This is a genomic window from Parapedobacter composti, from assembly GCF_900112315.1.
Classification (GTDB): Bacteria; Bacteroidota; Bacteroidia; order Sphingobacteriales; family Sphingobacteriaceae; genus Parapedobacter; species Parapedobacter composti.
Genome location: NZ_FOLL01000011.1, coordinates 57,672 through 114,144 on the forward strand (window position 1 = coordinate 57,672; position 56,473 = coordinate 114,144).

Annotated in this window: 64 protein-coding genes (2 of these 64 only partly in view); 53 read left to right on the plus strand and 11 right to left on the minus strand. The window is 50.4% G+C overall.

The features are described from left to right. From BM030_RS12170 to BM030_RS12185, 4 genes are all read left to right on the plus strand, one after another. A protein-coding gene (locus BM030_RS12170; RefSeq protein WP_090973878.1) for a beta-N-acetylhexosaminidase crosses the window boundary here: on the plus strand, positions 1-47 show its final stretch. It extends 1,612 nt beyond the left edge of the window; only the last 47 of its 1,659 coding nucleotides appear in the window; its start codon lies off the left edge, out of view; it ends in the stop codon at positions 45-47. Between the two features lie 137 nt (positions 48-184). Further along, positions 185-2,116 carry a glucosamine-6-phosphate deaminase gene (gene nagB / locus BM030_RS12175; protein ID WP_090973879.1) on the plus strand — a complete coding sequence of 644 codons (1,932 nt, stop codon included), beginning with the start codon at positions 185-187 and terminating at the stop codon, positions 2,114-2,116. A 443-nt stretch (positions 2,117-2,559) separates the two neighbouring features. After that, the gene (locus BM030_RS20210; protein WP_397235733.1) at positions 2,560-3,213 is read left to right on the plus strand and encodes a carboxypeptidase-like regulatory domain-containing protein; all 654 of its coding nucleotides are present in this window, start codon (positions 2,560-2,562) and stop codon (positions 3,211-3,213) included. Between the two features lie 1,206 nt (positions 3,214-4,419). Beyond that, positions 4,420-6,252, plus strand: a complete 1,833-nt coding sequence (locus BM030_RS12185; RefSeq protein ID WP_090973880.1) for a RagB/SusD family nutrient uptake outer membrane protein — start codon at positions 4,420-4,422, stop codon at positions 6,250-6,252. Between the two features lie 87 nt (positions 6,253-6,339). On the opposite strand, the gene BM030_RS12190 is transcribed toward BM030_RS12185, so the two are convergent. Beyond that, positions 6,340-7,566 carry an MFS transporter gene (locus BM030_RS12190; protein ID WP_244518905.1) on the minus strand — a complete coding sequence of 409 codons (1,227 nt, stop codon included), beginning with the start codon at positions 7,564-7,566 and terminating at the stop codon, positions 6,340-6,342. 198 nt (positions 7,567-7,764) lie between these two features. Between BM030_RS12190 and BM030_RS12195 the strand changes: the two genes are divergently transcribed. After that, a complete protein-coding gene (locus BM030_RS12195) occupies positions 7,765-8,514 on the plus strand; it encodes an SDR family NAD(P)-dependent oxidoreductase (RefSeq protein WP_090973881.1) in 750 nt (249 codons plus the stop codon). Between the two features lie 20 nt (positions 8,515-8,534). Here the strand turns inward: BM030_RS12195 and BM030_RS12200 are convergent, their stop codons facing one another. Further along, the gene (locus tag BM030_RS12200) at positions 8,535-8,894 is read right to left on the minus strand and encodes a phage holin family protein (RefSeq protein WP_090973882.1); all 360 of its coding nucleotides are present in this window, start codon (positions 8,892-8,894) and stop codon (positions 8,535-8,537) included. A gap of 98 nt (positions 8,895-8,992) precedes the next feature. On the opposite strand from BM030_RS12200, the gene BM030_RS20545 reads away from it, so the two are divergent. The 47 genes from BM030_RS20545 to BM030_RS12440 all read left to right on the plus strand — a co-directional run bounded on the left by BM030_RS20545 (position 8,993) and on the right by BM030_RS12440 (position 42,594). Beyond that, complete coding sequence (locus BM030_RS20545) at positions 8,993-10,099, plus strand: putative sensor domain DACNV-containing protein (protein WP_090973883.1); 1,107 nt, start codon at positions 8,993-8,995, stop codon at positions 10,097-10,099. Positions 10,100-10,189: 90 nt separating this feature from the next. Next, a complete protein-coding gene (locus tag BM030_RS12210) occupies positions 10,190-11,023 on the plus strand; it encodes an ABC transporter ATP-binding protein (RefSeq protein WP_090973884.1) in 834 nt (277 codons plus the stop codon). 5 nt (positions 11,024-11,028) lie between these two features. Further along, the gene (locus tag BM030_RS12215; RefSeq protein WP_090973885.1) at positions 11,029-11,829 is read left to right on the plus strand and encodes a hypothetical protein; all 801 of its coding nucleotides are present in this window, start codon (positions 11,029-11,031) and stop codon (positions 11,827-11,829) included. A 1-nt stretch (position 11,830) separates the two neighbouring features. Then, positions 11,831-12,217, plus strand: a complete 387-nt coding sequence (locus BM030_RS12220) for a GntR family transcriptional regulator (protein ID WP_090973886.1) — start codon at positions 11,831-11,833, stop codon at positions 12,215-12,217. Next, the gene (locus BM030_RS12225; protein WP_139215888.1) at positions 12,201-12,941 is read left to right on the plus strand and encodes a hypothetical protein; all 741 of its coding nucleotides are present in this window, start codon (positions 12,201-12,203) and stop codon (positions 12,939-12,941) included. Before BM030_RS12220 ends, BM030_RS12225 begins: the two co-directional genes overlap by 17 nt. Beyond that, positions 12,925-13,836 (plus strand): ABC transporter ATP-binding protein, encoded by a 912-nt coding sequence (locus BM030_RS12230; protein WP_090973888.1) that lies wholly within the window; start codon positions 12,925-12,927, stop codon positions 13,834-13,836. The genes BM030_RS12225 and BM030_RS12230 overlap by 17 nt, the downstream gene beginning before the upstream one ends. Before the next feature lie 11 nt (positions 13,837-13,847). After that, the gene (locus BM030_RS12235) at positions 13,848-16,058 is read left to right on the plus strand and encodes an ABC transporter permease (RefSeq protein ID WP_090973889.1); all 2,211 of its coding nucleotides are present in this window, start codon (positions 13,848-13,850) and stop codon (positions 16,056-16,058) included. A 113-nt stretch (positions 16,059-16,171) separates the two neighbouring features. Then, positions 16,172-16,612, plus strand: a complete 441-nt coding sequence (locus BM030_RS12240; RefSeq protein WP_090973890.1) for a DUF4488 domain-containing protein — start codon at positions 16,172-16,174, stop codon at positions 16,610-16,612. A 66-nt stretch (positions 16,613-16,678) separates the two neighbouring features. After that, positions 16,679-17,863 carry a serine hydrolase domain-containing protein gene (locus BM030_RS12245; protein WP_090973891.1) on the plus strand — a complete coding sequence of 395 codons (1,185 nt, stop codon included), beginning with the start codon at positions 16,679-16,681 and terminating at the stop codon, positions 17,861-17,863. A gap of 2 nt (positions 17,864-17,865) precedes the next feature. Beyond that, a complete protein-coding gene (locus BM030_RS12250) occupies positions 17,866-18,231 on the plus strand; it encodes a CoA-binding protein (protein WP_090973892.1) in 366 nt (121 codons plus the stop codon). 4 nt (positions 18,232-18,235) lie between these two features. Then, entirely contained in the window at positions 18,236-19,270 is a 1,035-nt protein-coding gene (locus BM030_RS12255; protein ID WP_090973893.1) for a LacI family DNA-binding transcriptional regulator, read from the plus strand. Positions 19,271-19,750: 480 nt separating this feature from the next. Further along, entirely contained in the window at positions 19,751-20,368 is a 618-nt protein-coding gene (rplC, locus tag BM030_RS12265) for a 50S ribosomal protein L3 (protein ID WP_090973895.1), read from the plus strand. 4 nt (positions 20,369-20,372) lie between these two features. After that, on the plus strand, positions 20,373-21,002 hold the full coding sequence (rplD, locus tag BM030_RS12270; RefSeq protein WP_090973896.1) for a 50S ribosomal protein L4: 630 nt from the start codon (positions 20,373-20,375) through the stop codon (positions 21,000-21,002). A 1-nt stretch (position 21,003) separates the two neighbouring features. After that, positions 21,004-21,294, plus strand: a complete 291-nt coding sequence (rplW, locus tag BM030_RS12275) for a 50S ribosomal protein L23 (RefSeq protein WP_090973897.1) — start codon at positions 21,004-21,006, stop codon at positions 21,292-21,294. 6 nt (positions 21,295-21,300) lie between these two features. Continuing rightward, complete coding sequence (rplB, locus tag BM030_RS12280; RefSeq protein ID WP_090973898.1) at positions 21,301-22,125, plus strand: 50S ribosomal protein L2; 825 nt, start codon at positions 21,301-21,303, stop codon at positions 22,123-22,125. Further along, positions 22,125-22,391, plus strand: coding sequence for a 30S ribosomal protein S19 (gene rpsS / locus BM030_RS12285; RefSeq protein WP_002997495.1), 267 nt, complete (start codon positions 22,125-22,127; stop codon positions 22,389-22,391). The genes rplB and rpsS overlap by 1 nt, the downstream gene beginning before the upstream one ends. A gap of 6 nt (positions 22,392-22,397) precedes the next feature. Beyond that, complete coding sequence (gene rplV / locus BM030_RS12290; RefSeq protein ID WP_090973899.1) at positions 22,398-22,829, plus strand: 50S ribosomal protein L22; 432 nt, start codon at positions 22,398-22,400, stop codon at positions 22,827-22,829. Between the two features lie 10 nt (positions 22,830-22,839). Beyond that, positions 22,840-23,634 (plus strand): 30S ribosomal protein S3, encoded by a 795-nt coding sequence (gene rpsC, locus BM030_RS12295; RefSeq protein WP_090973900.1) that lies wholly within the window; start codon positions 22,840-22,842, stop codon positions 23,632-23,634. Between the two features lie 40 nt (positions 23,635-23,674). Beyond that, entirely contained in the window at positions 23,675-24,091 is a 417-nt protein-coding gene (gene rplP, locus BM030_RS12300; RefSeq protein ID WP_090973901.1) for a 50S ribosomal protein L16, read from the plus strand. A gap of 91 nt (positions 24,092-24,182) precedes the next feature. Next, on the plus strand, positions 24,183-24,419 hold the full coding sequence (gene rpmC, locus BM030_RS12305; RefSeq protein WP_090973902.1) for a 50S ribosomal protein L29: 237 nt from the start codon (positions 24,183-24,185) through the stop codon (positions 24,417-24,419). Positions 24,420-24,433: 14 nt separating this feature from the next. Then, positions 24,434-24,688: a 30S ribosomal protein S17 gene (gene rpsQ, locus BM030_RS12310; protein WP_079714792.1), complete on the plus strand. Its 255-nt coding sequence runs from the start codon at positions 24,434-24,436 to the stop codon at positions 24,686-24,688. A 1-nt stretch (position 24,689) separates the two neighbouring features. Next, the gene (rplN, locus tag BM030_RS12315; protein ID WP_090973903.1) at positions 24,690-25,058 is read left to right on the plus strand and encodes a 50S ribosomal protein L14; all 369 of its coding nucleotides are present in this window, start codon (positions 24,690-24,692) and stop codon (positions 25,056-25,058) included. 2 nt (positions 25,059-25,060) lie between these two features. Continuing rightward, positions 25,061-25,411 carry a 50S ribosomal protein L24 gene (rplX, locus tag BM030_RS12320; RefSeq protein WP_090973904.1) on the plus strand — a complete coding sequence of 117 codons (351 nt, stop codon included), beginning with the start codon at positions 25,061-25,063 and terminating at the stop codon, positions 25,409-25,411. Next, entirely contained in the window at positions 25,411-25,983 is a 573-nt protein-coding gene (rplE, locus tag BM030_RS12325) for a 50S ribosomal protein L5 (RefSeq protein WP_090973905.1), read from the plus strand. The genes rplX and rplE overlap by 1 nt, the downstream gene beginning before the upstream one ends. Further along, positions 25,976-26,245, plus strand: a complete 270-nt coding sequence (gene rpsN, locus BM030_RS12330; RefSeq protein ID WP_090973906.1) for a 30S ribosomal protein S14 — start codon at positions 25,976-25,978, stop codon at positions 26,243-26,245. Before rplE ends, rpsN begins: the two co-directional genes overlap by 8 nt. A gap of 132 nt (positions 26,246-26,377) precedes the next feature. Beyond that, positions 26,378-26,776: a 30S ribosomal protein S8 gene (gene rpsH, locus BM030_RS12335; protein WP_090973907.1), complete on the plus strand. Its 399-nt coding sequence runs from the start codon at positions 26,378-26,380 to the stop codon at positions 26,774-26,776. An 18-nt stretch (positions 26,777-26,794) separates the two neighbouring features. Continuing rightward, positions 26,795-27,352 (plus strand): 50S ribosomal protein L6, encoded by a 558-nt coding sequence (gene rplF / locus BM030_RS12340; RefSeq protein ID WP_090973908.1) that lies wholly within the window; start codon positions 26,795-26,797, stop codon positions 27,350-27,352. A gap of 9 nt (positions 27,353-27,361) precedes the next feature. Then, positions 27,362-27,715 carry a 50S ribosomal protein L18 gene (gene rplR / locus BM030_RS12345; RefSeq protein ID WP_090973909.1) on the plus strand — a complete coding sequence of 118 codons (354 nt, stop codon included), beginning with the start codon at positions 27,362-27,364 and terminating at the stop codon, positions 27,713-27,715. 11 nt (positions 27,716-27,726) lie between these two features. Beyond that, a complete protein-coding gene (gene rpsE / locus BM030_RS12350) occupies positions 27,727-28,245 on the plus strand; it encodes a 30S ribosomal protein S5 (protein ID WP_090973910.1) in 519 nt (172 codons plus the stop codon). Positions 28,246-28,251: 6 nt separating this feature from the next. After that, on the plus strand, positions 28,252-28,431 hold the full coding sequence (rpmD, locus tag BM030_RS12355; RefSeq protein WP_090973911.1) for a 50S ribosomal protein L30: 180 nt from the start codon (positions 28,252-28,254) through the stop codon (positions 28,429-28,431). A 63-nt stretch (positions 28,432-28,494) separates the two neighbouring features. Beyond that, positions 28,495-28,941, plus strand: a complete 447-nt coding sequence (rplO, locus tag BM030_RS12360; protein ID WP_090973912.1) for a 50S ribosomal protein L15 — start codon at positions 28,495-28,497, stop codon at positions 28,939-28,941. Between the two features lie 3 nt (positions 28,942-28,944). After that, a complete protein-coding gene (secY, locus tag BM030_RS12365; RefSeq protein WP_090973913.1) occupies positions 28,945-30,279 on the plus strand; it encodes a preprotein translocase subunit SecY in 1,335 nt (444 codons plus the stop codon). Between the two features lie 7 nt (positions 30,280-30,286). Beyond that, positions 30,287-31,072, plus strand: a complete 786-nt coding sequence (map, locus tag BM030_RS12370; protein ID WP_090973914.1) for a type I methionyl aminopeptidase — start codon at positions 30,287-30,289, stop codon at positions 31,070-31,072. A gap of 72 nt (positions 31,073-31,144) precedes the next feature. Beyond that, the gene (infA, locus tag BM030_RS12375; protein WP_013665023.1) at positions 31,145-31,363 is read left to right on the plus strand and encodes a translation initiation factor IF-1; all 219 of its coding nucleotides are present in this window, start codon (positions 31,145-31,147) and stop codon (positions 31,361-31,363) included. 50 nt (positions 31,364-31,413) lie between these two features. Next, positions 31,414-31,530: a 50S ribosomal protein L36 gene (gene rpmJ, locus BM030_RS12380; protein WP_038702005.1), complete on the plus strand. Its 117-nt coding sequence runs from the start codon at positions 31,414-31,416 to the stop codon at positions 31,528-31,530. Positions 31,531-31,545: 15 nt separating this feature from the next. Further along, on the plus strand, positions 31,546-31,923 hold the full coding sequence (gene rpsM / locus BM030_RS12385; protein ID WP_090973915.1) for a 30S ribosomal protein S13: 378 nt from the start codon (positions 31,546-31,548) through the stop codon (positions 31,921-31,923). 18 nt (positions 31,924-31,941) lie between these two features. After that, positions 31,942-32,331, plus strand: a complete 390-nt coding sequence (gene rpsK / locus BM030_RS12390; protein WP_090973916.1) for a 30S ribosomal protein S11 — start codon at positions 31,942-31,944, stop codon at positions 32,329-32,331. Positions 32,332-32,411: 80 nt separating this feature from the next. Beyond that, on the plus strand, positions 32,412-33,020 hold the full coding sequence (rpsD, locus tag BM030_RS12395) for a 30S ribosomal protein S4 (RefSeq protein ID WP_090973917.1): 609 nt from the start codon (positions 32,412-32,414) through the stop codon (positions 33,018-33,020). An 83-nt stretch (positions 33,021-33,103) separates the two neighbouring features. Next, positions 33,104-34,096, plus strand: a complete 993-nt coding sequence (locus tag BM030_RS12400; protein ID WP_090973918.1) for a DNA-directed RNA polymerase subunit alpha — start codon at positions 33,104-33,106, stop codon at positions 34,094-34,096. Positions 34,097-34,172: 76 nt separating this feature from the next. After that, positions 34,173-34,769 carry a 50S ribosomal protein L17 gene (rplQ, locus tag BM030_RS12405; protein WP_090973919.1) on the plus strand — a complete coding sequence of 199 codons (597 nt, stop codon included), beginning with the start codon at positions 34,173-34,175 and terminating at the stop codon, positions 34,767-34,769. Positions 34,770-34,866: 97 nt separating this feature from the next. Beyond that, positions 34,867-36,003 carry an aspartate aminotransferase family protein gene (locus BM030_RS12410; protein WP_090973920.1) on the plus strand — a complete coding sequence of 379 codons (1,137 nt, stop codon included), beginning with the start codon at positions 34,867-34,869 and terminating at the stop codon, positions 36,001-36,003. A gap of 33 nt (positions 36,004-36,036) precedes the next feature. Then, complete coding sequence (locus tag BM030_RS12415; RefSeq protein WP_090973921.1) at positions 36,037-37,011, plus strand: Rossmann-fold NAD(P)-binding domain-containing protein; 975 nt, start codon at positions 36,037-36,039, stop codon at positions 37,009-37,011. A gap of 3 nt (positions 37,012-37,014) precedes the next feature. Beyond that, positions 37,015-37,803, plus strand: coding sequence for an acetylglutamate kinase (gene argB, locus BM030_RS12420; protein ID WP_397235777.1), 789 nt, complete (start codon positions 37,015-37,017; stop codon positions 37,801-37,803). A gap of 20 nt (positions 37,804-37,823) precedes the next feature. Continuing rightward, positions 37,824-38,627 (plus strand): pyrroline-5-carboxylate reductase, encoded by an 804-nt coding sequence (gene proC, locus BM030_RS12425; RefSeq protein ID WP_090973923.1) that lies wholly within the window; start codon positions 37,824-37,826, stop codon positions 38,625-38,627. After that, positions 38,620-39,690: a M20 family metallo-hydrolase gene (locus BM030_RS12430; protein WP_090973924.1), complete on the plus strand. Its 1,071-nt coding sequence runs from the start codon at positions 38,620-38,622 to the stop codon at positions 39,688-39,690. The genes proC and BM030_RS12430 overlap by 8 nt, the downstream gene beginning before the upstream one ends. Before the next feature lie 142 nt (positions 39,691-39,832). Next, positions 39,833-42,232 carry a TonB-dependent receptor gene (locus BM030_RS12435; RefSeq protein WP_090973925.1) on the plus strand — a complete coding sequence of 800 codons (2,400 nt, stop codon included), beginning with the start codon at positions 39,833-39,835 and terminating at the stop codon, positions 42,230-42,232. A gap of 41 nt (positions 42,233-42,273) precedes the next feature. Then, entirely contained in the window at positions 42,274-42,594 is a 321-nt protein-coding gene (locus tag BM030_RS12440; protein WP_090973926.1) for a heavy metal-binding domain-containing protein, read from the plus strand. An 81-nt stretch (positions 42,595-42,675) separates the two neighbouring features. Here the strand turns inward: BM030_RS12440 and BM030_RS12445 are convergent, their stop codons facing one another. The 8 genes from BM030_RS12445 to BM030_RS12480 all read right to left on the minus strand — a co-directional run bounded on the left by BM030_RS12445 (position 42,676) and on the right by BM030_RS12480 (position 54,782). After that, positions 42,676-44,097 carry a serine hydrolase domain-containing protein gene (locus tag BM030_RS12445; RefSeq protein WP_090973927.1) on the minus strand — a complete coding sequence of 474 codons (1,422 nt, stop codon included), beginning with the start codon at positions 44,095-44,097 and terminating at the stop codon, positions 42,676-42,678. Positions 44,098-44,126: 29 nt separating this feature from the next. After that, on the minus strand, positions 44,127-45,173 hold the full coding sequence (locus BM030_RS12450; RefSeq protein WP_090973928.1) for a dipeptide epimerase: 1,047 nt from the start codon (positions 45,171-45,173) through the stop codon (positions 44,127-44,129). A 10-nt stretch (positions 45,174-45,183) separates the two neighbouring features. Then, complete coding sequence (locus BM030_RS12455; protein WP_170845722.1) at positions 45,184-46,293, minus strand: serine hydrolase domain-containing protein; 1,110 nt, start codon at positions 46,291-46,293, stop codon at positions 45,184-45,186. Between the two features lie 28 nt (positions 46,294-46,321). Further along, on the minus strand, positions 46,322-47,863 hold the full coding sequence (locus tag BM030_RS12460; protein WP_090973930.1) for a DUF4843 domain-containing protein: 1,542 nt from the start codon (positions 47,861-47,863) through the stop codon (positions 46,322-46,324). A 16-nt stretch (positions 47,864-47,879) separates the two neighbouring features. Continuing rightward, positions 47,880-49,319: a RagB/SusD family nutrient uptake outer membrane protein gene (locus BM030_RS12465; RefSeq protein WP_244518907.1), complete on the minus strand. Its 1,440-nt coding sequence runs from the start codon at positions 49,317-49,319 to the stop codon at positions 47,880-47,882. Positions 49,320-49,342: 23 nt separating this feature from the next. Beyond that, on the minus strand, positions 49,343-52,660 hold the full coding sequence (locus BM030_RS12470; RefSeq protein WP_170845723.1) for a TonB-dependent receptor: 3,318 nt from the start codon (positions 52,658-52,660) through the stop codon (positions 49,343-49,345). A gap of 281 nt (positions 52,661-52,941) precedes the next feature. Next, positions 52,942-54,090, minus strand: coding sequence for a FecR family protein (locus tag BM030_RS12475; RefSeq protein WP_090973932.1), 1,149 nt, complete (start codon positions 54,088-54,090; stop codon positions 52,942-52,944). A gap of 125 nt (positions 54,091-54,215) precedes the next feature. Beyond that, the gene (locus BM030_RS12480; protein ID WP_170845724.1) at positions 54,216-54,782 is read right to left on the minus strand and encodes an RNA polymerase sigma factor; all 567 of its coding nucleotides are present in this window, start codon (positions 54,780-54,782) and stop codon (positions 54,216-54,218) included. 154 nt (positions 54,783-54,936) lie between these two features. Here BM030_RS12480 and BM030_RS12485 point away from each other — a divergent pair, with 154 nt between their 5' ends. After that, positions 54,937-55,626: a type 1 glutamine amidotransferase domain-containing protein gene (locus BM030_RS12485; RefSeq protein WP_090973934.1), complete on the plus strand. Its 690-nt coding sequence runs from the start codon at positions 54,937-54,939 to the stop codon at positions 55,624-55,626. 362 nt (positions 55,627-55,988) lie between these two features. On the opposite strand, the gene BM030_RS12490 is transcribed toward BM030_RS12485, so the two are convergent. Further along, on the minus strand, positions 55,989-56,473 hold the 3' portion of the coding sequence (locus tag BM030_RS12490) for a catalase (protein ID WP_090973935.1). It continues 1,654 nt past the right edge of the window; 485 of the gene's 2,139 nt are visible here — the last part of the coding sequence; its start codon lies beyond the right edge, outside the window — the gene reads right to left on this strand; its stop codon occupies positions 55,989-55,991.

The following is a 56,473-nucleotide window of genomic DNA, read 5'->3' on the forward strand; positions in this document are numbered from 1 at the left end:
TGCCTGATACCGAAGCGCAGACCCGGCTCGAAACCTCGGGTCAATGAAAAAGGGAGGCGTATAGGGAAGGCGCATACGATTGTGTGTGTGTTTTGAAAAAAAATTACAGAAGTGGGTGGTTCTTTTGTTAATTTTTTCGATTAACTGTTGTATTTTTGCATCTCACCTTATACGTAATTCCTCAATGGCAAGATTAAATTTACTGGAAGAAACACGCTTCGAGAAAGTACCCGTGAGTGTTTACTCCGATTCTGTCACGGCGTCTTTGGCCGTGGCTAAACGTATTGCCGACTTAATCCGCGGCAAGCAAGCAAAAGGTGAGCAAGCCATCCTTGGCCTTGCTACAGGTGCAACCCCTGTAAAAGTATATGCAGAATTGGTGCGCATGCACCGGGAAGAAGGCCTCAGTTTTAAAAATGTGGTTACCTTTAACCTGGATGAGTACTATCCCATGCAGCCCGATTCTGAGCAGAGCTACGTAACGTTCATGAACAGGCATCTGTTTGACCATGTGGATATTGAGCGGGCAAATATCCATATACCGGACGGAACGCTGGCTATGGAAGATATCCACGATTACTGCTTGGCATACGAGCAGAAAATCACGGCCTTGGGCGGACTTGATTTACAGATTTTAGGTATCGGCCGTACAGGCCATATTGGTTTTAACGAACCGGGCTCGGCTCCCAATTCAGGGACACGGCTGGTAACGCTGGACGATTTGACCCGGCGTGACGCTTCCCGTGATTTTGGAGGCAAGGAGAATGTGCCCACCAAGGCGATTACCATGGGTATCGGCACCATTTTCAAGGCGCGGGAAATCGTCCTGATGGCCTGGACCCAGAAGAAAGCCGAAATTGTTAAGAAAGCGGTAGAAGGTGAGTTGTCTTCCGAAGTACCGGCTACATACCTCCAATTGTCAGACCACGTTGAATTTGTTTTAGATAAAGACGCGGCCTCCCTCTTGACCCGTTTTGACACGCCTTGGCTGGTAAAAGATTGTGTGTGGGATCGGAAAACCATTAAGAAAGCGGTAGTATGGCTTTCCCAAACACTGGGAAAACCTGTGCTTAAGCTGACCGAAGACGACTATAATAATCACGGTATGGCTCAACTCGCGACCGAAAAAGGTCCGGTATACCATATCAATATCGATATCTTCAACCAGTTGCAACATACCATTACGGGGTGGCCGGGGGGCAAGCCCAACGCGGATGACAGCCAACGCCCCGAGCGCCGGGAGCCTGCCAGGAAGCGCTCCATCATCTTTTCGCCGCACCCAGATGACGATGTGATATCCATGGGCGGCACATTCATCCGCCTGGCCGACCAAGGCCATGATGTGCACGTGGCATATCAAACCTCAGGCAACACGGCAGTTTGGGACGACGATGCACTGCGCTTCATTGAATTTGCCACAGACTTTGCTAAATCGCAAGGCATTGCCACGGAAAAGCTGGAAATGCTTTACAAAGATGCGCGCCAGTTTATCGCGGGCAAGAAACCCAATCAGATAGATACGCCTGAACTGCTTACCGTGAAGGGGCTTATCCGTAAAGGGGAAGCCATCGCTGGCGCCCGGTTTGCCGGGCTTCCGGATGAGAACATTCATTTCCTGAACCTGCCATTCTACGATCGGGGTAAGTACAGCAAGCAGTTGGATTATGAAGACGATATCCGGGAAACAATGGCTTTGCTCCAGCGGATAAAACCCCACCAGATTTTTGCGGCGGGTGATTTTGCTGATCCGCACGGTACTCACAAGGTGTGTTTTGATATCATCCATCAGGCCATGCTGCGGCTAAGGAAAACAGAGGCCTGGACCAAAGATTGCTGGGTATGGTTGTACCGGGGGGCATGGCACGAGTTTGAAATCCATGAGATCGAAATGGCGGTACCGCTTTCTCCGCAGGAAGTGCTCCGTAAACGGCATGCCATCTTTAAGCATCAGTCGCAGAAGGATGTACCGGTATTCCCGGGCGACGATGCTCGGGAATTCTGGGTGCGTGCTGAGGAGCGTACCCGCGAAACAGCCATGCTTTATGATCAGTTGGGGATGGCAGAATATGAAGCGATCGAGGCATTTGTGCGCTGGAAGTTTGAAGATGAAGAATAAAGGGTAACCTTCCACCGAAACGAGAAATAGCTTATACGGCCGCGCGGAACATCTTCGCGCGGCTTTTTTGTTTTTCTGACGAACCGTCACGAGCTGCCGCTCAAAATGAGCGTGAAAAACACGTCATGCAAACGCTGTTCAGCAAAAACAGTCTATCGATTGAACAGTGTCAAAAACATGGTTTTTATACTATCTGTTATGCGATAATCCGGCATTCCTTCCAGGTCGTACAGCAAAAACCTGCGTTAAACTGTTTTTGAAGTAGCTAAAATAATATAGCCAATTAGATAGCTTATTAAGCATCGATGTTTATTGCAGGGTAATATACTTCCGCCTGACGCAGTATTCATGTTTTAGCATTGCCTATAAACAACAAAGGAGGATAAATTATGATGATGAATTGTCGACAATGCATTGGCTTAAGTAAAGCTAAGCATATGTTGTTGCGTGCGTTAACATTGTTGCTGGTGTTACCGGCTTGGTCTTTTGCTCAGCAAGGTATTACCGTGCGGGGACGGGTTACCGAAGCGGGCCATGATACTGGATTGCCGGATGTAAGCGTACAGGTAAAGGGTACCAATAACGGTACGAGTACCGATGAAAACGGGGTGTATACTTTACAGGATGTCAGCCCCGGCGCAACGCTTGTTTTTTCGTCGGTAGGCTATTCACCGATGGAGGTAGCGGTGCAGAACCGGCAGACGGTAGACGTTGCGCTCACAGCGGAAGTGTCTGATCTGGAAGAAGTGGTTGTTGTGGGGTATGGGACGATGCGCAAACGTGATGTTACGGGGGCGGTATCGTCGCTCAGTGCCGCCACCATCCAGAATGAGGCGCCCACACAGCTTACAGACGCCCTCCGCGGTAACATCGCGGGGCTGAATGTCGGCTTCAACGCGCGGGCCAAAGGCGGAGGCAGCTTGCAAATCCGTGGCCGGACATCACTGAATGCTGGCACCAGTCCGTTACCGGTATACGTTCACCGGTACGTTCCGCCGCGACGGTTATTCGGCATTCGGGCAACGTTATCCACGTGCGAACTTCGGCTCCGTGGCCCTTGCCTGGACGTTCAGCGAGGAGCCGTTTTTCAGCAGTGACTGGTTAAACTACGGCAAGCTGCGGGTTTCGTGGGGCAGCAACGGAAACCGGGATGTGGGACCGGGCCGGGACATGTACGTCGCCATGTCGGACCTCACTACGGGAAAGTACTTGTATGTACAGCCTGATGGTACCGTGATTCAGGTAAACCAACTGTGGGTAAACCGTATGCAAAACCCTAACTTCCGATGGGAGCGAAATACATCTTACAACCTGGGACTCGACTTCGCCTTGTTCAATAGCCGGTTGGACGGCAGTCTGGAGCTATACCAGATGGTTTCAACAGACCTTTTGGTACTGCGCAGTCTTCCCAACGTGATGGGCTTCGATAACGTGATGGACAACCTGGGCGAAGTGCGTAACCGGGGTTTTGAAGTGACGCTGAACTCACTTAATATCAATCGCGAAAACTTTTCGTGGCGCAGTACGGCCCTCTTCCAGCTTAACCGTAATGCCATCCAGCATATCTACCGGAATTACGGGGCTGATGGGCGCGAGCTGGATGATGTACAGAACCGCTGGTTTATCGGAAGGGCCATTGACGCGATTTGGGATTGGCGGGCACTGGGCGTGTACCAACTGGGAGAAGAAGAACAAGCGGCGCGGTATGGACTGCGGCCGGGCGACTATAAGCTGGAAGATGTAAACGATGACGGGCAGTTCAGTAACGCGGACCGGCAATTCCTTGGATTTACTGAACCGCGGTTCCGGTGGTCTCTACGGAATGATTTTCAGTTTTTGCAGCACTTCAGCGCTTCTATCTCCATGTATTCACTCTGGGGGCACCAAGCTCCTTTCAACTGGCTGAAGAGCCGAAACGGATTCCCCGATCGGCAAAATAGCTATGTGTTCCCTTACTGGACGCCGGATAACCCGTCGAACGAGTGGGCCCGGATCAACTCGAACGAAGGCAGTGCCACGGGGTTCAACGTTTACCGAAAACGTTCGTTTATCCGTATCGATAACATTTCGCTGGCCTACAACGTGCCCAGCACATTCCTGAGCAGATATCGCGTCAATGGACTGCGGCTCTTTGCTAATGTCCGCAATGCGGCCATGTGGGCACCTGATTGGATATTCTGGGATCCGGAATGGGATCCCGACCCCCAATTGGAGCAGAATCCAGGGCCTACCCCCCGGTTCTTCAACTTCGGATTGGATTTGACGCTGTAACCATATACTGATGGAAAACTAAAAAGAAGACCATGAAAACAATAATAAAGCGAAGCATTTACCTTTCCCTATTGCTCTCGGTATCAGCTGCGGGCTGCAAACGGGAATTTTTGGAACCTAACCCTTTGTCTATTTATACACCTGAAGAAACGTTTCAATCTGCTGATGCACTTTGGGCAACGCTGGTCGCTTGTGAGCGGAATATGCGGCACGAGTTCATGGGCGATGGAGCGCCACTGGTTACTGAAATGATCTACTCGGACATCGCAGTGGAAGGGACTACCGACAAGCCGGGGCCGGCCCAGGATTTGATGCTGGCCATCACGCCGGACGCGCAATTGGATAATGTAGATTACAACCGAATTGGTTGGTACTGGCGTGAAGGCTACCGGGCTATCCGTTATGCCAACACGGCCATCCGGTACATCGATGTGCCTCAGGATTACGCGTCTGAGGCCGAGAAAAATCATTTGCTCGGTTCAGCTTATTTCCATCGTGCGCTGCGTTATTACCGGTTGGTTCACCAATTCGGAGACGTTCCGGCGGTCTTTTTCATGCCTACGGAGCCCAAGCTGGATTTTTACAGCACCAAACGCGAGGTGATTTTACAGCGGCTCAAGGAAGATTTAGAGTTTGCTGAAGAATGGGTGCCGGATGATGTGAATAGGGGACAGGTAACCAAAGGTGCCGTGAGCCACTTGTTGACTAAAGTCAATCTTGCATTGGGCCTGTTTGACGAAGCTATCCAATCGGCAAACAACGTGATTGGCGGCGGCAAATATGGGTTGATGACCGAGCGTTTCGGGGCCTACCAAAACGATGCCAGCCGTAACATCATTTGGGACCTGCACCGGCCGGAAAACAAGGCCTTGGCCGGAAACCGCGAAGCACTATTACTGGTAATTGACCGGATCAATATTGAAGGGAATCATGACGGTGGTATCCGGCTGATGCGTAATGCTGTGCCTTTCTGGAGCAACGCGGGCATTATTACACCGGCGGGTAACCGCGGGATGTCTGATCAGCCCAATGTGGAGATACCGCTGGTGTTGCGGTATGGACGCGGCATAGGTCGTATACGCCCCACGTGGTTCAGCCAGCATGGTCTGTGGACCGACGATACCGACTTGCGCCATGCGCCGGGCAATTGGATGACCATGGAAGACTTGGTTTATAACGATCCGGCCTTGAAGGGCGATGACCCCAACTATGGTCAGCCGCTTCGCTTCCGGAACGAATCGGGCACGGTGCTTTCGAACGATACCATCCGGCAATGGTTTGACTGGCCGCATTACAAAGTTTTTATTGAAGACCCCCAACGTGTACAGCCGGATGGAGGCAACACAGATTGGTATGTATTCCGTTTGGCGGAAACGTATCTGCTGCGGGCCGAAGCTCATGTTTGGAAGGGCGACTTAGCCAGTGCCGCGGCCGATATTAATGCGGTAAGGATTCGCGCGAACGCCAGTCCCGTCGATGCAGGAGACATTACCATCGGCACGGTGCTCGATGAGCGCGCGCGTGAGCTGTATTATGAGGAGCCCCGCAAAACGGAACTCACACGCGTAGCTTATATCTACGCGCAAACCGGCATCACCTCGGAGTATGGCAAGTCGTACAGCCTCGCTAATTTTTCCGATGATAATTATTTCTATGATCGGGTCATGGATAGAAGTGATTTCTATAACAAAGGTGTTCGCACGAACTTTGGAACCGAATACCGGATGGCGCAGTACCACGTGCTATGGCCGATTCCCATAAGCGCAATTAATGGTAACCCACAGGGCGTAATCAACCAGAACAAGGGGTATACCGGTTACGAAAATAACGTGCCCCCATTGGATTATGTTATAGAAGAACAGTAAACACTCTTAGGTCGGAGGTACGGCCGCTAAGTCCCCGTAGCGGTTGGCTCATAACGGGTGCCCGAACACGTTCGGGCACCCGTTATGTTAATCCCCGTTGCGGATAACTTTCGTCCTTGATACCATGGTGGTAATAAGCAGGCCGGCTAACGCGATGACCGCGTAAGAATACCGTAAACTGGCCAATTCGGCAATGTAGCCAATGAGCGGCGGTCCCATCAGAAAACCCAGGTAAGCCACGCTGGACACCATGGCCAAGGCTACTCCGGGAGGTATTTTGTCGTTCCGCCCAGCCGCGCTGTATACGGACGGAACAATACAGGCGACGCCGAGCCCGACCAGCATAAACCCGGCCGTGGCCGCCCCGATGTTGGGAAATAGCACGGAAATGCCCATGCCCATGAAGATGAAACAGCCGCTGATTTGCAGTAACGTTTTCCGGCCGATGCGCCGTATGGCCCAGTCGCCTATGAACCGGCCCAAAGCCATCATCACCATGAACGAAGCATAGCCCACCACCACCAGCGATTGCGGAGCCTGTACAATATCCTTGAAATATACGCCGCTCCAGTCGAACATAGCACCTTCGGCTGCCATGCTGCAAAAGCCAATCACGCCCAACTGAAACAAGGTGCTGTCCGGCTTTATGAATAGTCCTGTCTTTTTAGGCTGGGTGACCACCCCTTGAACTAAATGCCGATGGTTGAGCCAGGTATTGGCGGCAACCAAAACGGTGATAATCCAGAAATGTGCATACGGCCCGACATGGAGATTAATCATCAGGAGGCCGATGAGGGCACCGGTAAAACCCGCGATGCTCCACGCGCCGTGGAAAGAAGTCATGATGGAACGGCCATACATTTTTTCAGCAGCCACCCCCTGTGTATTCACGGCGATGTTGCACATGTTGCCCACTACGCCGAACGCCAGGAGTGCCGCGCCAAGCTGCCACGCACTGCCGGCCAGCCCGATGCAGGTGAGCACCAGCGCATAAAGCGGTGCCGCCACGCGCAACACGCGTTCACTGCCGTATTTGGTAACCAGCCTGCCCGACAAAGGCATCGTAACTAACTGCCCCACCGGCAAAGCAAAGAGCAAGGTGCCCAGTTGTGCATCCGATAGGTGCAAGGCAGCCTTGATATCCGGTATACGACTTGCCCATGAGGCAAACGCCAGTCCCTGACCAAAATAAAATAAAGAAACGGCTATCCGTATTCTCGTCCGCGAAACAATCGGGTTTTCCTGGCCGGTAAGTTCCGGCGCCTCCTGCTTGGGCACCGGAATGGAAGGGGGTGCCACTGCTAACTCTTTCAACTTCAAACGCTACTAAAAACTGCCGCAAAGGTACGGCAAATCTTTGGCCATTTCATGCAGCCGGATTGTCAGGATTACGTAAACGTTATCCGTCACAGCCTTTCGCCGGAAGAACGGATCCAGTGAACACGTGATCCCCGTCATTTTTCATCAACAAAAATCCGGTTAACTTTGTTGTATCACCAAAGCATTTCGATTATGGGAACATTAAAAGACAAGGTAGCCATCGTAACCGGAGCTGCTTCGGGCATCGGCCGCGCGGTGGCACAGGCTTATGCACGCGAAGGGGCGAAGGTCGTGGTTTCGGACATCAGCGTGGGTGGAGGCGAAGAAACCGTGAAAATGATTAAAGATGCAGGAGGCGAAGCGTTTTTCATTGCTGCTGATACTTCCAAGGCAGAAGATAATGAACAGCTGGTAGAGCTGACCGTTGAGCAGTACGGCGGGCTTCATATCGCCTGCAACAACGCAGGGATCGGCGGGCCATCAGCTCCCACCGGAGAATATACCATTGAAGGGTGGGACAAAGTCATTGCCATCAACCTGTCGGGTGTCTTTTACGGTTGCCGTTACCAGATACCCGCGCTGTTGCAGGCGGGAGGCGGTGTCATCGTCAATATGGCTTCCATTCTGGGGCAGGTTGGGTTTGCCAACTCAGCGGCATACGTGGCAGCCAAACATGGCGTTGTCGGCCTCACCAAGAATATCGCGCTGGAATATGCCGGAGGCGGCATCCGTGCCAATGCGGTTGGCCCGGCTTTCATCAACACGCTGTTGCTGAAAGATATGGACAGTGATACCATCGACTGGCTGGTTGCCAAGCATCCCATAGGCCGGCTGGGGGAAGCGTCAGAGGTGGCCGAGTTGGTGCTCTGGCTGAGTTCCGAGAAGGCATCGTTTGTAAACGGTGCATATTATGCCGTTGACGGTGGATACCTGGCGCAGTAAAAGCCCGTCTATAAAACGTACTAATCCCGTGGTTTGGCTCCGAAAATACCGTCTAGCAGCATCTGGATGACAGCTACGACTATGGCGAATACAGCCGCCCACCAGAAATTGGCCACGTCAAACCGGCTGCCCATAAGATAGCTGGTCAGCTGTACCATCAGTACAGTAATGATAAATGAGATGAGGCCCAATGTCAGGATGTTAAGCGGAAACGTGAAAAACCGCAATACCGTGCCGATGGTGGCATTGACGAACGCGATGATTAATCCCGCCAAAATGGCCCAACCGAATCCATCTACACTTGCTGCTGAATCCGGTAGGATAAGTGCCGCGAGGAAAATCGCAAGGCCTGATAATAATACTTCGATAATGAATCGCATATTGCTGTTTGTTGGTTTATCTTTGCTAAGATAGTTCAATAGATGTTTTCATCCAATAATAACAATTGCGGCCGAAATGTTTGGCCGGAAGGTAAAAAATGATTTCAGAACCCACGTATTTAGCTGCTAGGCTGGTGTCGCACCGTATCGCCGCCCACTTCGGTGCTGCAACGAACCAGTCGCCTATACCGCAGGCCTATATACCCGACACCGTTACCGTTGAAGCCTTGCTCGACGCGGCATTCTGGGCAAGCCTGCGTAAGGAAGAGGGCTACGAGCCCAAGATCTCTTTAGTGTTTGCCGCTCCCGAATTTACCGGCGATAACCTGGTGTTCCATACGAAGCAACGGCTGACACCCCATCACCTGGTGAAGTTATCGCCGGCAGTGGTGCAGCCCGGTATTCACCTGGGAATCTGGCTGGAGGGCGACGATTACTATATCTGGGGGACGACGCACGATGTGCCACCCCAGAGCATGGTAGTAGAAGTGGTAGAAGCGGGTTTATTGATTGTAAAGCAACGGCACGGTTATTCAACGGGCAAGTTTATCAACGTGGCGGTGCTCAATGGAAACCAAATCAAGGTCATTGACGATAATCATTGGGGCTTGGCCGATAGCCCGGGCATACTGTCGTCGTTGCTCGGCCTGCCCAGAGAAAAGCGTTCGGATAACCTCCTGGTTCAATTTGCGCTGGCCATGCGTAAGCACGGACGGGGCGCCTTGTTACTCATTGTTCCCCAAGCCAGCACCGCCTGGCTGCATTCCATCGTGAAGCCCGTCAACTATTTTATGGTGCCGCAGGAAGCCACTGTTCCCGGCGATGCTTCGGAGGCAAACGCTACACCTGCCGGTTCCCTGCGGAAGATGGTTGATGCCGTGGGGGGCTATTCCGCCATCGATGGGGCCACGGTAATTACCCAAGATCACCGTCTGCTGGCTTTCGGTGCCAAAGTGGCCCGGTCGCCCCATGCCCAGCCTGTGGAGCAACTGATGGTAACCGAGCCGATCGAAGGAAATACGCTGGAACTGCTTGATGCTACCAAAATCGGGGGTACCCGGCACCTCGCCGCGGCGCAGTTTGTGCACGACCAACGCGATTCATTGGCCATGGTGGCCTCGCAGGACGGCACATTTACGGTTTTCAGTTGGTCGGATAGGCACCGGATGGTACACGCCCACCGCATAGATGTATTGCTGATGTAGTCGGATGCGGAGAAAAATTCAGAAAAAATTTGGAGGTATGGACTAAACCTGTTACTTTCGTACTGTACTATTTAACTAATACAGTAATACATGGTGAGTCTTACAAACCTGTCGTTCAATTACCGAAAGCAGCCTGCGCTTTTTGAAGGTTTAAATCTGGAATTGTACCCGGGGAATATTTATGGATTGCTGGGCAAAAACGGGGCTGGGAAAACCACGCTGCTGAAAAACATGATGGGGCTTGCGTTTCCATCGGCGGGCCGGTGTACCGTTGGCGGTTTTGATGCCGCAAAACGGGAACCTGCTTTTTTGCGCAGCGTATTTTTTTTGCCGGAGGAACCTGATATCCCCAACGCTTCGGCTACGGCCTTTGTAAACGTTACCCGTCCTTTTTATCCCGATTTTGATGACCAGCAGTTTGAACAGTGCCTGGATGCGTTTGAGGTGCCTCGGCGCCGTGTACTAAGCAAGCTTTCGCTTGGACAGCAAAAAAAGTTCATGATTTCGTTTGCACTTGCATGCTGCACTCCCCTGGTGGTTATGGATGAACCAACTAACGGGTTGGACATCCCCTCAAAAATCCAGTTCAGGAAGGTGATTGCCGCTGCATTTGATCAAAACCGGTGCATGGTTATATCCACCCATCAAGTGAAAGATTTAGAAAACCTCATTGATACCGTGCTGGTGCTGCACGAGCGCCAGATCGCCCTGCACGCCCGGTTAGAAGCGCTGGCTACCAAGGTATCATTCGGAACGGTCTCGGCGGTGGCCCTGGGCGATGCGCTTTACTATGAAGAAACGTTCAACGGTATACGGGCCATCATGCCCAACCTCGCCGGTATTCAAAGCCAGCCTGATTTGGAATTATTATTTAACGCGGTGACGGCAAACCATGCGCGGTTGGCCGATTACTTAAAGCAGTAAACTGGATGGACAACCTGTTTAATTTCCGGCGATTCGGCCTTCTGGCAAAACGGCATTTCAGCCAATATTTGAAGATTTATGGCATCGGCGCATTGGTGTTTGGCGGTGTCATCGCACTATTGTTTGTCGTGGTAATCCCAAGTCATCGTTCGACGGTACCGGCGGGGCATCAGTATGCCGTCTATTTTTTGGCGGTATTCGGCGGATTGTTTGTGTTCACGAGTTCGGTATTCCGGCCTTATCACCGTCCGCGGCAAGCGGCGTTTAACCTGTTGTTGCCGGCTTCTACGTTAGAAAAATACCTGTTGGCCTGGCTCCTGTCATGTGTATTTTATTTCATCTGTGCCCAAGGTGTTTTTTTTGCCGTCCATTATTTGGTGATGTCCTACTACCAGAGCCGGGGGTATGCGATTGAATCCATGTGGACGTACGACCGCCTCGTCATCGGCAGTAATGGTCATGTATTCCGCTATGTGGCCGTGACCGCTTATTTCTTTGTTCACGCCGCTGCGCTGCTGGGTGCTGCCGTATTCCGGAGCTACGCAACATTGAAATCGGCCTTCGCCTTGTTGATAATCGGCCTAAGCTATGGGTATTTCAACAGCGCATTAGTTGCTGCCCTGCTCGCCGAAGGCAAGGTTCAGGGTTCGCAGTTGCCCTTCCTTTCGTCCTATGTGCAAGTAGGCGATGTTTCGTATACCGTTTCATTAGGCATATCTCATTGCTGGATGTTGGCCTTTTACCTGCTGGTAGCGGTCCTGCTGTGGATATCCGCCTATGTTAAATTGAGGGAAAAAGAGGTTTAAGATGGATTTTAAGAGCAACGAAGCGATTTACCTGCAAATAGCGGCTCACATCAGCGAGCAGATTGTGCTTGGCCGGTGGGCGGTCAATGAGAAAATACCTTCGGTCAGGGAGCTGGCAGCTGATTTCCAGGTGAATCCGAACACGGTGATGCGTACGTATGAACACCTGCAGCAGTCGGGCATCATCTTCAACAAGCGGGGCATCGGATTTTTTGTGGCCGAAAAGGCGGTTGAACACATCAACAAGCAACAAAGAGAGCGTTTCTTAACCCAGGATTTACCTGAATTTTTTAAGAATATGTACCTATTGGGAATCTCACTGGAAGAAATTAAAAGCAGGTATGAAGCATACCTTTCAACATACCATAAAGATGAAGACAAGCAATAAGCTATTATTGATAACGGGCTTGGTGCTGATGGCAGCGGCCATTGCATATGCGATAGCCATTAAGGCAAAGTTCGAGGACATGACCAATAAGCCTATCGTTCTTGAAACGTTTCCGGTGGATACCCTTACTGAAGTGGAAATACGGGGCACTGCGCCGCGCGGGCTGAACTTACAGGCTACGCTATCATACCATGAACGAACCGAGGTACGCTATACCGATCATGACTTTATCCGTATGGAAAGGGAGGGAACCCGCTTGAAAATCACTATCGCTCACCCAAAGGGGTATAGTAGTGTGATCACGCGACGCCCGGAGATATTCATCAGCAGTCCGGTGCTGCAGCGAGTAGCGATACACGGCACACCTTTGGATAGCCTGGATCTCCCTCCGGATGCACACGTATTAACCCGCAACCACTACAGCAAAAGCGAGGTAGACGTAAAAGGTTACCACGGGCCACAGTTGGCGGTTTATGCTTCCAACGGTGCTAAACTTACGCTGAGTGGTATGAAGATAGACTCGCTTGACGCGCATGCCGCCGAATCGGGAATACTTGTTATCCACGGCAACAGCTTTGGAGATGCGCGGCTTAAGGTCGGTAAGCAAGGCAAGGCCGAAGTGCGCGGTCCGCAGTTAGGTACACTGTATACCGACGTTGATCTTGACGGCGAATTGGTAATGAAAGGTACAGATTTAGTTATTAAAAATGGTCAATATCATTGAAACCACCGCGTTGAGCTTCGGGTATGGCAGACACAAAAAGGTGCTCGATAATGTTTCCCTGCACATACCGGAAGGGGCTATTTACGGCTTCTTGGGGCCCAATGGTGCCGGCAAATCGACCACCATGCGGCTGCTCACGGGCATCATCCCCGAGCAGGGCAACGCCATCCGCTTATTTGGCGAACCCCTGCGGCAGCAAATGCCGGGTGTGTTTTCAAAGATCGGTTCGTTGGTGGAACAACCTGCATTATACCTGCACCTTAGCGGTATTGACAATCTCCGTTACATCGCCCGGTTACGAGGTGTTTCTCCAAAGCGGATTCCCGCCATGTTGGAACTGGTCGGGCTGGCTAATGACGGGAAGCGAAAGGTTAAGCAATATTCGCTGGGCATGAAACAGCGGTTGGCCATTGCGATGGCTTTACTGGATGAGCCAGCGCTGCTTTTACTGGATGAACCCGTAAACGGATTGGATCCGAATGGAATTCAGGAGATCCGCCAGTTGCTGATGCGTCTTAACCGGGAGAACGGCGTAACCATTTTCGTGTCGAGCCACTTGCTGCCTGAGATTGAAAAGATGTGCACCCATGTAGGCATTATCCATAACGGACAATTGAAATTTGAGGGGCGGATGGATGAGCTTTCAGCTCGTTTTGCTACCGCCAATATCGTAGTAACCTTAGGTGATGCCGTTCGCTGGGCCGAACGATTGGAACCCTTGTATCCTGGCCTAATGGTATTACATGCCCGGCAAATCAGGTTCATGCTCCCCACGAAAGAAGCGGTACCAGGCATGGTGCGATCGCTTGTAGACGCGGGCGCCGATATCTATGAACTTCGCATGGAAGGCGGCTTGGAAGATTGGTTTATGTCATTAATCGATACTAACAAATAATACCGGTGGTTATGGCTATGGTTAACGATTTCCTTACCGCACTTCGCGCGGAGCACATCAAGAAGCGCGGTACGGGCATTTACATGCTAAGTGCCGCGATAGGGGTATTATTCCCTGCCGTGCTGTGCGTTTTTGGCATTGTCCGTAATACGCAGTTTAATGAGCCGTTTGCGTTCTCCTACTATCTGAAGTATATTCAGGACGCTGCGTTGCCATTCACCAATTTTTTCTTTCCGCTGTTGATTATCGTTATATCAAGCCGGGTCACGCAATTGGATCACCGGAACGGTGGATGGCAGTTGATGGACACGCAGCCGCTTGGTAAGTTTGCATTGTACTTCGCAAAGTTCTCGGTTGTGCTTATCAGTGCCGTTATTGCGATTTTGTCCCTTGTTGCCGGGGGGATGTTTTTCGGATGGTTATTAACAAATTTTATCGAAGTGCCCGGTCACGCGCAACTGCATGTTCCATGGAAAGAACTACTCCAATGGGGCAGCAGACTGTTTGTAGCATGCCTGTACCTTGCTGCGCTCCAATACATGATAGCGGTGTTGATACCCAGTTTTATCTGGTCTATTCTCATCGGTTTCGGTCTATTGCTGACCGGACTTTTCGCTAAGCCGTACGGTTATGTGTTTGATTGGTATCCGTTTCATATCGTGAGCCGGATTACCGATTTCAAGGCGGGCAGCGATCTGGGCTACTGGTTTGTTTATACTGAATATGTAAGCGTAGCGGCCGCCTTGATTTTGTTATACCTCGGCTTTCAGTGGTACAAGCATAAAACATGGCGCCGGGCATTTTTAGCTACTCCGGCCAAAGCCTTGGCCCTCGGCGTTGTGTTGGCCCTCGGCGCTGTGTGGTTGTTTGCCTTGTTAAGGCCTAAACAAGGAGATGAACACCCCCGTACAGTGCTGGCAGGCGAACTTGATGCCGGATTGCCGGTAAGCCATGTGTATCTCATCAACCCGACATTGCAAGATACGCTCGCGATAATTCCCATGCAGGGTAACCGGTTCCATCAGGTGCTGGAAGGCGAACTGGTGGCCGACCACTATCAGGTGGCGTTCGATCGTTTTTACCAAACTTCCGTCTATTTTGGTACACGGGATAGCGTATACATTGCTGGAGTTGCCAATGCCGATGCGAGCAAATTTGCTGTCAGGGGCACGAGGCTTGCTGATAATCAGGCCGGTTCTGTGAAAGCATCATGGAATAGAATCCGTTACTACCTTGAACAAAACATGTTTTTAGACGATCCGCTGCACTTTGCGCGGGAACTCCACGCGGATTGGAAGAAAACGCAGCGGGAAAGCCGCTTGTTTAAAACGGTAGATAACTACACCCCAAAGGCCGATTTCAATAAGCGGTCGGAGAAACTAATTGCGGTAAATTACTTAAGTCTCTGGACGGGTTTTGTCCGGAAACGGATGGCTGTTTTTCCGGATCAGCCAACGGTGCCGCCATCAGCGATTGAAGACATCCAGCGGCATGTTTCATTGGCAGATGAAGCATTGCTCAGTGACGAATCTTATCGGGAATATGTGACCGATCAGTTTATACTTGCCGATACCGTGGATATCCCGCTGCCGGAAAAAGCGCTCGCGGGGATAACCGGCCTTCCGTCAGGCAGGTTCAGGGATAAACTGCTATACTGGCAACTCTCCCGGAGTTTGAAAGAAGCTACGGACAGCGCTGAACGTACGGCATTGATGGATCGTTTCACCGCTTTTTTTGACGACAGCGTTTACCGTCGCAGAGCGGCGTTTGTATACCACCAATGGCAGCGTGTAGGTAAAGGCCGTCCGGCAATGCATTTTGAGGCCACTGATTTGTCTGGTAATCGGGTCGCATTGGCAGACCTTCATGGTAAGCTCGTTGCCATTGATGTATGGGCATCGTGGTGCGGGCCATGTAAGCGGCAGTCGCCTTATTTCGAACGGTTGGCACTTAAATACCGCGACGAGGCTATTTATTTTATAGCGTTAGGTGTTGATCGGGACAAAAGTAAGTGGGAAATCGATGCCAAGGGGAAATCAAAGTCGGTGCTGCAATGGTATGCTGCTGATATGGAAAAGTTCGGGTTGGAATATAACCTTGCCACCATCCCCCGTTTTATGCTGCTTGACAGGGCCGGCCGATTCATCGCAGCGGAGATGCCCATGCCTTCCGAAAACGCTTTTGAATTGATTGTCCGTAAGGAGCTGGGACTGCCGGATTAGCCACCGCATATTTCCACGCGCGCGCATTAAACCGCGCGCATTAAATCAAGAAAAATTTTTATCTTGCCAACGTATACCGGTTAGTTAATGCTTAATGTAAATATCATATTAACATGAAGACCCTAATTTGTTTCCTTTCGTTTTCCCTGTTGCCTATCGCCTATGCATTGGGCCAGGATAACCTTAACAGCCCCTTTGTGGGTATATGGGAAATGGTGGAGATGTCCAACACCACCATCGAGGGCACTGTCGTTGAAGTACCTGCCGGATACTATAAGGTTTTCGGTGCCGACGGGAGTTATTTTTTCATGCAGTGGAACCGTTTAGGGTCGCGTTACGTGCAGGAGGGTACATTTAGCGTGCGGACTGACAATAGCTATGCCGAGCGCATTGAGCGCGCGCTGAATAAGCGCCTTGAAGGCCGTGAATTTGAAATCCAGTACCGGTTTACGGACCAGGAAATCATGGTTATCGAAGGCGTGGTAGATGGCGTTGCCTATACCGAACGCTGGCGGAAGGTAACCAGCCAATTTCCTGGCCAACCTACCCAATAACGCAAATGGTTACGTAATATTAGGGCTGCCCCTGCGTTGAATTAAAGAAAGGAAAATTTAGATTTTGTGAGACTGACCTTTGTTTTAGTTGCCGTTGCTTTTCTCGGTGCCGCCTGTACTTCATCCGAAAAACGAAAAATCAAAGCCGAGCGTAAACAGCACGAAAGAGACAGCTTGGCACTTGCTTACGACCCGGCGGATGCCGACCCGCGCCTCGACGCGTTTATGCAGCGTTTGCATAGCCGGTCGGGTTTCAATGGCAATGTGCTGATTGCCAAAAACGGGAAAATCCGCTACCAGAACACCTTTGGCTGGGCCGATTACCTCATGAGAGACAGTTTGAAAATCACGTCCCAGTTCGAATTGGCGTCCGTTTCAAAACCGCTTACGGCCACGGGAGTGCTGATCCTTTGGGAAGCGGGTAAAATCAAATTGGAACAGACCGTCGATGAGTTTTTTCCGGATTTCCCATATCCGGGGGTAACCGTCAAACAGTTGCTTACCCACCGTTCAGGGCTGACCAATTACCTGTACTTTACCGACCAGCGGGAGATATGGCCAGACCGTTCCAAAGGCATGTCCAATATGGACGTTATGGAACTCCTGGCCAAACACAAACCCAGTAAATATGGCAATCCGGATGCACGCTTCTTTTATAACAATACCAATTATATGGTGCTGGCGGCTATCATCGAGAAAGTAACGGGACAGGATTTCGCGGTATATATGCGCGAAAAAGTGTTTAGACCAGCCGGCATGAAACATACCGCCGTATATTCTAAAGCGGTGTATGAGAAAATCCCGAACGATGTTGTCGGGCACGACAAGGTATGGCGGCGGTCGGTCGTGCAGAACTTCCAAGACGGTCCGGTGGGCGACAAGGGGATTTACAGTACCGTGCAGGACCTGTATCTGTTTGACCGTGCGCTGCGAGATGGCCGTTTGCTCAAACCTGCCACGTTGGATTCGGCTTATGCAGGCTATAGTAAACCAACCAAGGAGCTTTTCAACTATGGATTCGGATGGCGCACGTTCGATCCGGGTAATCACAAGGTGGTTTACCATACGGGATGGTGGCACGGTTTTCGCAATTTGTATATCCGTGATCTGAAGGAAGATATTACCATCGTATTGCTCACCAATTTGGCCAACGGCAGCTTACTGCACCTGGATGAGCTCTACAAAATCCTGGAGATGCCGGTAATCCGGCAGGCAGCTTATTCTGCCCAGGGAGAATTTATGGGCGACTGAACATGGAAAAGAAAAAGACCCTCATCCTGGGCGCCACGGATAATCCGGGGCGCTATGCCTACCTCGCTGCACAGCGCCTGGCCGGGGCCGGGCATGAAATCGTGAACATCGGCATCAAACCGGGAGAAGTGGCTGGTGTGCCGATACGACCGGCCGGCGACGTGTTGCACGATATCCATACCATTACCTTATATATCGGGCCACAGCGACAACCTGAATACTATGATTACATCATCGCTACCAAACCCCAGCGCATCATTTTCAATCCGGGCACGGAAAATCCCGAGTTACGGGATCTGGCCAAACAGCATGGTATCGCTACACAGGAAGCTTGTACACTGGTGCTGTTAAGTACGGGGCAGTATTAACGCAATGACATCCAGAAAACCAAAGTCAGAAAACAGTATCGTGGATATTGCCAGGGCGCTGGGTATATCCCCGGCCACTGTATCGCGGGCGCTCAATGACAATTCCCGCATCAGCGAAGCCACGCGGATGCGTGTAAAAGAAATGGCCAAGGAGATGGGGTATCGGCATAACAGCATGGCATCTTCACTCCGTAACCGGCGTTCCAATATTATCGGACTGATTGTACCCCGCATATCGATGTATTTCCATGCCTATTTCATCACCTCCTTACAACGGCAGTTGCAAGCGGCGGGATATAACCTGATGATTTGCCAATCGAATGACTCGGTAAAGCTCGAAAAGGAACTGGCCAATTCACTCTATTCGGCGCGTGTAGATGCCCTTGTGGTATCACTCGCGTTGTATACCGAAGATATTTCCCATTTCGACGGATTTTTGCAGCAAGGCATTCCCCTGGTATTCTATGACCGCGTGCCGACCGTTGAAACAGGCGCTTACGTTATCAAAGGCGATGATTACCGCGGCGGGTTGCTGGCCGGTAATCACCTCATGCAGGCCGGGTGCCGGCAGATGGCCTATATCAGCGGGCCATTATCATGCAGCATTTATCAAGAGCGGACCCGCGGCTTCGTTGATGCGTTGGCCAAACATGGCATCGCGTTGCGTGAGGATTGGGTTTTCCACCAAGAGCTGACCGCTGAAAATGCATGGAACAGTTTGCGCAAGCTATTTAAAGGAAAGCATATACCGGATGGCTTATTCGCTGCGAATGATACCACTGCGATTGCTGCTGTTGAGTTTGCCCGGGAGCGCCAGATCCCTATTCCCGATAAACTGAAAATCATCGGTTATTCCAATGATCCGCGGACTTCCATCATCACGCCACCTATCACTTCCGTTGAGCAATATCCAAGTGAAATGGCCGATAAGGTGGCCGATACGTTAGTTGGTGCACTGCAGCGGCAGGGCAGCGCGGTAACCCGTCTTGGAGAACCCCTGGTATGTCCGGTAGATTTGGTTCGGCGGATGACGACGTAATGGATAGCGCTTCCTACTTTTCTTTATGCCCGGGCGGAGGAAACCGCTTAGGGTGGTTCCGTACCGCCCGGGGCCCGCTTGGGACCTGCTTGTCTGGTAGACCGGAACTGCTTCGGGGTTTGTCCGGCACTCAGACGGCCCTTGTCCGGGAGAAATCCCAACGAAATCCGGTCAAGTGCCCGACGAGATCCGGACGAGTCTGCACCAAGCTCCACCGCCGTCCCCAACAGACCGGGAGTCTGCACCCACCACCGATCCCCCACCACCGGTCACCGATCCCCCACCACCCACCACCGATCCCCCACCACCGGTCACCGATCCCCCACCACCGATCACCCCTCTCCGACAAAATAAAAAAATAATTCACTAACTGTTTGATACTTAAAGTAAGTTTCCTATCTTTGCCGTCCCTTTTGAGGGGATGGTATGTCTTGAGCGAAGCCCTACTGCTTCGATGGACGTTTATAGATAAATAAAAACATGTCAGGAATTATTGGTAAAAAAGTAGGAATGACCAGCATTTATGACGCCAACGGGAAGAACATCCCGTGTACGGTGATCGAAGCTGGCCCGTGCGTGGTAACGCAGATACGCACGGAGGAAAAGGATGGCTATTCCGCGGTTCAGCTCGCTTATGATGAAGCGAAAGAGAAGAACACGCCGGCCCCTTTGAAAGGGCACTTCGCCAAAGCGAAGACGACGCCCAAGCGTAAATTAGTGGAATTTAAAACCTTCCCCGACGAAAAAACCCTTGGCGACGTGGTAACCGTTTCCATCTTTGAAGAAGGCGAGTACGTTGATGTAGTCGGCACTTCAAAAGGTAAAGGTTTTCAAGGTGTTATGAAACGGCATGGCTTCGGCGGTGTTGGTGGGGCTACCCACGGACAGCACAACCGTCTGCGTGCTCCCGGTTCATTGGGTGCTTCGTCATGGCCTTCGCGCGTGTTCAAAGGCATGCGTATGGCGGGCCGCACGGGGGGAGAACGGGTGAAGATCCAAAACTTGCAGGTGCTGAAGGTTTATGAAGAGCAAAACCTGCTGGTGGTGAGCGGTTCAATTCCCGGAGCCAAAGGTTCTTACGTAATCGTAGATAAATAAGGAGATGGAAGTTAACGTTTTAGATATATCAGGTAAAGAAACAGGTGCCAAGGTGCAACTTCCTGAATCGGTATTTGGGGTAGAACCCAATGACCATGCGATTTATTTGGATGTGAAACAATACCTCGCTAATCAACGGCAAGGAACACATAAATCCAAGCAACGTAACGAAATTGCCGGATCGACCCGCAAGCTGCATAAGCAAAAGGGAACAGGCGGCGCCCGCGCAGGTAGTATTAAATCGCCGTTGTTTAATGGCGGAGGCCGTATTTTCGGTCCGCAACCGCGCGACTATAGCTTCAAGCTGAATAAGAAGCTTAAAGCACTGGCCCGTAAGTCTGCATTGAGCTACAAAGCCAAGGAGAACAATATAGTGGTGTTGGATGATGTCAACTTTGATTCCATCAAGACCAAAAACTACATCAACTTGGTTAACAATCTGAAGGTAGCTGAAGAAAAGACCTTGCTGGTGCTGGCTGAGCAAAATAACAACGTGTATTTATCAAGCAGGAACCTGAAGAAGACGAAAGTGATTACAGCCAACCAATTAAATACGTATGACGTATTGAACGCTGGTAAACTTTTGTTGACTGCAGCTTCTGTAAAAACATTGGAGGAGGCATTTGCCAAGTAATATGGAAATCATCAAGAAACCCGTATTGACCGAAAAAGCATCGCTGCTTACTGAGAAGTTGAACCGCTATGCTTTTAAGGTGGATCCGAAGGCAAACAAGATACAGATTAAGCAGGCCATAGAGCAGATGTTCGGTGTCACGGTAGTGGCCGTAAACACGATGGTTGTAGCCGGGAAAGCAAAGAACCGCTATACCAAGGCAGGGTTTGTATCGGGAAGGACCCCGAAGTATAAAAAAGCCATCATCACCATTAAGGATGGCGAAACGATTGACTTTTACAGTACTATATAATTAGAGATGGCAGTTAAAAGATTTAAACCGGTTACCCCCGGCACTCGGTTCAGAGTAGGAGGAGATTATTCGGACATCACCACCAACGTACCTGAGAAGTCGTTGGTTGTGAAGCTGAAGAAGTCGGGCGGTAGGAATAATTCCGGTAAAATGACTATGCGTTACATCGGTGGGGGACATAAGAAATCATACCGATTGATAGATTTTAAACGCGATAAAAAGGATATCCCCGCAAAAGTTGCCACGATAGAGTATGACCCGAACCGCACAGCGCGTATCGCATTGCTGCATTACGTAGACGGCGAGAAGCGTTATATCATCGCGCCGGAAGGGCTTAAGGTAGGACAAACAATCGTTGCGGGCGATAACGTAGCCCCTGAGATTGGCAACACCCTGCCGTTGCAGAACATCCCGTTGGGTTCTATTATTCACAATATTGAATTGAACCCCGGCCAGGGCGGTTCTATAGCGCGCAGCGCCGGTACCTATGCCCAGTTGTCTGCGCGTGACGGTAAGTACGCCATCATCAAGTTGCCATCCGGAGAGAGCCGCATGATTCTGGCTACCTGCTTGGCCACCATCGGTTCGGTATCTAATGCCGAGAAAGCCAATGAGGTGTTGGGTAAAGCCGGCCGGAAACGTTGGCTGGGTCGCCGCCCAAGAGTACGTGGTGTGGCAATGAACCCGGTGGATCACCCGATGGGTGGTGGTGAAGGACGTGCGTCCGGTGGGCACCCGCGTTCGCGCAAAGGCCTATTGGCTAAAGGCTACAAAACACGTAGCAAGAAGAAAACATCGAATCGTTACATCATTGAGAGAAGGAAGAAATAATGGCTCGCTCAATTAAAAAAGGTCCTTATATCGACCACAACTTAGAAAGAAAAGTTCTTTCTATGAATGAAACAAACAAGAAATCAGTGATTAAGACTTGGTCTCGCCGGTCAATGATCTCTCCTGATTTCGTTGGCCATACTTTCGCAGTGCATAATGGTAATAAGTTCATACCGGTGTATGTAACAGAGAATATGGTAGGTCATAAGCTCGGTGAATTTGCGCCCACGCGCACGTTCAGGGGGCACGCAGAAAAGAAAAAATAATAGGCAATGGAAGCAACACGAAAACTGAAGAAGTCTGTTATCATCAAACAGCGCAAAGAGCAGGAAAAGGCTCAGGTAGGAGGAGCTTCTACTGCCAAATTATTGAACTGCCCTACCTCGCCGCGTAAAATGCGCCTGGTGGTGGATCTTATCCGTGGCGAAAAGGTTGAGCACGCGCTGTACATCCTGAAGCATACGAATAAGGAGGCAGCCATCCGTGTAGAGAAGTTATTGCTCTCAGCGATTAAGAACTGGGAAGCAAAGAATGAAGATAAGTCTGTGGAAGAAAGCGAATTGTTTGTCAAGGAAGCTTTCGTAGGGGGCGGGCGCCAGCTGAAGAGACTGCGTCCGGCACCGCAAGGCCGCGGGTACCGTATTCGCAAACGTTCGAACCACGTTACCTTGGTAGTTGACAGCAAAAACATAGCACAAAACTAATTTATCAATAATGGGACAAAAAGCAAATCCAATAGGTAACAGATTAGGAATCATCAAAGGTTGGGATTCCAATTGGTTCGGAGGCAAGAACTATTCCGATAAATTAGTTGAAGACGAAAAAATCCGGAAATACCTGTCTGTCCGTATCGCTAAGGGCGGCGTGGCCAAAGTGGTTATCGAACGTACGTTGAAGCGCATTACGGTTACTATTCATACCGCCCGTCCAGGGATTGTTATCGGTAAAGGTGGCCAGGAGGTTGACAAGATTAAAGAGGAATTAAAGAAGCTGACCAAAAAGGACGTTCAGATCAACATTTTTGAGATAAAACGGCCCGAGTTGGAAGCTCAGTTGGTTGCCGAAGGCATTGCGAAACAGCTTGAAGCACGTATCTCGTTCCGCCGGGCCATGAAGACAGCTATTGCTGCTACCATGCGCATGGGGGCAGAGGGCATCAAGGTGATGTGTTCCGGACGCCTTGGGGGAGCCGAAATGGCACGGACCGAACAATACAAAGAAGGACGTATACCTTTGCACACGTTCCGTGCGGATATCGACTATGCGTTGGTAGAAGCGCTGACGACGTACGGCAAAATCGGCGTGAAAGTGTGGATTTGCAAAGGCGAAGTATATGGCCGGCGTGACCTGTCGCCTAATGTAGGGCAGATGTCCGGAGTGAAAACACGTGGAGAAGGTGGCGGTGAACCGCGCCGCGAACGCCGTGGCGGTGGCGACCAGCGCCGTGGTGGCGGCGACCGTCGTGGCGGCGACCGCCGTGGTGGAAACCGCGGAGGAAGCAGGGGTTAACGATAAGATAGATTAAGCAACGCATTAACAAGATACGAACATGTTACAGCCAAAAAGAACAAAGTTCAGGAAGATGCAGAAAGGCCGGATGAAAGGCAATGCTACCCGCGGGTCGGAGTTGGCTTTCGGTTCGTTCGGCATTAAGTCGATGGAACCGGCGTGGATTACCAGCCGCCAAATCGAAGCGGCCCGTATTGCGGTGACCCGCTATATGAAACGGGAAGGGCAGGTCTGGATCCGCATTTTTCCTGATAAGCCAGTAACCAAGAAACCCGCTGAAGTTCGGATGGGTAAAGGTAAAGGTGCACCGGAATACTGGGTGGCCGTGGTGCGCCCCGGCCGGATGCTATTTGAAGCCGAAGGGGTTCCCCTGGAAGTGGCTAAGGAAGCTTTGCGTCTTGCCGCTCAGAAGTTACCGGTACAAACCAAGTTTGTGATACGTAGGGATTACGTATAAGCATAAAGATGTTGGCGCTGCATGCAGCCGGGCTTGTTGCCGTTACCAACAAGTGCCTTTAGCAAGTATCCAGCTTTACAAATAACAGAAAATGAAAAATTCAGAAATCGTAGAATTGTCAACGGAAGATTTGGTGGCTAAGATCGCAGAGGAGAAAGTTGCACTCACCAAATTGAAATTTGCACATGCTGTTTCAGCGATAGAAAATCCAAATCGGATTAAATACACGCGCAAAACCATCGCTCGTCTGATGACGGAGCTGACCAAACGGAGAAAGGCCGAACAAGCCGCTGCGCAAACAACAACCGAAACAGCCGCTGAGGCATAAAAATCAAAGTCGAAATGGAAAGAAATTTAAGAAAAACAAGGATCGGCTTGGTAGTAAGTAATAAGATGGACAAGTCCATTGTGGTGGCTGTTGAACGTAAGGTGAAGCACCCGATTTATGGAAAGTTTGTGAAAAAGACTACCAAATTCAAGGCTCATGACGAGAACAACACGTGCGGTATCGGCGATACGGTGTTGATCATGGAAACGCGTCCGCTGAGCAAAACGAAAAATTGGCGGTTAGTAGAAATTTTAGAAAGGGCTAAGTAACATGGTACAACAGGAATCAAGACTCAATGTAGCCGACAATAGCGGAGCTAAAGAGGTGTTAGTTATCCGTGTTTTGGGCGGTACCGGCAAGCGTTACGCTTCTATCGGTGATAAAATCGTTGTAACCGTAAAAAGTGCTTTGCCTTCTGGAAACGTCAAAAAAGGAACGGTAACCAAAGCAGTGGTCGTAAGGACGAAAAAGGAGATTCGCCGTAAAGACGGCTCTTATATCCGCTTCGATGACAATGCTGCCGTATTGTTGAACAATCAGGATGAACCCCGCGGAACACGTATCTTCGGCCCCGTAGCTCGGGAATTGCGTGAAAAGCAGTTCATGAAAATCGTATCATTAGCACCGGAGGTATTATAATTATGGGACAGACAAAGACAACAACGCATAAGCTTAAGATCCGTACCGGAGATTTGGTGAAGGTCATTTCTGGCAACTCCAAAGGTGCACAGGGCAAGGTGTTGGAAGTGCAGATAGCCGAGAATCGCGCTATTGTAGAGGGAGTCAATATGGTAAAGAAGCATACGAAACCGAGTGCTGCCAACCCCAACGGCGGGATTATCGAAAAAGAGGCTTCTATCCATATTTCCAATCTGGCGCTGATCGATCCGAAAACAGGTAAGCCTACCCGTGTAGGACGGAAAGTAGTTGAAGTAAACGGCAAGAAGAAAATCGTTCGCGTAGCGAAAAAATCAGGGGAGGTGATTGACTAATGACTTACGTACCAAGATTGAAAGCAAAGTACAACGAAGAGATTCGTACTGCGCTGAAAGATAAATTCCAATATAAAAGCGTCATGCAGGTTCCGCGGTTGGAGAAGATCGCGTTGAGCCAGGGTATCGGTGCGGCTACCGCCGACAAGAAACTGATTGACAACGCCATCAATGAAATGACGTTGATAACCGGACAGAAAGCGGTGGCTACCAAGTCTAAAAAGGACGTTTCAAATTTTAAACTCCGTAAGGGCATGCCTATCGGTGTGAAGGTGACGCTGCGCGACAACAAGATGTATGAGTTCCTGGATCGCCTGATTGCAGTAGCACTTCCCCGTATCCGTGATTTCCGCGGTATCAACGATAAAGGTTTTGACGGACGTGGAAACTATACGCTGGGTATCACGGAACAGATTATCTTCCCTGAAATCGATATCGATAAAATCAATAAGATTCAAGGGATGGACATTACGTTTGTAACGAGTGCCGAAACCGATGTTGAGGCATTGGAATTGCTGAAGGAGTTCGGATTACCATTCAAGAATCAAAATAATACGACGAATAATGGCTAAAGAAGGAATTAAGGCACGTGAGATTAAGCGGGCCAAATTGGTGGCGAAATATGCGGAGAAACGTGCAGCACTGAAGGCTGCCGGAGATTACGCGGCATTGGACAAGTTGCCGAAGAATGCTTCGCCTGTTCGCTTGCACAACCGTTGCAAGCTCACCGGACGCCCCAGGGGCTACATGCGCCAGTTCGGTATTTCACGGGTTACGTTCCGTGAGATGGCCCTGGCCGGAAAGATCCCGGGAGTGAAGAAAGCGTCTTGGTAGATTGGTGGTTGGTGACCGGTGGTCGGTGACCGGCGTAGCGGTGCGCCAAGCATATATTAGAATTTTTAACCGATAAAAGGTCCTAAGGCCAGGGTGGCTAAGGGAAACCGTTATCATAATGCATCATAATTAATGAATACAGATCCAATAGCGGATTACCTTACCAGAGTAAGGAATGCCATTAAGGCCAACCACAGGGTTGTAGAAATTCCTGCATCGAACCTTAAAAAGGAGATTACCAAGGTACTCTTTGACAAAGGTTACATTGCCAATTACAAGTTTGACGATGATACCGTGCAAGGCACCATAAAAATAGCCTTGAAGTACCATCCTGTAAGCAAAGTTTCGGCTATCCGTACCTTGACACGTGTGAGTAAACCCGGTCTGAGGAAGTATGCAGGCGTAGATAGCATGCCCCGTGTGTTAAACGGTTTAGGAATTGCCATCCTATCCACGTCTAAGGGGGTAATGACAGACAAGGAAGCGCGCCTTCTGAATGTCGGTGGCGAAGTTTTATGTTACGTATATTAATCAGGAGGAACGCACAAGATGTCAAGAATTGGAAAAGCGCCCATCGCCATCCCTACGGGTGTGACGATTACGGTATCAGACAAGAACCTGGTAACGGTGAAGGGCCCCAAAGGTGAATTAACACAGCAAGTAGACCAGGATATTATTGTATCTCAAGAGGATGGCCAGTTGCTCGTAAAGCGGCCAACAGATCAAAAGCGGCATAAGGCGCTTCATGGCTTGTACCGCGCATTGCTTAACAACATGGTAATCGGGGTGACAGAAGGGTATAAAACCGTTCAGGAGCTGGTCGGTGTAGGTTATCGGGCGAATGCCCAGGGCAGTACGCTGGAACTTACGCTGGGCTTTTCACACCAAGTGGTAATGATTTTGCCCAAGGAGATAAAGGCCACCACCACTGCCGAGAAGGGAAAGAATCCGACCATTATATTGGAATCTATCGATAAGCAGTTGCTGGGGCAGGTAGCCGCAAAGATCCGTTCATTGCGTGCACCGGAGCCATATAAAGGAAAAGGTATTAAATTTGTTGGCGAGCAATTACGCCGGAAAGCAGGCAAATCTGCGGCTAAAAAATAGGAGTTGATCATGGCAGGAACTAAAGTATCGCGTAGAGAGCGTATTAAAAAAGGGATTAGGAAACGTGTTTCCGGATCACCGGAGCGTCCGCGTTTGTCTGTATACAGGAGTAATAAGGGGATCTATGCCCAGGTGATTGATGACCAGTCGGGAGTGACCTTGGTGTCGGCGTCATCGCAGGCGAAGGATTTCTCGGTGTCAGGCAATAAGGTCGAACAGTCTAAAGCTGTGGGCAAACTGATTGCGGAGAAGGCGTTGGCTGCAGGGATTAGTAAAGTAGTTTTTGACCGCAATGGGTATCTGTATCATGGCCGCGTGAAATCATTGGCCGAGGGAGCCCGCGAAGCCGGTTTGGATTTTTAATCATCGATAACATGTCATTAAGTAATATAAAAAGAGTAAAATCGAGCGAAATCGAATTGAAAGATCGCTTGGTTAGCATCCAGCGTGTGGCCAAAGTAACCAAGGGAGGGCGTACATTCAGTTTTTCGGCCATCGTTGTGGTGGGTGACGAGAACGGCGTGGTAGGATACGGATTGGGCAAAGCGAAGGAAGTGACCGAAGCGATCACCAAAGGCATCGATGACGCTAAGAAAAATCTGATCAAGGTACCGGTTATCAAAGGTACCGTACCGCATGAACAGTACGGTAAGTATTCAGGTGGCCAGGTCTTGATTAAGCCCGCCGTGCATGGTACAGGCGTGTTGGCCGGCGGCGCGATGCGTGCCGTGTTGGAAAGCGCCGGTGTAACAGACGTATTGGCGAAGTCACTTGGGTCATCTAATCCGCACAATGTGGTTAAAGCCACCATCGATGCGTTGCTGAAAATGCGCGACGCCTATACCGTAGCACAACAACGCGGTGTTGATTTGAATAAGGTATTTAACGGATAGAGTATCATGGCAAAGATCAAAATTACCCAGATAAAAAGCGTAATCGACCGCAGCGAGCGCCAGAAGCGTACCATGCAGGCATTGGGGTTGCGCAAGATTAACCATACCGTAGAAGTGGAAGCAACACCGGCAATCATCGGTATGATCCGTAAGGTAAACCACCTTGTGGCAATAGAGCAAGTATAAATACGTTTAATCGTTGTAACCTGTTTAGTGAAAGCGAAGGTGCAACATAATAGTAATTTCAAGATGAACTTAGGTAATCTAAAACCGGCAACGGGATCAGTAAAAAGCAAGAAACGTATCGGACGTGGACAAGGTTCAGGCCGTGGGGGAACGTCTACCCGTGGGCACAAGGGTGCTCAGTCGCGTTCCGGCCATAGCACTAAAATCGGTTTCGAGGGCGGGCAGATGCCATTGCAGCGGCGTGTTCCGAAATTCGGTTTCAAAAACCCTAACCGGGTCGAGTATGTGGGCATTAACCTGGACGTGTTGCAGGGATTGGTCGAAAAATACAACCTAACCGCTATCGATTTCGATACGCTGCGGTCGCATGGGCTGGTTTCCAAGAATGATTTGGTGAAGATCTTGGGCCGGGGAGAACTGACGTCAAAGATCGAAGTAAAAGCACATGCCTTTTCTTCCACAGCACAGAAGTCGATTGAAGCAGCGGGAGGCTCGATTGTAAAACTTTAATACATGAAGAAGCTAATCACAACCTTAACCAATATTTGGAAGATCGACGATTTGAGGACGCGTATTCTGAATACGCTCTTATTCCTGTTGGTCTATCGCATTGGGTGCCATATCGTGCTGCCCGGAGTCAACCCTGCTGCACTCCAGCATGAGGCAAAAGAGGGGTTGCTGGGCTTGTTGGACATGTTTGCCGGTGGGTCTTTTTCCCGTTCAGCAATATTTGCACTGGGCGTAATGCCCTATATTTCGGCGTCCATTGTGGTGCAATTGCTGGGAATTGCCGTGCCTTATTTCCAGAAACTGCAGAAGGAAGGCGAGAGCGGGCGGAAGAAAATGAACCAGATAACCCGCTACCTGACATTGGCCATTACCCTGGTTCAATCCATTGCATACGTGCGTACGCAGATTGATAGCGGAGCCAAAACAATTGACGACCCGATGTTCACCATACTGGCGGCGTTCGTGCTTACCGCGGGCACATTGTTCGTGATGTGGCTCGGCGAGAAGATTACCGACAAGGGCATCGGAAATGGTATTTCCTTGATTATCATGGTCGGGATCATTGCGCAATTGCCCAGTGGCATTACCGCTGAGTGGTTTTCGCGGATGAGTACCGGCGGGGGAGGACCAATTCCTTTGCTGCTGGAGTTCATTGCGTTGTTCTTTGTGGTGATATTCACGATACTTATTGTGCAGGGCGTCCGCAAGATTCCGGTTCAGTATGCAAAGAAGATAGTCGGCAATAAGCAGTACGGGGGTGTTCGGCAATATATCCCGCTTAAGGTTAATGCGGCCGGAGTTATGCCTATCATTTTCGCCCAAGCCATCATGTTTGTGCCGATGAGCTTAAGTCAGTTTTTCCCGAATCTGCAATCACCGTTCCTGACATCGTTGAGCAACTATACCTCGGTGGCGTATAACGTAACGTTTGCGATATTGATCATCGCGTTTACTTTTTTTTATACGGCCATTATGGTTAACCCCCAGCAAATGTCGGAAGACATGAAAAAGAACGGTGGCTTTATTCCCGGCGTGAAACCGGGACAGGCTACGAACTTTTATATAGACAGTGTGATATCAAAGATAACCCTGCCGGGAGCGGTATTTTTGGCGGTTATTGCTATCCTACCTGCTATCGCGAGCTTGTTTGGGGTGAACAACCAGTTTGCGCACTTTTATGGCGGAACCTCACTGTTGATTCTGGTGGGAGTGGTATTGGATACCCTGCAGCAAATAGAAAGTCACCTGTTGATGCGCCATTATGACGGATTGATGAAAACAGGGCGGATAAAGGGACGTACTCCCGTGGCTTCCGGTTCCACCCCGTCGGTCATTTAATTGGGGCATGTCAAAAGTAAATTACAAGTCGGCCGAAGACATTGAACAACTGCGGAAGTCTGCTACAGTGCTTTCGCAGTTGCTTGGTGAGATTGCCAGGGAGATTCGGCCCGGTATTACAACCTTGTCCCTGGATAATTTAGCTTTCGAGTATATTCAGGATCACGGTGGGCGTCCGGCCTTTTTGAATTATAACGGTTTTCCCAACTCATTATGTATTTCGGTCAACGATCAGGTGGTGCACGGAATCCCGAGTAGCTATGAGCTGCGTGAAGGCGATATCGTGTCTGTCGATGGCGGGGTTGATCTCAATGGTTACATCAGTGATTCGGCCTACACATTTATGGTGGGTGAGGTTGCCGAAGATGTGAAGCAGCTGTTACGCGTAACACGCGAGTCGTTGGAACTGGGAATTAAACAAGCCGTGGCGGGTAAGCGCGTAGGTGATATTGCCTACGCAGTACAGGAACACGTTACCCGATATGGTTATGGTATTGTCCGGGAACTCGTTGGTCATGGAGTTGGATTCCAGCTCCATGAGAAGCCGGAGGTGCCGAACTATGGTAAGCGCGGCTCGGGTCCGAAACTGGAGGAAGGGCTGGTAATCTGTATCGAACCGATGATCAACCAAGGTAAAGCCGGTGTGAAATTCTGGGACGACGGATGGACGGTCAGTACGGTTGATGGGAAACCGTCTGCACATTATGAACATATGGTGGCGGTACACAAAGGGGAAGCTGAGATTTTGACCACTTTTTCATATATTGAAGAAGTTTTAGGTAAAAAGGGTTGACATTCAGTTTTTTTTGCTTATCTTTGCAACCCTGTTTGTGCAGGGGTATAATTAGATAATAATCAAGACTATATGGCGAAACAGGCTTCCATTGAGCAGGACGGAGTCATAAAAGAAGCGCTTTCAAACGCGATGTTTCGCGTTGAGCTGGAAAACGGGCATGAAATTATAGCCCATATATCGGGTAAGATGCGCATGCATTATATCAAGATTTTGCCCGGTGACCGGGTAAAACTGGAGATGTCGCCCTATGATTTGACAAAGGGAAGAATAACATATCGATATAAATAAGATAGCTAACGTAAGAAAGTAGAGCCCTGTTGGGGACAATATAGAAGATCATGAAAGTCAGAGCATCCATTAAAAAGCGTAGTGCGGATTGCAAGATTATCCGTCGCAAAGGCAAGGTATTTGTAATCAATAAGAAAAACCCTAAGTACAAACAACGTCAGGGATAAAATCGTAATAAGCATATGGCAAGGATCGCAGGTATAGATTTACCTAAAAACAAGAGAGGGGAGATTGGTCTCACATACATTTACGGGATTGGTCGCTCCACTGCCCAGCGCATTTTGGATAAGGCTGGTATCGATTACAATGTAAAGGTACAGGATTGGGATGATGACCAATTAGGTGCTATCCGGAACATCATCAACGAAGAGATCAAAGTTGAAGGAGCGCTCCGTTCCGAGGTTCAGTTGAATATCAAGCGTCTGATGGATATCGGCTGTTACCGCGGCCTTCGCCATCGTAAGCATTTGCCAGTTCGCGGCCAGCGTACCAAAAACAACTCGCGTACACGCAAAGGGAAACGCAAGACTGTTGCAAATAAGAAAAAGGCTACTAAATAATAATTGAGAAGAATTACAATGGCAAAAACTAAAAAAGTCAGCAAGAAGCGCATTGTTGCCATCGAACCGGTTGGTCAGGCACACATTAACGCTACTTTCAATAATATCATCATTACGCTTACCAATAACCAAGGACAGACAATTTCTTGGTCAAGTGCAGGCAAGATGGGCTTTAAGGGTTCCAAGAAGAACACGCCTTATGCGGCTTCTCAAGCGGCGGCTGATTGTGGCAAGGTAGCCCATGACCTGGGATTGCGTAAAGTGGAGGTTTTTGTGAAAGGCCCGGGAGCCGGAAGGGAATCCGCTATCCGGACGTTGGCCAATTCCGGTATCGAAGTTACGGCCATTAAAGATATTACCCCGTTGCCGCACAACGGATGCCGCCCTCCGAAACGCAGAAGGGTTTAAGAACGGAATTATATACACACTATTTTAAAGCTAAGATTCTTCAGCTATAGGCTGAATGATACTTTAAAACCAACAATTATATGGCGAGATATACAGGACCAAAGTCCAAAATTGCCCGTAAATTCAGGGAACCTATTTTCGGGCCTGACAAAGCATTAGAGCGGAAAAATTATCCTCCGGGGCAGCATGGGGCTTCAAAACGCAGGGGCAAGCAATCAGAATATGCTGTGCAACTGTTGGAAAAGCAGAAGGCGAAATATACCTATGGGGTATTGGAACGCCAGTTTGCCAATTTGTTTGAAAAGGCCTCTTCAAAACACGGCATCACCGGAGAGGTGTTCCTGAAATTATTGGAAGCCCGTTTGGATAACACGGTTTATCGGCTGGGTATCGCGCCTACACGGTCGGCTGCCCGCCAATTGGTTGGACATAAACACATCACCGTAAACGGTGAAGTGGTGAATATCCCTTCATACAGCTTACGCCCGGGCGATGTTGTGGCTGTGCGCGAACGCTCGAAATCCCTCGAAGCCATTACTAACACTGTTGCCGGCCGGAAAATCAATAAATTTAGCTGGCTGGAATGGGATGCAAACAACTTGACCGGCAAGTTTCTCAATTATCCGGAACGTACTGAGATTCCTGAGAATATCAAGGAAAACTTAATCGTCGAGCTGTACTCCAAATAAGTAACACGGGAAAAGCATCGCCTATGGCGGATGCTCTTCCTGCTGTATAGCAAATTTTGTAAACAAACATTAAGAGTAACTACATGGCAATCTTAGCATTTCAAAGACCTGATAAAGTTATCATGCAGAAATCCACGGATTTCGATGGCACGTTTGAGTTTCGGCCATTGGAACCGGGTTTCGGTGTGACCATCGGTAATGCTTTACGCCGTATTCTATTGTCCTCGCTGGAAGGATATGCAATTACGTCGGTTCGTTTTTCCGGGGTATCTCATGAGTTTTCCACCATCAAAGGCGTTGTGGAAGACGTGACGGAGATTATCTTGAACTTGAAACAGGTGCGTTTCAAGAAAACCGGGGAAATGGGCGATTCGGAGAAGATCTTTATGGTAGTGAATGGCCAGGATCAATTGACCGCCGGCGATATTACCAGTTTTTCCAATAACTTCACCGTGTTGAATCCCGACCTGGTGATCTGTAATATGGAGAGTACCGTAACGTTGGAAATTGAACTCAACGTTGGCAAGGGACGCGGCTATGTCAATGCCGAGGAAAACAAGGTGCCCGATGGGCCTGTGGGCCTGATCGCCGTGGACGCTATCTTTACGCCCATCAAGAACGTGAAATATACCATCGAAAACTATCGGGTGGAACAAAAAACCGACTACGAGAAATTGTTATTGGATATTTCGACCGATGGCTCCGTTCATCCCGAAGACGCGTTGAAAGAGGCAGCAAAGATTTTGATTCAGCACTTTATGCTGTTTTCTGATGAAAATATGCTGCTTGAATCACAGGCTAAAGAGGAAACGAAGGTGGTGGATGAGGAAATCCTGCATATGCGTAAAATCCTTAAAACCGAGCTGGTTGATTTGGATTTGTCGGTACGTGCCCTCAACTGCTTGAAGGCTGCCGATATCCGCACGCTTGCCGAATTGGTAACGTATGATGTGGCCGACATGCTTAAGTTCCGGAATTTCGGCAAGAAATCCCTGAGCGAAATTCAGGAGTTAGTAAAATCAAAAGGCTTGTCATTTGGGATGAATTTAGCCAAATACAAGCTCGACGAAGAATAATATATATAAGTTAGCGACCTGTTGCATAATTCCCTCCGATGGTACGGAGACGGTATGCACAAATTAAACACCAACAATGAGACACGGAAAGAAAATTAATCATTTAGGCCGCACAGCAAGTCATCGTAAAGCGATGTTGTCGAACATGGCCACTTCGCTGATCAAACACAAGCGCATCACTACGACATTGGCTAAAGCCAAGGCTTTGCGTCAGTATGTGGAGCCCCTGATCACCAAATCGAAGAACGACACGACGCATTCGCGCCGTACCGTTTTCAGTTATCTTCAAGATAAGGAGGCTGTGACCATCCTTTTCCGTGAAATTTCGGAGAAAGTAGCCAGCCGCCCCGGAGGTTATACGCGCATCATCAAGTTAGAGAACCGTTTGGGTGATAACGCAGAGATGGCGTTCATCGAGCTGGTGGATTATAACGAGGTTTACAAGAAAGATGGAGCCGCTACCGAGCGGAAGAGTACGCGACGACGCGGTGGCAAGAAGAAGTCCGGAGCAGGTGCTGCTGCTGAGAACGCTGTGGAAGCAGCATCAGCAACGCCCGTAGAGACAGCAACAGTTGAAGCTCCTGAAACACCGGACGAGCCGGTTGCTGAGGCAGCCGAAGAACAGGCTCCAGAAACGGAAGAGACTCCGAAAGAGGAAAAGAAGGAAGACTAAGCAGCTTCGCGAAAGTGTAAAGAGTTCAAACCCGTTTTTTGTTTACGAAAAACGGGTTTTTTTATTGTGTCATTATCACGTTAACCATCTATTGAGCATGAACTTATTCGACGTTTATCCGATTAATCCGATAACCATAACCAGCGCCCAGGGAAGTACTGTATGGGATGCCCAGGGAAATGAATACCTTGATTTGTATGGAGGCCACGCGGTCATTTCCATTGGCCATACACATCCCCACTACGTAAAGCGACTGACTGATCAACTGAACCGGATAGGGTTCTATTCCAACTCCGTTGAGATCCCCTTACAGCAGCAGCTGGCTGATCTGCTGGGGCGTGTGTCTGGGAAGGATAATTACCAGCTGTTTCTGTGCAATTCAGGTGCGGAAGCAAACGAGAACGCGCTGAAACTGGCGTCGTTTCATAACGGCCGGAAGAAGATCGTCGCGTTTAAAGGGGCTTTCCACGGGCGGACGTCGCTTGCGGTTGCCGCTACCGATAATCCCAAGATTATTGCTCCGGTAAACCGGACAGACAATGTGATCTTCTTGCCTCATAACGATGTGGCGGCGTTGGAGCAGGTCTTCAGCGAACAAGGCGGGGACATCTGTGCCGTCATCATCGAAGGAATACAGGGCGTAGGCGGTATACAGGTGGCGTCCGATGCGTTTCTGCGGAGAATCCGTGAACTGACTACCCAGTACGGAGCGGTGTTCGTGGCCGATTCCGTGCAATGCGGGTACGGACGTACAGGCCGCTTTTATTCGCATGACCATGCGGGTGTACATGCCGACATTTACAGCATGGCGAAGGGGATGGGGAACGGGTTCCCCATCGGGGCTATCGCCATATCGCCGGCTATAAAGCCGTCATACGGTATGCTCGGAACTACATTTGGGGGTAATCACCTGGCTTGTGCCGCCGCCTTGGCGGTATTGGAAGTGATGGATAAGGAAGACCTGATGGGAAATGCTGCTGCTATCGGTGCTTATCTCACCGATGAATTACGTAAATTTGACCGCATCCGGGAAGTGCGTGGGAGGGGCCTGATGATCGGTATTGATCTGCCGGAGGAGCTGGCAGTGGTTAGAAAGGATTTGTTGGCCAAAAACCGTATCTTCACAGGCGAAGCCAAGCCTAATGTAATCCGGTTGCTTCCGGCATTGAGCATAACGAAAAACCATGCCGATCGTTTCTTGGAAGCATTGGAAGAACGGTTGAAGGATGTTTAGCGTATAGTGTAATTTACGATTTTCGATATACACATGAAGCAATTTTTTTCAGTAGCGGATGTTGAGGATCTGCCCAGTATCGTAGCCGAAGCGCTCGAGCTGAAAAGCAACCCTTTCGGATATGAGCACTTGGGGAGACGGAAGACCTTGGGCTTGGTGTTTCTTAATCCGAGCTTACGTACACGCTTGAGTACGCAGAAGGCCGCAATTAACCTGGGGATGGACGTCATGGTGATGAACATGGATAAAGACGGGTGGGCACTCGAAACGAAGGATGGCGTCGCCATGGCGGGGAGTACGGTAGAGCATATCCGTGAGGCTGCGGCAGTCATGGGACGGTACTGCGATATTCTGGGTATGCGTTCGTTTCCGAAGCTGCAAGACCGTGAGGAGGATTACAGCGAAGATTTATTCAAGAAGTTTATGCGGTACTGCGGCGTGCCTGTGGTCAGCCTCGAGAGTGCTACACGCCACCCGTTGCAGAGCTTAACGGATTTGGTTACCATCCGGGAGCATTGGCAGGGGGTGAGCAAACCTAAAGTGGTGTTGGCATGGGCCCCTCATGTAAAAGCCCTGCCGCAGGCCGTGCCTAATTCTTTTTCCGAATGGATGTGCAGGGCGCAGGCGGAAGGCTTGGTTGATTTCACCATCGCGCATCCGCAAGGATACGAATTGGCGGAGGAGTTTACCAACGGCGCGGCCATCACGCATTCGCTTGATGAGGCATTAACCGGTGCCGACTTCGTATACGTAAAAAACTGGTCTTCTTATTCCGACTATGGAAAAATTCTTCCAGTAACGGCGCCCTGGATGATTGATAATTCGGTACTTGGCACCACCAATGGCGCTAAGGTAATGCACTGCTTGCCCGTACGCCGTGACGTGGAATTGGCAAGCGAGGTGCTCGACGGTCCGCAGGCGCTGGTCATCGAGGAAGCGGCCAACCGCGTATGGGCGGCACAGGCGGTATTAAAACGGATGCTGGAGCAATTAACCCATAACGTTTAAATGATGTCGAAACTGTGGGTTATTAAAATAGGCGGAAATATCATCGACCACCCGGAAGCGTTGGGGCGCTTTCTGGCGCATTTTGCGGTGCTGCGGGGCAATAAGATACTGGTGCATGGCGGTGGGAAGATAGCCACACGCATGGCTTCGGATTTAGGTATCACGGCCACGATGGTAGAAGGAAGGCGTATTACCGATGAGGCCATGCTACGGGTGGTGACCATGGTATACGCCGGACTGACGAATAAGCAGGTAGTAGCCGGTTTGCAGGCCAACGGATGCAATGCCATCGGCCTGAGCGGAGCCGATGGCAATACCATTAAAGCCATAAAGCGGCCGGTAGCGGCAATTGATTATGGGTATGTGGGTGATATCTTGCCTAATTCGGTGGATGCGGATGCCATTGGGGCATTGATAGGAGCTGGGTTTACCCCTGTTTTTTCCGCCATTACCCATGATGGAAACGGACAGCTGCTTAATACCAATGCAGATACCATTGCTTCGGCATTGGCGGTAGCGCTCGCGTCGCGGTATCAGACTTCATTAGTATATTGTTTCGAGAAGCGTGGCGTACTCCGGGACGTCAACGACGAAACTTCAGCCATACCAGAAATCCGGACTGCCGAATTTGAAGCGCTTAAAACCTCAGGTATTGTTGCCGACGGTATGATTCCGAAACTGCACAATGCGTTTGAAGCTATTGCCAAAGGCGTGGATGAAGTATGCATCGGCCATGCAGATGACCTGCTTCTCCTCCGCGAACAACGGTTTGGTACCCGGCTGATAAAGTAACTTAATTATAAATTGACAACATGAACAAGATAACTATTATTGGAAGCGGGAATATTGGCCTGTCATTGGCCAAGGGTCTTGTCAATAAGGCATATTGCAAGGCTGAAGATATCACACTCACACGGAGGAGCCTCAAGTCACTCAGCGAAGAGGCCGCCAAAGGATTCAAAGTGAGTGACAATAATAAGGTAGCCATTTACGATGCCAATGTCATCGTGCTGGCCGTACTGCCTCAGCAGTTAAAGAAGGTGCTCGACGAAATCGCTCCGGCCGTGTCACCTGAGAAACAGATTGTGGTGTCAGTGGTCTCAGGTGTGACCTGTGCAGATGTACGTGAAAAGCTCGGTAATAATGTACAGGTAATCCGCGCCATGCCTAATACAGCGATTGCTATCGGCCAGTCGATGACCTGCGTGGCATCAGACAATGCATCCGATGAGCAGGTGGATCGCGTGACCCGGATGTTTGAAACCGTCGGCGCTGTAGTCACCATCAATGAAGACTTGATGACTTCCGCAACCGCCCTCTGTGCCTGCGGAATCGCCTTTTTCCTCCGCGCTATCCGTGCCGCCTCACAGGGCGGGGTCGAGATCGGCTTCCATGCACATGACGCGCTGAAGATGGCGGTGCAGACGGCGAAAGGAGCAGCCGACCTGCTCCTGCAAACGCAAAGTCACCCAGAAGGCGAGATAGACAAAGTGACTTCTCCCAAGGGTTGTACCATCGCCGGACTGAACGAAATGGAGCATAATGGTTTCAGTTCGGCGTTTATTAAGGGTATCAAGCTGTCCGCACGCAAAGCCGGAGGATTGTATAATGATTGATAAACTCGTACAGGATAGTACCGTACTACTGCGCGATCTCATCCGTATCCCTTCTTTCAGTAAGGAAGAAAACCAAACGGGTGATGCCATTGAGCGATTCCTGCAACAGCGTGGCGTACGTACGTATCGTAAGTTGAACAATGTATGGGCATATAATAAGTTTTTCGATCCGTCAAAACCGACAATCTTGCTTAATTCTCACCACGACACGGTGAAACCCAATACGGGGTATACGCGCAATCCGTTTTCGCCAGATATCGAAGACGGTAAATTATACGGTTTGGGCAGTAACGATGCCGGTGGATGCCTCGTTTCGCTGATTGCTACCTTTTTGCATTTCTATGCGGCTGAGGGGTTACAGTATAATTTCTGCCTTGCTGCCACCGCTGAGGAAGAGATCTCAGGCACCAATGGATTGGAGCTGGTGATTCCCGATCTGGGGCCCTTGGACTTTGCCATTGTTGGTGAACCCACGTTGATGCAGCTGGCCGTGGCTGAGCGGGGGTTGATGGTGCTCGATTGCATAGCCCATGGTAAGGCCGGCCATGCCGCCCGCGAAGAGGGCGACAACGCTATTTACAAAGCACTTAAAGACATTGAGTGGTTCATCAGCTACCGTTTTCCGAAAGAGTCGGAAGAATTCGGTCCGATTAAGATGAGCGTTACGGTTATCCATGCCGGATCGCAGCACAATGTGGTGCCCGCCACATGCGAGTTTGTGGTGGATATCCGTGTAACGGACGCTTACCGTAATGAAGAAGTGCTGGATATCATCCGCCAGCATGTTAACTGTGAAGTCAAACCCCGTTCGGTAAGGCTCAAACCCTCGTCCATTCCCAAAGATCACCCTGTGGTACAAGCCGGCATCGCGCTGGGACGCACCACCTATGGGTCGCCCACAACAAGCGACCAGGCGTTGCTGGACATCCCGTCGCTGAAGCTGGGGCCGGGCGACTCCGCCCGTTCGCATATGGCTGATGAGTTTATCTATGTGGATGAAATCCGGGAAGGGGTCGCATTGTATATCGCGATATTGGAAAAGGTGGTGATTCCTAAAAAATAATCCTGTTGGCGAGCGAAAGTCTTTATCTTTTTCTATTTTTGGGTAGCGTTAACACATCGTTTACGTTACCGGTTCTTGTTAAGAACCAACCAGATACAGATACGAGAACAAACAACGGACGGCGCCCCGAGCGCTGACGAAGATGAAGATTTACGTTTTTTACCGCTTATTCACCGTGGCCGCCATAACCGCGGTGGTCTTGGCTCCCGTCTATGGGCAACATGCCGGACAGCTACAGGGTGTCGTGAAAGACAGGCAGACGGGGCAGGTGATTGAAGGAGTAACCGCGAGCCTGCGGGAAAGCCAGCAGCGCGCTAAATCCGATGGGAATGGGGTGTTCGTTTTTGATGCCCTGCCCTTTGGTGAATATACCATCCAGCTATCCAGTATTGGCTATAGCACACGAACACTTAACCCGATTTTAATCAGTGCCAGCAAACGGACTGCCGATTTAGGTGAGGTTTTCCTGGATGCTGTGCAGAATAAACTGGATGAAGTGGTCATTACTCCCGATCCGCCGATGGTGGAGTTTGGCGCCGATACAATCACGTTCAATGCTTCCCAAAGCATGATGGCTGAAGGCAGTGCCGCCAGCGATATGCTGAAAAGCGTACCGATGGTGGATGTGGATATTGACGGGAACCCGACGATAGCCGGTATGTTGAATACCCGTATCTTCATCAATGGCAAACCTGCGGACTTCACGGCGGAGACAATCGCCGATTTGATGAACGTATTACCCGCCGATATGATTGCCAAAGTGGAAGTGGTGACAAACCCCGATGTACGCTATGCTGCGGACGGAGATGGCATTATCAATATCGTGTTGAAAAAGGGGATCAAACTCGGGCTCACCGGGTCGGCATCGGTGACAGCCGGTACCCTAAATAATTATAATGGCAGTACCTACGTTGCCTACCGTGGAGACAGCCTTTCGATCAATACCGGCTATGGATACAGGTATGGTACTCGCGTGACAACAGCCGCTGTATCCCGCCGTAATTTCAGCGCCGGGGAAGATACGCCGAATTCGTTTATTGATCAATGGTCTGCCGATCGTAACCACCAGCAGGGGCATAACCTGAATACCTCAATAGATTGGGATGCGACATCTAATCAGAACCTCACGGTAATGGCCAATGTGAATGCAACAAACCAGACATCGCTGGCTGATATGGACGATTATCGGTTGAATGCCGAAGGTGTGCAGCGGGAGTTTCGGACACAACGGAACGATAGGGGCGTGAAAGGGCTGAATTATAAGATTAACGCCCAATATACCGCGAAGCTCCGTGGGAAGAATGAGCGGTTGGAGGCTGGGCTCGTTGCTTTCAGCAATAGCAGGCAGCAAGACCGCGCTATTCTACGGGAGATTGAACGGGCCAATGGAACGGAAGTAGATCCGTTTAACCAGTACATGGGTAACCTGATTGGCAATAATCGGCTGGAAATGAACATCGACTATCGACGTAGTGTGGGACAGTGGTCGACCGTCAGTTTCGGCGCACAGGGATCCTTTGCCAGTAATGACAATAACCAGTCTGTCACGGTGTATGATTATGCGCTGGGAATGGACGCGGTGAATGCCGCCCTTTCCAACCGGTTTAGGTATCGTGAAACGATATACGCTACCTATGCGAGCTATCAATTGCGTACTCAAACCCGGTGGTCGTTCAGAGCCGGGCTACGAGCCGAGGGCACATACCTCACGTTGACAGAACGCTTGGACGAGCATGCCGACATTCGGCCGTATGTGAATTTTTTTCCGAACCTGTCAATAAATAAGGTTGTGGCTAAAAAGCACCGCTTCGGGTTGAGTTACAGCATGCGGCTGATGCGCCCCCGGGAGCACATGCTCAATCCACTTATCAACGATACTAATCCAGCCAATGTGAGCTTCGGAAATCCCGGACTCCGACCGGCGTTTAGCCATCGGTACCAACTGAGTTATGGCGTGGCGACGAAGCAATGGTCTTTTACGCCCAGGTTGAGCTACGCCGCTACAGGTGATCTCATCGAACGGTTCCGTATCAGTGCAGACAGTGTAACTTTTTTGAACCTGGCATCACGCAATGAGCTGACCCTTAACCTCGTGGGTAGCTATAAACAGGGCAAAAACTTAACATTGAATTGGGGCGCGTTGATTTCAAGGGTGGATTATCACTCCCCGGCGGCCCTTGTGGAACATCGAACGGGATGGAACCGGCGGGGTAATATCGGGGCCAGCTTTTCATTGCCCAAACGTATTTCGGCTGAGTGCCGTATTACCTATACCGACCGGATGTTGTCACAGGGTAGGAGAAGGAGTACGGCCACTGCTGATTTCGGTGTGCGGAAAGCATTTTTGAATAACAGACTGCTGGTACGCCTGATGGCTACCGATCCGTTCACCGACCAGAATACGATGGAGTATATTGATGGCATAACAGCTTCGGGGGCCACTTACTTTCAGGAGAATGACCGTGTGCTTCGCACACGGAATTACCGGTTGGGCCTGAGCTACCGCTTTATGAATGCTGGAACCAGCAAAAGGGGGCTGTAACTTTTTTCCCCCAACAGCATCCAACAGTAAAAACCACGATTATGCTGATTACGACAACACCTCAGGTTGAAGGGAAAAAGATTACCCGGTACATCGGACTGGTAAGCGGCGAAACGATTATTGGCGCCAATTTCTTCAGGGATATCTTTGCCGGCTTACGGGATATTGTAGGGGGGCGCTCAGGTTCCTATGAAAAGGTCCTGCGTGAAGCCAAAGAAACAGCGGTCTATGAGATGCAGCAGTATGCAGCCTCGTTGGGAGCCAACGCCGTAGTCGGGGTGGATCTCGATTATGAAACGGTAGGCAGCGGTGGCAGTATGCTGATGGTAACTGCCAGCGGCACCGCGGTAGTCATTGAGTAACAGGTTTAAAAGCACTCGTTCCTTACCCGAACGCCCAAATGTTCAAACCGGTTCCGGAGCGCCAGCCAAGCGGCCCAAATATCAATATACCTTTTTAAACCATACGTTTCTTGCGCGATCGACCGTGACATACAGCCCTGTCACGTGGCCATTATCATCACGTGCGAACCGGATGCTACCTAACCCCCGGCCTATGAAATGGTCTGGCCCAGTGGGTATCAGCGTGTGTTTGCGCGTATGTGGAAATTTAGTGGCCTGCAGTCGATCTCCAGCCATGTTGATGGTAAGCCTGCCGTCTGCTGCTTCACTGGTATACTGTCCCGAGAAATCCTTCAATAAGTCGGGATCGGGTTGGTAAGACGGCTGGTCATCCTGGCCGTCGGACTGGGCTGCTGTGGTAGCACCGTCGCTTGTATCGTCGCCGACAAACACGGCCGCCAGTCCCCTGCCGGTGGCTGTTGTTTTTGCACCGGCATCGTTGCTGAGGTATACGATAGAAAGGTCTTCGCCGGGAAAATAGGAGAGCCAGGCGCGGTAACCCGCGGTTGCTCCGCTGTGGTGTACAACACGTTTAGTGCCTTGATCGCCAATGCGCACCCCGCCAGCGTAGTCAATGGTATCGCCATTGTTAAGGATGCCGCGCGCTGTGCGCAAAGCTAGCAGCGACTCGTCGAAGTGAGCACGACCCCAGCTGGTGTTCCAGCGGTCAAGATCGCGCGTGGTCGTCAGCAATGCTGCATGTCCATAGGTGTTTTCGAACGGCATATCCATGAGGTATGCACCGCTTCCTTGTTGGTAGCCGATGGCCCTGCCGGGAACTATCTCCCTGAAGTCAGTGCGCCATAAGGTTTGTGTCATTCCCAGCGGCTTGAAAAACCGCTCTTCGGTGAAGGCCGCCAAGGATTGCCCCGACACCCGCTCCAAGAGGATGGTAAGCAGCGTGTAGTTGGAGTTGCTGTACAGGTACTCTTCGCCCGGCGGGTGATTGAGATCGGGTTGGCGAACGATGTAGTCGAGGGCGATATCATTGGTATACACGCGGCTGCCCCGCGGCCAACCACCGATGGCTGCTATGGATCCCCAATCCTTTAGTCCGCTGGTGTGATTCAATAGATGCCGGATGGTGATCGGCTGGCCGTAGTCGGGTAATTCCGGAATATATTTTCTCACTTCGTCGTCAAGTGATACCTTCCCCTCATGAGCCAGTAGCAGCACGGCTGTGGCGGTAAATTGTTTCGAAACGGAGCCGGCCTCAAACCGGGTGCTGTCGGTTACCGGTATCCCGTGTTCCAGGTCGGCCATCCCGAAATGACGATGGTAGATGATTTCACCCCGCCTGCTGATGGTCACGGAAGCTCCCGGTGTACGGGTATTGTGGTGCGCAAAGTAGGCATCTAGCTTCGCCACCGTATCGGTTGCCAGCGGTTGTGCGAGTATGGCCATGCAGATGGTCTGAAGGGCAATGGCCAATGCTATCCCTATTGAATAAAAAGTTCGGTTCATTTTGAGTATGTGGTTTAATTGAGTTTACTTTAGTATATGTTAACAGTTTCCAAGGCCTCCCAGTTGGCGGGTTCCAGGCCTATTCCGGGACTGGAGGACAACGTCAGCAGCCCATTGTCTACTACTGTTCCTGTATAAGGGTCGTTTACCGCATCCAAGTTGCCGTCTAAGTCTATCCAATCGGCCAGCGCACTTAGCTGGGAGGCGGCGGATATGGCACAGCTCGTTTCTGACATACAACCCAGCATGACCTTCATGCCGAGCGCTTTTGCGGTAACCGCCATCTTAAAGCCCTCCCGCAGTCCCGTACACTTCATCAGCTTAATGTTAATGCCATGGTAAATACCCGATGCTTCTTTCAGGTCGCAAAGCCGCTGCACTCCTTCGTCGCCCACGATAGGAAGCGGGCTACGCGCGCTGAGCCATGCGTTAGCGGCTTTGTCTTCTTTTGGCATAGGTTGTTCGATGAACACTGCGCCGGCTTCTTCCAGCCAGTGGATGGTATCTAATGCTTCATGGCGATCGGTCCATCCTTGATTGGCATCGATGAAAAAGGGCTGCGAGCTCACCTGCCGGATGGCATTGATCATCGCCCTGTCGTTTTCCGTACCCAGTTTGATTTTAAGGTACTTGAAGGAAGTAAATGCTCGGGCGCGGTCGGCCATCTTTTCGGGGCTGTCGATACCGATAGTCATTGAAGTGGGCCGTTGTGCGGCGGTTAATCCGAAATAGTGGTGTGCTGGTATGCCCAACAGCTTGCCAATAAGGTCATGCAGGGCGATGTCTACAGCAGCTTTGGCTGCCGGATTCCCTGGGGCGATTCCGTCCACATACGAAAGGATACTTTCTGTATCAAACGGATCGCTGAATTGGGAAAGGTTGAGGCGCGACAGGAATTCGTGTGCGGAGGCATGCGATTCGCCGTATAGCGGAGGCATGGAAGCTTCTCCGTATCCATGTGCACCTTCGTAGCTTAGCCGGATAAGCATCAGTGGGGCCGTACTTCTCGATCCACGGGCTATCCTGAATACGTGCTTCAACTGTAGTGTATAGGGTTTGAAAGCTAATGTTAGCATATGGTTTAATCTAAAATAAGTCATTGTCCGGCCATGTGACCGGTGCATTGATGATATTATTCAATAAAGCATCTAATTGGGTGGCATTGTTGTTTACCAAGATAGCGGCGATCATCCCTGTTCCGGTACGTACGAAATGGCTGCGGCTTCCGGAAAAGGATCCCCCGTGATACCAAGTGCTCCCTTGTACCATGAATCCCAATGCGTAACCGGTGTGACTAAACGGCGGGCTCGTCATCGTTTGTATGGTGCTGCTCTGAAGAATGTCCGGTACAGACGGGAAGCCATCAACATGGACAAACAATCTCGTCAAATCCGTCGCTGTTGCGATCCAGCCGCCATTGGCATCCCGCCGAGCGAAATTTTGTGTATAGGCCGAGGCCTGGTGATACCGCGACTCGTTAGGTTTCCGGTCGCTGAGTGTATTGCCGCCTATCTCCATGCTGGTGATGCCCAACGGTTCCAGTATTTCATCCTTCACAAACTGTTCGTACGGTTTCTGGCTAATTTTTTCGATGACTCGGCCAAGGATCATGAATCCAACATTGGAGTAAGCATAACTGGTGCCCGGCGGCGAACTCAGCGGCACATTATCGATGATATATGAAATCAACTGCGGCGCATCCAGTTCATTTCGCATACCGGTGGGGTCATTACTTGTATTGCCCCACCCGCCTACGTGATGCGAAAGGCAGTGCTTGACGGTCAGGTCGGTAATGTAGCTCCGATAAGGTCTGACCGAACCGAAGTCGTCACCCAGGATGCCATCGGTGCCGAAGATTTTATCGTCAAGTCCAAGCTTACCCGCTTCATACAGTTTCATGATTGCAATGGCCGTCACGCTCTTGGAGATACTGGATATGCGTGAGCGCGTGTCAGTGGTCATCCGTTCGGCGGTTTCCCTATCGGCAAAACCATACGCTTTGGCATACACCAGCTTCCCGTCTTTTGACACGGCCAAAGTTGCGCCCGGTACCGCATGCTGGCTCATGTAGCGGTATACCAGGTCATCTACTTTCTCCATGTCGGTCTGTTCGGGCGGTGCAGCGGGGCCATCGTCACTTTTCGAACATCCGCAGATGAATGCCACCGTAAGCACGGTGAACAATCTCATTTTCATTAGCTCTTTGATATCCATGTTTTTTAGTTTATTCAGGCCAAAACTCGTTGACGTTCAGTGGTCGGTTTCCCAGTTCCCCTTCGAAGTATACTTCCGGGTCGGCCACGCTGGTGAAGCGCACGCGGTCACCTGAACGGCTCATCGTAAACTGTTCTGCCATAAGGAAGTTATCCATAATATGCGGAGCCCGTGTTGCGCTGCCATTGCCATCTTGGAAGATAAATTCAAAAGACTGTACCGTACCGTCGGTATCCACACGGAACTGGCAGCGGACCTGTCCGATGAACCGTCCACCCGCGGCCGAAAGGTAGAATGTGGCAAAGCGTACATCCTGGAAATTAAAAGCCGGGTTGAAATAGAGCATGAGCTGATGCAACTGCCTCCCTTGTAAACCGGCAATATGGGTTTTGCCTTCCTGCCAGCGCGTACGGAAGGCTGATGACTGTACGGCGTCTTCCGGATCGATCAACAAGGTGGTATAATAGCCTCCCTGCCCGTTATTGAACATGTCATGCACTGATGGTGCTTGGGGCAATGGCCTTATTGTTCCGGTAGCATTCAGTGATTCCAACGTGCCAAACAGGAAAGAGGAAGGATCGTCGGTACGAAATAGTCCACCCAACTGACGCCCTTCTGGGGGTGTGATGGTTCCCGGATCCATCCAATCCACGCGAAAGGTATGTTGCTCAAGGTAATCAGCAAGTATCGGTGCGAAATTAGCGCGCTGTGTATTGCCATTTCCATTGGCTTCCTGAAATTCCAACTTGCCCTCTCCCTGTGCATTAAGCACCATTTTATAAGTCCAGATGGCTACCGGTCCGGCCGTCAGGCTATTTCCGCCGCCGCCATAGTATTGGGCCACCACCCGGACGATGTCCTGTGTATCGAAATAGAGGTACATGTTCTGTAACCTTCGAGTGCCGTCGGCAAAAGCTGCGAGGTTGGCTGCAGACTGTGCTAATCGGTTTTGGATGTCACTGGGTAGGGCAAGGTTCAGCGGGTCCAGGTAGATGCTGTTGAAGAAGCTTTCCGGTCCGAGTTGCTCATGCAGGGGATGGGATTCGCTGGGCGGACCGGTGAGCGAGATGGTCAAACCCAGTTGTTTGTAGTTTTCGCTTACCCGGACCACATCGCTACCCACTAATTCCAGCACTACGGTATCCGCGCCGGGCGCTGACGGAAAGTCGAGCACCTCAATAGCTACCGAACCGGTGGTTTGGTTAGCACCGATGGTAAAGGTACCGGCATCGGCCAAGCGGAAATGTACCCCTTCAATAGCGGTTGTTTCTTCGGCCACCACCCGGTAACGTACTTCCTGATCTGTGTCCTTGGGGCGTCCGATTAGGTTTACTTGATAAGTATGTATGCCGCTTCCTTTGGCCAGTGGCCCCAATATGGGGTAGGGCTTCCCGGGTGCCCGGCTCTCCCAGGTTGCGGCGTCAAACTCGACCATGAAGTCGGTAAACAGGTATTCTTCTTTAAAATCTTTGAAGCAGCCCGAAAGGAGGCTCATCATTCCGAGAAGGAAGATGTTGCGCAGGCTGTTTATCATATATTTTGATGTACTCATTGCTTTAATGCGTGTGTTAGTATCCAAAATTTTGTTTCAGGTTTGTGTTGAGCAGCGTTTCCTGTATAGGAAGGGGCGGCAGTATGCGCGATTCTTCGAACCGTACATTGCCGATGGGTTTGATGATGTCCAGCCCTTGGCGTTTAAGGTCGAAAAACCGGTGGCCCTCAAAGGCGAGTTCCAACCTGCGCTGCAGTAAGATTTCATCCAGCAGGGCTTGGCCAGTGAGGCCGTCATCCACGGGATCCAGTCCTGCCCGTTCGCGGATACGGTTGAGGTCCTGGCGCGCCAGTTCCTCTTGGTCATCATGGGCGTAAGCTTCTGCACGATTAAGGATTACCTCGCTGACGCGGATGACCGGTGTATTGTCGTGGTTGGTGCCGCTTCTGCTGAGGAATTTGGTGATTTCCGTGCGGTTGGCATTCCGGCCCACACCATTGATAAACAATTGCCTCCGCACGTCGTCGTTTGTATACAAACTGTACAGGGCAGGAGCTACAACCACATTGCCCCTGTTGGAAAAGGACGTTGAGGAGAGGGAAATGCGCGATGTAAACGTGGCGCGGAGTGAGGTGTTTACCGGGTTTTCATGGTCACCTACATGGAAGACAATCTCGAAAATCGATTCCGGCAGCTTCATCTGGCGCCATCCCGCAATGTAAGCGGCGTGAGCCATGAATTTATCGCCTGTGGTGCTCAGCGCGTTCGTGGCCGTGGTGATGACGCGTTCGTAGTCTTCATTATAAAGCGCAACCCGTGAAAATAGCGCTAGCGCCGCTTCAGCCGAGGCATAGTATTCCGGGTTGCTGGCATTGACGGTTTTCCCTTGCAGCAATTGCGATGCGGCTTCAAGGTCGTTATAGATAAGTTCATATATGGCATCCACGGTTGCCCGTTCAGGGTAGGTCACTTGGTCGGCGCCCAAGACGGGATCCGTCATCAACGGCACGCTGCCGTAATTGATTTCGTCTACGCTTGCTTTGGGGTCGTACCCGTAGATTCTGGATAGGTTATGGTAGTAAAGTGCGCGCAGGAAGTGGGCTTGGCCCGCAATGGTTTCGGCAAATTCCGCAGATACGCCTGCGGGAGGGGTACTGAGTACGTCAAGAATGTTATTGATTTCGTTGATGGCCGAATAGCTGCTTCCCCAAATGTTCATGTGCGCGCCCGGCTGGTTTCGGAACTGCCCGTAAAGTTCCGTCGGATTGTTCGTATGGTCTGTATTGTCTGCCAGCAGCTCGGGAATAGCTATCAGGTCGCGGCCATATTGGCTTGGCTGGCGCAGGTAGGCGTATACTGAATTCAGCGCTGCTGTGATAGCTTCGGGGCTTTCCAGGGCAATGCTTGAGTCGATAGATTGTTTAGGGTTCACGTCCAGTATCTTATTACAGGCCGATATCCATACTGCCATGGTCAAGATACAGCTTATTATCGTTTTGGGATATGTCTTCATCATTAATCGTTTTTATGCTACGTTCTTTAAAACCCGATTTGGATACCTGCCGTTAAACTCATCGTTTGGGGCACAATTCCCTGGTTATTTTCCACGCGGCCATCCACCGCAAACTCCGGGTCATAGCCTACCCATTTGGTCCACGTATGGAGGTTTACCGCAGTGAGATATATTCGGGCATTCGATACGTTGATTTTTTGGAGCAGAGCAGGCTGGAACCGGTAGGCCAAGGTCACGTCCCGTAGTCGGATGAATGATGCATCCTGGAGGAAGAGGGATGAGGCATAACTCCTGGTAGCCGAATTGCGTTCGGCACCACCCGCTACCGGGCGGGCTACGTAGGTGACCTGTCCTGGTGCGGTCCACCGGTCTTCAAACAGCTCGCGAAGCGTGTTCCGGCCGGGATTGCTCATCACGTTATACCACACCTGGTACATCGTATTTGCCATATAGCGGCCCATGTCAAAATGGAAGAGCGCACTGAATTCAAACCCTTTATAGGAAAACGTGTTCGAGAATCCGCCGAAATAGTCAGATTGCCATCCCTCTTTGGTGGGGACATTATCTTCGGCTGTCGGTAGATACGTGATGTTACCGTCCTTATCGTACCACATGGAACGCCCATTGGCGCTATTAACGCCTGCAAACTGCGGTCGGTACCAGATTTTTAGCGGATGCCCAACCCGTATGGTGTTGCCAATGGCGCTCAGTCCGTCATAAAGTTCTTTCACTTCATTATGCAGGAATGAGATATTGAAGTTGGATCGCCAGGTGAAGTCGCCTGCCAACACATTAACGCTGTTCAGCTCCAGCTCCAGCCCTTTGTTAACCACGCGCCCGAGGTTGTCATCGACGTTGCTGAAACCGCTGGTCTGGGGAAGCGGCCTGTTAAGCAGTAGGTGTTGGCTGGTCCGGTGGAATACTTCTACCGTGCCGAAGAGGCGGTTGTCGATGAAGCCGAAGTCGACCCCTACATTAGCAGACGCGTTCCGCTCCCAACCCAGGTAAGGATTGGCAAGGGTCTGCAGGCGTAGTGCCGCCGCCTCGTTGTATCGTGTGCCGCCCTGGTAGAACCCACGCGAAGATACGTTGTTGATCTGGTCGTTGCCTACAACGCCATAGCCAGCACGGAGCTTGATCTGATCCACCCATGCTGTTCTTTTCAGAAAGTCTTCCTGCGCTATATCCCACCCGGCAGATATACCGGGGAAGAATCCAAAGCGGTTGTTGACGCCGAACCGCGAAGATCCATCATACCTGGCAACGGCCGACACGAACAACTTGTTCTTGTAATCATAGTTTACCTGTCCGAAAAAGCCCATCCTTCGGTTGCCGCTCCATGAACCCGTCACCGCGTAGGGTTCTGCCGCCGACTGGTTGGTGCGGAACTGGTATGTCGGGAAGTTATTGGCGCGGGCCGACTCGTATTCCCTGACGTCGCTGCGGTACTCTGCCCCCAATAACGCGCTGATGGTATGGTTGGATGCAAACGTCTCGCGATAGTTCAGTGTTTGGTTCGTGCTGAAATTCACATTTTCCGTGTTATCGTCAATCAGGTAGCCGTTCCACGGAGCACCGTTCGGTGTGCGTGGATCCCGGTAATAATCTGCCCGGATGAAACGGTAATCGATGCCATAGAATGACTTAAAGGTCAGGTTTTCCAATAGTTTATAGGAAGCGCTGAAATTACCGATGAGCGCGCGCTGGCGCACGATGTTGTCGTCTACTGTGGCGGCTTGGATGGGGTTGAAGCCGGTGCCGGGCATGCCATCATAAGCGTTGAAGCTGCCGTCTGGGTTGTAGATTGGTACTGTAGGCGGCATGTATGACGCGGTATACTGAGGAGAGGCGGAACCGGTGGTATTGCCTTGGGAGCCGGTATTGCCGTTTTGGGTGATGAAACTCAGGTTTACACCTCCCTCCATACTCAGCCGCGGAGTAACCTCTTGGTTGAGCCGCATGCGGAAAGTACCGCGCTCAAAGTCGATATTGGTGACATTACCATCGTGTTTGTTATATGCGCCGGAAAGGTAATACGTCGATCGGTCGCTTCCGCCGGATGCGCTGAACTCGATGTTCCTTACGGCACCTGGTTTAAACGCCTCTCCTTGCCAGTCGTATGTCGGCAATGCGGCCAATTCCTCGTCCGTCAAGTCGGGGCGTACACCCAAATCGGTCAGTGCCTGTGCCCGAGCTACATCGCGGCTCATCAAGGGATCATTGTTCATTAGTGCTTCTATACGCAAGGTAATGGCCTCCTGGCTATTAAGCACATCCATGTTTCGGGTTTGCCGCGAGACCCCTTCGTAGTAATTTACCGAAAAGTTCGTGCGACCTGCTTGTCCTTTTTTGGTAGTGATTAGTACGACGCCATTGGCCGCTTGCGCACCGTATATCGCTGCTGCTGCAGCATCTTTCAATATCTCGATGGATTCGATATCATTGGGATTGATATAGGCCATGGCGTTGGTAGACGTCCGCCCGCTGGGCTCATCACTGTTGAGCTGCACCCCGTCTACGATATACATGGGCTCGGTACCTGCAGTGATTGATCCGATGCCGCGGATGTTTATCCGCACAGCTCCACCCGGTACACCGGTGGCATTCTGGACCAGTACACCTGCCGCTCGGCCCTGGATGGCGCGGTCAAAAGACTGCACGGGCATGTTTTCGATTTGTTCGCCCTTAACAGAAGCAACCGAGCCCGTGATGCTGCGCCGCGATTGGGTGTTATAACCCATCACTACCACATCATCCAGCATGGTCATGTCTTCTTGCATTATAACTGGATTAGGTAAACGATCGGCGCGTATTTCCTGTTGTTTATAGCCCACTGCAGAAAACTGCAATGTTGCGTCTGGGGAGACTCCCGGAAGTGAAAAGACGCCACTGAGGTTGGTTTGAACCGCAGTTGTACCACCTACTACCGTGACAGATACGCCGGGGAGTGCCTCGCCCTGTTCATCGACTACCCGGCCGCGCAACTCCTGCTGTTTAGCAGCCAACGGGGAAACCTTGGGCGGTTGGTTAGCTACAGGACGTTGGTTGTTGGTAGACCGGGGCTTGATAACGATTGTGCCCTCTTGGATTTCATGGATAAACGGTACTGTCCGTAAAATCGCGCGCATCGCCGTTTCCAGATCAGTGTTTTTTAAGGTTACATGTACATTACCTGCCTGTTTAATCAATTCGGTGTTGTACAGAACATGATAACCACTCTGCTGTTTCACCATGTTCAGGACGGTTTCGAGCGGCGTATCGGTTACGCGCAGCGAAATTTTCTGCGAGAAAGCAGCCATGCTGGTTTGCATGCAGAAGACAATGGCTAAAACGGTGCATTTCATACGTAAAAGGGAAGGATTGTAGCGTAGCTTTTTATTAAATGGACGCCAGCGGTTGCCTGAGAACCATAATTCCATACATTTGTAGTTAAGGGTTAAAATTGTGTAGTGACATTTTATCCTGTAGCCGCCGGATGCGCCAACATCCGGCGGCATTTTGTTGCTATACAGCAGTTACCGTAATACCAGTAGGGGGGTAGCGAGTGCTGATGAATGAGCCGGGCATCTTGAAGGGTAAGAGATTTGTTTTCATGTTGTTAGATTATATAGTTTAACTGTTCGGATTAGTGGTTTCGTTTAACGGTTACCTTTCTGTCGTTTAATTCAAAGGAAATATCATCCCTTGTTGCTTCCAACATCCGTAGTACTTTGGAAAGCGGAACATCTCGCTTAATGCCGCCTGTAAAGTGTAGGTTTGGTAGCTCTGAAAGGGTTACGGTGAAGCCGTACCAGCGCTGTAGCTGTTTCATAATTTGGGTTAATGATTCATTGTCAAACAAGAAACTTCCATTTTTCCATGCTATCGCATTACCGGTTGAAGCTTCCGTAATAGCCAACCGGCCATTTATGTCGGTTGCTTGTTGGCCGGGGCGGAGCAAGGTTCCTTGTGGCTGCCGAGCCGCGTTTGCATGAGCCCCGATCGGAGCAATTTTCACGGCACCGGAGAGGAGTGTAGTAGTGGTATTTTCGCCTGGGTAAGCGTTTACGTTGAATGTTGTGCCATGTACTTCAATTCGTTGTCCGGCGGTATGCACGACAAAAAGTTTTGGGCTCGCAGCATTGTTGTCGACTACTTTGGCCACTTCAAAATAGGCCTCTCCCGCCAGCGATACTTCGCGGGAGGAGCCTGTATTAAATTTTCGGGGGTAAGTGATGCTGCTCTCGGCATTGAGCCACACCTTACTGCCATCGGGAAGCAATAACCGGTATTGCCCGCCGATGGGCGTACTTAATGTTAGCACGTCTGAACCTTGCTCGTCGCCGGAGGTGACCTCGCTGCCATCGGGGTAGGTAATGCTGGTTTCGGTGACTATGATTTCTTCGTGTTCTACCAAAGTCAGTCTGCTACCGTCTGCCAATACGAGTTCTGCCCGATAGCCGCCGGGTGGCAGGTCGCCGACCAACCGATGGCCAGAATCACCTGCTCCGTTCCACCGCAGGTATCCCCAATAAGCGACAGCTGCTATAAACAAAATGGAAGCTGCAGCCGCTGCATAATTGTACCAGCGTAATCGGCGAAGCGGTTGCCTTGGGGCCAGGGATAGCTGTGTGGCAAGATGCCGCTCCAATGCATCCCAATCGGGATCGGCTTCGATTGGCGCTTGATCGTCAACGACCTTATTGTACCAAGCCTCCACCAGTGCCCGTTCGTTCGGTGTACAGTCGCCACTAAGGTATCTGGCTAATAATTGTTTCGCTTGCTGTCTGTCCATCACAGAGAAAAAGTTGAAGGTGTTATTTTATGGCCTTATACCAATGTGTCGAACAAACAGCACCGAGGGGGACATTGATTTGCGAAAAAAAAGTGAAAAAATTGAAAAAGATTAATTTCTTGCCATTAAAACCATATAAGAATGAAGGATCGGAGTTTCGATCGAAGGATCTTTAAGGCTCGTGTTATGGTTTTTTTTACTGTTTCGTGCGAAATGTTAAGGTCTTCGGCGATTTCTTTATTGGAAAGTCCTTCGAAACGGCTCTTTTGGAAGATTTCCCGCATCCTGTCGGGTAATTGGGCTACCTCGTCATCAATCCTTTTGACGAACTCGTTGAAAATGATCGTATTGTCGGTGTTAAATTCGGCCTTTTCCGCAAAAGTAGCCAGCGAATCCAGGTGTTTTTCGTAGTGGAGGTTGCGTCGAATAACATCCAGCACCTTAAACCGTACCATTGCATAAAGATAAGCTCTGATGGAATGTTTAATCTGTAAGCCGGAAGCCTGCATCCATAGATCCGTAAAAATGTCCTGAATGATGTCTCTGGCCGCATCATGGTTTTTTAGCATCTTGTAGGCATGGGCAAAAAGCACCGGCCAGTAACGGTTATATATCTCGGTATAGGCCAGACGGTCCTCGTCGGCGAGCAATTCAATAAGTCGTTGGTCAGTATAGGCGCTGTAATCTTCCAAACCTCGCGATATCCCAAATTATCCTTACCATTAATGGAGCAATAAAAATAAGTAAAATTGTGGATATGGCGCGCCGGTAACAAACAATCCCGTTGTTTAACCTGTTCTTTATACGGGTATAATATAAAGACGGAGCGGTTAAATAATTATGACGATGAAAAGAATATTAATGGTTCTCACCTCCCATGGTGAGCTGGATAATACCGATAGCAAAACAGGTGTATGGTTAGGCGAATTTACTGACCCTTATTACATGTTAAGCGACGAGGGCTACGAAATAACGCTGGCTTCTCCGGCCGGGGGCGAACCTCCGGTTGATCCGATGAGTAAGCTGACGGAAAACATCACGGCTTCCAATAGGCGCTTTAACGACGATAAAGAGGCGCAAGCTGCATTTGCTTCCACCATGAAACTGGATGCGGTCGATCCGGCTGGATACGATGCCGTGTTTTTCCCCGGGGGGCACGGGCCGCTTTGGGATTTGGCAACGGATGAAGCATGTGCAAGGATTGTGCTTGACTTTTACCGGGCCGGAAAACCCATAGCTGCGGTTTGCCATGGACCGGCTGCGCTTATCAAGGCTGCGGAATTAGAGCCCGGGCTGCTGCAAGGCAAGCGGCTGACAGCATTTACCAATACCGAAGAGGCAATGGTAATGAAAATGGACAATATCCCCTATAAATTAGAAGACAAGTTAATGGAGCTGGGGGCCGATTTCCGTTCGGCATTGATACCAATGGCTGTTAATGTTGAGGTGGATGGTTGGTTGATTACGGGTCAGAACCCGGCATCGGCATCGCGAACAGCGAAAGCGTTGGTGGAACGATTGAGGGAGACGGCTTAGGTAAAAATGACTATTTTTTCTGAAATTTAGTTTGGCATAACGGACACCTTGCCCAATTAAACTCATTGTCGGTGGGGCGGCCAATAGAGTAAGTGTTTACGCTGGTAAAGAGCGTTGTTCAGCAGTGAAAGCTTTCAATAGTTGTTTATCGGTAATCATACATGACAGCGGACGAGCCAAAAGCATCCTTGAAAACATTTTGACGTCAGTGACCCGAGTAGTCGGTTATGGTGTCAGAGGAATAAAAATGAAAGCCCTGAAACGGGGAGGATCAGGGCTTTCTCTAACTAACCAATTATAAACCTAAATTATGAAAAGACAATTTTATATTAGTCTATCCTCAATTACCGTGCCGAAAATTATTAGGCGGGTACTTTGCGGACCAGTTCCCGTTGCCAAAAACGGTGGCCAGCGATTGCCTGGATAAATCGTCGACTCGTCTCTTGCATATTGCCGCCCGTGATAACGCCGGAATCACCTTGGACGTCGATGAACGTCTTGGAGATAAGAGGTGCCGTATCGTTGCTGAAACAGAGGGCTTTGCAATGGCGGTATGCTTCGTTAATAAAATGGATGGCGTCTGCGTGGGCGGCTAATGTGATAACGCTCTTTTCGCCACCGGGTACGTATATGGCATCATATAGCACGGAAGCTGTTGTCATAAATGTCTTGTCTGCTGACAAGCTTTCTTCGTCCGAAGTGGTGATGGCTCCTAAGCGGGATGCGACTAACTCCACGGTTGCATTTTCGGCTTTTATGGCCGATTTCATGTGTTTTACATCAGATAAACTAACGCCGTCGGCCACTAAAAATGCAATTTTGCGCGAAGCAATTGTGTTTTTGGCAG

Excerpts from the sequence above, each read along its gene's own strand:
- rpsK (WP_090973916.1), top strand. The coding sequence starts at position 31,942 with ATGGCAAAAACTAAAAAAGTCAGCAAGAAGCGCATTGTTGCCATCGAA.
- BM030_RS12200 (WP_090973882.1), bottom strand. The coding sequence starts at position 8,894 with ATGCGATTCATTATCGAAGTATTATTATCAGGCCTTGCGATTTTCCTC.
- BM030_RS12210 (WP_090973884.1), top strand. The coding sequence starts at position 10,190 with ATGGTGAGTCTTACAAACCTGTCGTTCAATTACCGAAAGCAGCCTGCG.
- BM030_RS12450 (WP_090973928.1), bottom strand. The coding sequence starts at position 45,173 with ATGCTAACATTAGCTTTCAAACCCTATACACTACAGTTGAAGCACGTA.
- rpsD (WP_090973917.1), top strand. The coding sequence starts at position 32,412 with ATGGCGAGATATACAGGACCAAAGTCCAAAATTGCCCGTAAATTCAGG.
- BM030_RS12445 (WP_090973927.1), bottom strand. The coding sequence starts at position 44,097 with ATGAACCGAACTTTTTATTCAATAGGGATAGCATTGGCCATTGCCCTT.
- BM030_RS20545 (WP_090973883.1), top strand. The coding sequence starts at position 8,993 with ATGATTTCAGAACCCACGTATTTAGCTGCTAGGCTGGTGTCGCACCGT.
- BM030_RS12185 (WP_090973880.1), top strand. The coding sequence starts at position 4,420 with ATGAAAACAATAATAAAGCGAAGCATTTACCTTTCCCTATTGCTCTCG.
- BM030_RS12240 (WP_090973890.1), top strand. The coding sequence starts at position 16,172 with ATGAAGACCCTAATTTGTTTCCTTTCGTTTTCCCTGTTGCCTATCGCC.
- map (WP_090973914.1), top strand. The coding sequence starts at position 30,287 with ATGTCAAAAGTAAATTACAAGTCGGCCGAAGACATTGAACAACTGCGG.
- rplW (WP_090973897.1), top strand. The coding sequence starts at position 21,004 with ATGGAAATCATCAAGAAACCCGTATTGACCGAAAAAGCATCGCTGCTT.
- BM030_RS12225 (WP_139215888.1), top strand. The coding sequence starts at position 12,201 with ATGAAGACAAGCAATAAGCTATTATTGATAACGGGCTTGGTGCTGATG.
- infA (WP_013665023.1), top strand. The coding sequence starts at position 31,145 with ATGGCGAAACAGGCTTCCATTGAGCAGGACGGAGTCATAAAAGAAGCG.
- BM030_RS12215 (WP_090973885.1), top strand. The coding sequence starts at position 11,029 with ATGGACAACCTGTTTAATTTCCGGCGATTCGGCCTTCTGGCAAAACGG.
- rplF (WP_090973908.1), top strand. The coding sequence starts at position 26,795 with ATGTCAAGAATTGGAAAAGCGCCCATCGCCATCCCTACGGGTGTGACG.
- rpsE (WP_090973910.1), top strand. The coding sequence starts at position 27,727 with ATGTCATTAAGTAATATAAAAAGAGTAAAATCGAGCGAAATCGAATTG.
- BM030_RS12465 (WP_244518907.1), bottom strand. The coding sequence starts at position 49,319 with ATGATGAAGACATATCCCAAAACGATAATAAGCTGTATCTTGACCATG.
- BM030_RS12455 (WP_170845722.1), bottom strand. The coding sequence starts at position 46,293 with ATGAAAATGAGATTGTTCACCGTGCTTACGGTGGCATTCATCTGCGGA.
- rplX (WP_090973904.1), top strand. The coding sequence starts at position 25,061 with ATGGGACAGACAAAGACAACAACGCATAAGCTTAAGATCCGTACCGGA.
- BM030_RS12470 (WP_170845723.1), bottom strand. The coding sequence starts at position 52,660 with ATGAAATGCACCGTTTTAGCCATTGTCTTCTGCATGCAAACCAGCATG.
- argB (WP_397235777.1), top strand. The coding sequence starts at position 37,015 with ATGTCGAAACTGTGGGTTATTAAAATAGGCGGAAATATCATCGACCAC.
- BM030_RS12435 (WP_090973925.1), top strand. The coding sequence starts at position 39,833 with ATGAAGATTTACGTTTTTTACCGCTTATTCACCGTGGCCGCCATAACC.
- BM030_RS12195 (WP_090973881.1), top strand. The coding sequence starts at position 7,765 with ATGGGAACATTAAAAGACAAGGTAGCCATCGTAACCGGAGCTGCTTCG.
- rplN (WP_090973903.1), top strand. The coding sequence starts at position 24,690 with ATGGTACAACAGGAATCAAGACTCAATGTAGCCGACAATAGCGGAGCT.
- rplQ (WP_090973919.1), top strand. The coding sequence starts at position 34,173 with ATGAGACACGGAAAGAAAATTAATCATTTAGGCCGCACAGCAAGTCAT.
- rplC (WP_090973895.1), top strand. The coding sequence starts at position 19,751 with ATGTCAGGAATTATTGGTAAAAAAGTAGGAATGACCAGCATTTATGAC.
- rpsS (WP_002997495.1), top strand. The coding sequence starts at position 22,125 with ATGGCTCGCTCAATTAAAAAAGGTCCTTATATCGACCACAACTTAGAA.
- rpmJ (WP_038702005.1), top strand. The coding sequence starts at position 31,414 with ATGAAAGTCAGAGCATCCATTAAAAAGCGTAGTGCGGATTGCAAGATT.
- rpsN (WP_090973906.1), top strand. The coding sequence starts at position 25,976 with ATGGCTAAAGAAGGAATTAAGGCACGTGAGATTAAGCGGGCCAAATTG.
- rpsM (WP_090973915.1), top strand. The coding sequence starts at position 31,546 with ATGGCAAGGATCGCAGGTATAGATTTACCTAAAAACAAGAGAGGGGAG.
- rplV (WP_090973899.1), top strand. The coding sequence starts at position 22,398 with ATGGAAGCAACACGAAAACTGAAGAAGTCTGTTATCATCAAACAGCGC.
- BM030_RS12430 (WP_090973924.1), top strand. The coding sequence starts at position 38,620 with ATGATTGATAAACTCGTACAGGATAGTACCGTACTACTGCGCGATCTC.
- proC (WP_090973923.1), top strand. The coding sequence starts at position 37,824 with ATGAACAAGATAACTATTATTGGAAGCGGGAATATTGGCCTGTCATTG.
- BM030_RS12255 (WP_090973893.1), top strand. The coding sequence starts at position 18,236 with ATGACATCCAGAAAACCAAAGTCAGAAAACAGTATCGTGGATATTGCC.
- rpsC (WP_090973900.1), top strand. The coding sequence starts at position 22,840 with ATGGGACAAAAAGCAAATCCAATAGGTAACAGATTAGGAATCATCAAA.
- rpmC (WP_090973902.1), top strand. The coding sequence starts at position 24,183 with ATGAAAAATTCAGAAATCGTAGAATTGTCAACGGAAGATTTGGTGGCT.
- BM030_RS12220 (WP_090973886.1), top strand. The coding sequence starts at position 11,831 with ATGGATTTTAAGAGCAACGAAGCGATTTACCTGCAAATAGCGGCTCAC.
- rpsQ (WP_079714792.1), top strand. The coding sequence starts at position 24,434 with ATGGAAAGAAATTTAAGAAAAACAAGGATCGGCTTGGTAGTAAGTAAT.
- BM030_RS12460 (WP_090973930.1), bottom strand. The coding sequence starts at position 47,863 with ATGAGTACATCAAAATATATGATAAACAGCCTGCGCAACATCTTCCTT.
- BM030_RS12235 (WP_090973889.1), top strand. The coding sequence starts at position 13,848 with ATGGCTATGGTTAACGATTTCCTTACCGCACTTCGCGCGGAGCACATC.
- nagB (WP_090973879.1), top strand. The coding sequence starts at position 185 with ATGGCAAGATTAAATTTACTGGAAGAAACACGCTTCGAGAAAGTACCC.
- BM030_RS12250 (WP_090973892.1), top strand. The coding sequence starts at position 17,866 with ATGGAAAAGAAAAAGACCCTCATCCTGGGCGCCACGGATAATCCGGGG.
- rpsH (WP_090973907.1), top strand. The coding sequence starts at position 26,378 with ATGAATACAGATCCAATAGCGGATTACCTTACCAGAGTAAGGAATGCC.
- secY (WP_090973913.1), top strand. The coding sequence starts at position 28,945 with ATGAAGAAGCTAATCACAACCTTAACCAATATTTGGAAGATCGACGAT.
- rpmD (WP_090973911.1), top strand. The coding sequence starts at position 28,252 with ATGGCAAAGATCAAAATTACCCAGATAAAAAGCGTAATCGACCGCAGC.
- rplD (WP_090973896.1), top strand. The coding sequence starts at position 20,373 with ATGGAAGTTAACGTTTTAGATATATCAGGTAAAGAAACAGGTGCCAAG.
- rplP (WP_090973901.1), top strand. The coding sequence starts at position 23,675 with ATGTTACAGCCAAAAAGAACAAAGTTCAGGAAGATGCAGAAAGGCCGG.
- BM030_RS12415 (WP_090973921.1), top strand. The coding sequence starts at position 36,037 with ATGAAGCAATTTTTTTCAGTAGCGGATGTTGAGGATCTGCCCAGTATC.
- rplE (WP_090973905.1), top strand. The coding sequence starts at position 25,411 with ATGACTTACGTACCAAGATTGAAAGCAAAGTACAACGAAGAGATTCGT.
- BM030_RS12400 (WP_090973918.1), top strand. The coding sequence starts at position 33,104 with ATGGCAATCTTAGCATTTCAAAGACCTGATAAAGTTATCATGCAGAAA.
- BM030_RS12440 (WP_090973926.1), top strand. The coding sequence starts at position 42,274 with ATGCTGATTACGACAACACCTCAGGTTGAAGGGAAAAAGATTACCCGG.
- BM030_RS12410 (WP_090973920.1), top strand. The coding sequence starts at position 34,867 with ATGAACTTATTCGACGTTTATCCGATTAATCCGATAACCATAACCAGC.
- BM030_RS12475 (WP_090973932.1), bottom strand. The coding sequence starts at position 54,090 with ATGGACAGACAGCAAGCGAAACAATTATTAGCCAGATACCTTAGTGGC.
- BM030_RS12485 (WP_090973934.1), top strand. The coding sequence starts at position 54,937 with ATGAAAAGAATATTAATGGTTCTCACCTCCCATGGTGAGCTGGATAAT.
- rplR (WP_090973909.1), top strand. The coding sequence starts at position 27,362 with ATGGCAGGAACTAAAGTATCGCGTAGAGAGCGTATTAAAAAAGGGATT.
- rplO (WP_090973912.1), top strand. The coding sequence starts at position 28,495 with ATGAACTTAGGTAATCTAAAACCGGCAACGGGATCAGTAAAAAGCAAG.
- rplB (WP_090973898.1), top strand. The coding sequence starts at position 21,301 with ATGGCAGTTAAAAGATTTAAACCGGTTACCCCCGGCACTCGGTTCAGA.
- BM030_RS12230 (WP_090973888.1), top strand. The coding sequence starts at position 12,925 with ATGGTCAATATCATTGAAACCACCGCGTTGAGCTTCGGGTATGGCAGA.